The sequence below is a fragment of the Geobacter sp. genome (genome assembly GCA_009684525.1).
In the GTDB taxonomy this organism is placed as follows: Bacteria; Desulfobacterota; Desulfuromonadia; order Geobacterales; family DSM-12255; genus Geoanaerobacter.
On record WKKR01000006.1, the window covers coordinates 115,343 to 173,013 of the forward strand.

Genomic DNA, 57,671 nt, shown 5'->3' on the forward strand with positions numbered 1-57,671 from the left:
GTCGCCCAGGGGACCTACCGGGAACTCCTGGATTCGCAACAGCAGTTCAGGGAGATGGCAAAGCAGAAAACCTGAGTGGATTCGGTATGTTTTCCCGAATCCCTTGAAATAATCCATTTTAGACGATATAAGTATCTACTTCGGGAGGGTTCATGAAGAGAGCATTGATAACCGGCATTACCGGCCAGGACGGTTCCTATCTGGCTGAATTGCTGTTGCAGAAGGGGTATGAGGTGCACGGCATCATCCGCCGTTCATCTTCGTTCAATACCGGCAGGATCGACGGCATCTATCGCGACCCGCACGAGACCGGGGTGAGGATGTTCCTCCATTATGGCGACCTGAACGATGCCAGCTCCATCAACAAGGTGCTGCGCGATGTGCGGCCCGACGAGATCTACAACCTGGGCGCCCAGAGCCATGTCAGGGTCTCCTTCGATGTCCCGGAGTATACCGGTGAGGTCGATGCCCTGGGGGCGGTGCGGATACTGGAAGGGATCCGCGAGACCGAGCTCAATACCAGGTTCTATCAGGCATCGTCGTCCGAACTCTATGGCAAGGTCGTGGAGACGCCGCAGAAGGAGACTACCCCCTTCTATCCCCGCTCTCCCTATGCCTGCGCCAAGGCATATTCCTATTACATCACCGTCAACTACCGCGAAAGCTACAATCTCTTTGCCTGTAACGGCATCCTCTTCAACCACGAGTCGCCACGACGCGGCGAGACCTTTGTCACCCGCAAGATCACCAGGGCAGCGGCACGGATCAAGGTCGGTCTGCAGGACCGATTGTATCTTGGGAACCTTGAGGCGATGCGCGACTGGGGTTTTGCCGGGGATTACGTGGAGGCGATGTGGCTGATGCTGCAGCAGTCCGAGCCGGACGACTACGTTGTGGCGACCGGCGAGACCCATTCGGTGCGGGAGTTCGCGGAAAAGGTCTTCGCCCGGCTCGACATGCCCCTGGAATGGCAGGGGAGCGGCGTAACAGAGCGGGGGATCGACAGCAGGACCGGGAAGATCGTCATCGAGATCGACCCCAAGTATTTCCGGCCGGCAGAGGTCGATCTGCTGCTCGGTGATGCAAGCAAGGCCCGTGCGCAGTTGGGATGGAAGCCCAAAACCGATTTCGACAGCCTGGTGGAGATGATGGTGGCTGCTGACCTTTCCCTGGCGGAACGGGACAAGCGGGCCAATGGATAGAGAGGCGCGGATCTTCGTTGCCGGCCACCGGGGTCTTGCCGGCTCGGCCATCCTGAGACGTTTGCAAGCCGCCGGGTACGGGAACCTCATTACACGCAGCCGTCAGGATCTCGATCTGCGCGATCAGGCAGCGGTGGAGCGGTTTTTCCGCGACGAGCGGCCTGATTACGTTTTTCTTGCCGCTGCCAAGGTTGGCGGCATTGTGGCCAATGACACCTTTCGGGCCGAATTCATCTACGACAACCTGATGATCCAGGCCAATATCATTCACCATGCCTACCTGAACGGGGTCAGGCGGCTCCTTTTCCTCGGGAGCACCTGCATCTATCCGAAACTGGCCCCGCAGCCGCTCCGAGAGGAGTACCTCCTGACCGGCCCACTGGAGCCGACCAACGACGCCTATGCCGTGGCCAAGATCGCCGGCATTACCCAGTGCCGATCCTACAACCGCCAGTACGGCACCCGCTTCCTGGCTGCCATGCCGACCAATCTCTACGGCCCCGGCGACAACTTCGACCTGCAGACCTCCCATGTCCTGCCGGCCCTTATGCGTAAGTTTCATGAGGCCAGGGTCGGCAATTCACCGACGGTGACCCTCTGGGGAAGCGGTTCCCCGCTGCGCGAATTCCTCCATGTAGATGATCTGGCCGATGCCTGCCACTTTCTGATGACCTTGCCGGATGAGCGTTACCAGCAGCTCATCGACGACCAGCAAGTACCGGCGCTGATCAATATCGGCACCGGCGAAGAGGTGAGCATCCGTGAACTGGCATTGCAGATCAGGGACGTGGTGAAGTTCGACGGCGGACTGGTCTTCGATACCACGAAACCGGACGGCACGCCGCGCAAACTGTCCGATGTCTCACGGCTGCATGGTCTGGGATGGCGACACCGCACCGGGCTGGCCGAAGGTCTGAAAGAGACGTACCGGTGGTATCTGGATAATGAAACGTAACGAGTCGTTATGTAACTGACAAAAACACGGAAACTTTGTTCTTTCTTACCGTGGAACATCCCTTGTGAACGGAGTTCTGGATGCAAGAAACCCCTCAACAGAGTCCTGTTCCTCAGCCCGAAGAAGACGAGATCAACCTTCTCGAACTCCTCCTGGTTCTTGTCAAACGGAAGCGGCTCATTGTCGGCATGACGATGGCTGCCGCCCTCATCTCTATTGTCTATTCCCTCACCCTGCCCAATATCTACACCGCCACAGCAAAGATCCTCCCCCCCCAGAAAGAGACGGGGGGTGGGCTCGCTGCTGCTCTCGGTCAACTAGGGGGGCTTGCCGGCATGGCCGGACTTGCCGGAGGACTTTCAGGTGGTTCCGACCTCTATCTCGGCATTCTCAAGAGCAGATCGGTGACAGATGCCGTGATCCAGAAGCTGAATCTGCAGACGGAGTTTAAGGCAAAGAGCATGGACGATGCCAGGCGGGCCTTTGGGGGTGTCGTCAAGTTCCAGGCGGGCAAGGACGGCATCATCACCATCTCCGCAGACAGCAAGAAACCCGAGATGGCGGCAAAGCTGGCAAATACCTGCGTTGATGAACTTCTGAAGCGGAGTGTCCAGCTCAACCTGGTGAAGGCTGGCAGCGAGAGAGTCTTTCTTGAGAAGCGGCTTGAAGTCGTCAAGGCGGATCTGACGAAGGCCGAAGATGCCCTCAAGTCCTTTGCCCAGCAGAACAGGACAATCCAGATCGATTCCCAGGCCAAGGCATCCATCGAGGGGGTGGCAAAGCTCAAGGCCGAGCTCGCAACAAGGGAGGTGCAACTGGCATCCCTGCGCAGCTACCAGACCGACGAAAGTTCCGAGGTAAAGACCTTGCAGGCAGCCATTCGCCGTTTGCATGGAGAGATCGGGCGTTTTTCAGGGGTAGGTGGAAGTGGCGAGGGGATCCCGACAGTCGGCAGTGTACCCGGCCTCGGCCTGCAGTATGCCCGCTTGATGCGCGATCTGAAGATTCAGGAGGCGATCTTCGAGCAGCTCACCAAGCAGTATGAGATGGCAAAGGTCTCCGAAGCCAAGGATTCATCGTCATTGCAGGTGCTCGACGAGGCGGTGGTGCCGGTGCGAAAGAGCAAGCCGAAAAGGTCAGTTATTGTAATGTTGTCTACCATAATCGGCTTAATTCTCAGTTTGTTCAGTGTATTTATACTTGAACAAATGGAGAAACTTTCAGCTGATGATCGTCAGAGAGTTAACAATATTAAAGGCTTGATATTCCGTTCGAAGAGCTGATGTTAGTCGATGTAAGAAATTGTGTGGAAGTAAGAGAACCTGTTAATTTCTAACCAACAGTATCTGGCATTTAACAGGTATTGTAAATAAGGGAGGTAGTATATATCGCGAATGAAAATACAGTAAATGTCGAGCATCGATTTGTTCGAAATAGTATTTATAATTTTATTGGCATGGTTGCACCAATATTAGTTGCAATTTATGCTATTCCTCTGCTCATCAAAGGGCTTGGCACAGATAGATTCGGATTATTGTCACTCATATGGATGGCTATAGGCTATTTTAGCCTCTTTGATATGGGTTTGGGACGTGCATTAACTCAGTTGGTAGCCCGAAAATTGGGAAAAGGCCAGACTGAGGAAATCCCTTTGCTACTCAGGACTGCAACTGTTTTTATGATACTTTTGGGAGTGCTCGGAGCATTGGCTGTCGCTGGGTTGTCACCATCGCTCGTTTATAACATATTAAAAATTCCTGCAGATTTACAAGATGAATCACTTATTTCTCTTTACATAGTTGCGTCATGTATACCCATTGTCATTACTACTGCAGGTTTGAGAGGAGTTCTTGAAGCATATCAGCGTTTTGATCTCTTAAATATCGTACGAATCCCGATGGGCATTTTTACTTTTTTGGGCCCTCTTCTGACGTTGTATTTTACATCTAGCCTCTACACAATCGTAGCTATACTGACACTCGGAAGGGGAATCGCATTAGTCATACATATTTTTATCTGTGTTCGATTGATACCTTCACTGCTGTCAGAGTTTTCAGTTGATTCATCCTATGTTAAACCGTTGTTGAGCTTTGGTGGATGGATTACTGTTACGAATGTTGTCGGACCAATAATGGTTTATTTAGACCGGTTTTTGATTGGCGCCTTAGCATCAACGACACAGATTTCCTATTATTCAACTCCCTATGAAGTTGTAAATAAATTGCTATTATTCCCATCTGCCATAGTTGGTGTTTTGTTTCCCGCGTTCTCGGTAAGCTATGTCCAGAACAAAAGCCAAGCAATACAACTTTATGAAAGAGCAATCAAATACATTTATATCGGAATATTTCCAATAGTTATAATTATTGTAACTTTAGCTCATGATGGTTTGCAATTATGGATAGGTAATGAATTCGCTCAACACAGTACTCATGTTTTGCAGTGGTTGGCAGTAGGGGTTTTTATAAATAGTTTATCTCAAATACCATTTACGTTTATTCAAGGTATTGGTCGCCCTGACCTTTCTTCAAAACTTCATCTTATTGAATTGCCGATATATTTGATTGTAGTTTGGTTGCTATTGAAATGGTATGGCATAGTTGGAGTTGCAATAGCATGGACAATAAGAGTGTTATTAGATGCCATACTGCTATTTTATATTGCGCACAAAATATTCATTAATGATTCTGCTAGGGTCAAATTTGTGAAGCCCAGCCTTATATTTGCATCATCTTTAATTATTTTTATTTTTGGCTCATTGCCCATGAATTTGCTAGCGAAAGGGCTTTTTCTTTGCTGCACTCTAGTTGGGTTTTATATGTTTTCGTGGATTCGATTATTGAATAACGGTGAGAGAGAGTATTTGTTGGGTAAGTTAAAACATGGTGGATATAGTTACTAATAAGGCATGATCAACTATTAATTGGCTAATAAATTATAATACTATTATGTTAGAATACCAGAAATCAGAAAGTACATTGCGCACATTTCGCACAGAAAAGTGCAGTCTGTGTGGAGAGAAAGGTGTTATTGTCTATAATGGGTTAAAAGATCTTCTATTTCACGTGAATGGGAGATGGAGTTTCATGAAGTGTTCTAATTCTAGTTGCGGGATGATGTGGCTTTACCCTATGCCAGAGGAAATAGATATTGCTAAGATTTATAAAAGATATTACACGCATAGTGAGGGAAAGCCCAAAACATTTTTTGCAAGTGTCAGAAATATGTTTGAAAACTCAATCCTTCGTGAGAGGTATGGTTATTTAGTATTCGATTTTGGAAAACGAATTAAAATATTTGACATGTTAGTTGGCTTGTTACCGTTTCTTGGGGAGAATGTTGGAGGTGACATTGCTTATGTCGAATATCTTGAAAATGGAAAAATGTTAGATGTTGGCTGCGGCAATGGACATTATCTTAACAAAATGAGTTGTTTGGGGTGGGAGGTGCAAGGCGTTGACCCAGATGAGCAGGCTGCCGGATTTGCTCAGGCTAGGTATGGTCTTCAAGTAACTGTCGGTACTGTCTATGATGCTAATTTTGCTGATGATTCATTTGATGTCATAACGCTGAATCATGTCATAGAGCATGTGCATGACTATATTTCATTGCTGGTAGAGTGCAAAAGAATTTTAAAACCGAGTGGAAAGCTTATTCTGACTACTCCTAATGTCGATAGTTTGGGATGCCGTTATTACAATGAGTATTGGAGGGGGCTTGAGCCTCCAAGGCATCTACATCTGTTTACCCAGAAGGCACTCATTGCATGTTGCAAGCAAGTTGGTCTGGAAATTCTTCTTTCAAGGACATCTCCTCGTGCTGCCAGGGGAATGTGGGTGGTTTCAAAAAATTTAAGAAGTAATGGGGTATATGCAAGCGACTATATAACATGGCCAAGACGTATAGAGGGTGGGATATTCAGGGTTATAGAGTCCCTGCTGTGTAAGATCGGAATGAATGTCGGAGAAGAAAATATCATTATTGTCAAAAAATAAATATTGAAATGTGAGTAATGAATGAGTGATCCTGCACTATCCATCATAATTGTAAGTTATAATACAAAGAACGACTTGCAACAATGTTTAGATGGGCTAAAAAAAGAGAATGTTCCTCTAGAAGTATTCGTTGTGGATAATGGTTCGACAGATGGTACCATTGATATGTTGAGGGATGAGTATTCTGAGTGGACTGCATTTACACTTATATTAAATAACAAGAATGTTGGGTTCACGCATGCATGCAATCAACCTTTATCGCAATGTCATGGCGAATATGTCCTTTTTCTGAATTCCGATACCATTATATATTCTGATGCACTGCAAAAATTAGTAGATTTTATGGATTCCAATTCTGATGTTGGTGTCATTGGTCCCAAATTATATTATGGGGACAAGAAGCTTCAATTATCATGTTTTTATGATTCCCCTGTTTTGAATCTGCTTAATATATTGTGTTGGCACCTACTTCCATGCAATTTGGCGGAGAGTTTTTATGTTAAATGGTTCTACAGTCGGTGGATTGATCAGGAGCAGAAGGATGTTGGGTGGGTTTCTGGCGCATGCTTGATGATTCGCAGGAGCGTCGCGATAGAGTTGAAAGGATTTGATGATAAATTTTTTCTGTCAGCACAGGATTCATTAGATCTCTGTAAAAGAGTCAAGGGAAAAAATTATCGTATTGTTTTCTATCCTAAGGCGGAGATTATTCATTATTGTGGGCGAAGTACCAATAATAATGCAGGTGTTGATAAAAAGGTAAAATTCCTACTCCATATGCATCATGGTCATTTATATTATTATAGAAAGCATCATGGCATATTTATCATGGTTGTATTGAAGTGCATATTTTCAATCATAAGTTTATTAAAGGGATTATTTGCAGGAATAATTTATGCTTTTACATTGTCTGACAGATATAAAATAGCAAGTCAATCTAGAATTGTATTATCATATAAGATACTGGCGTTGCAGATACCTCACCCTAGCATTTAAAAAGGTATGAGTAGATCGTAATGTCGAATAATTGTATACCTAATATATCTGTTGTTATTCCTACGTATAATAGAGCCGAAGAGTTGGCGCTGACTCTGCCAAGCTATATCAATAATATGTATGTTAGGGAGATTATTGTTGTTAATAACGGTTCGACTGATACAACTAGTGATGTAGTCAGTTCTTATATAAATGATGTAGCTCGTGTGGTTGAAATTAAATTGCCAGATAAAATTGGGGCGCCTAAAGCTCGTACTATAGGTTTGTCTTATGTTGATTGTGAATACATCTTGCTTGGTGAAGATGATGTCTATTTGGCGCCTGACTACACGAAGGTGCTTTATGATCAATTGAGTGAAAATAGTTGCGATATCATTTCAGGGAAAATTATCAATATAAGAGTCAGCTCCACTGGTGACCTGGGTAAATTGATATCTGATCTCGATACTCGGGAAATGGAAGGATTTCCACAAGATTTTAGCCCATATCAAGTTTCGCTTTCCCAATTAAAGACCGGTAGGCCAATACAGGTACCATATAGTCACATAATCATTCTCGGTAAAAAATCAGTCTTTGACAATATTGATTTTGATCCTTGGTATTCAGCTGGCAACGGATACCGGGAAGATACTGATTTTTTACTGACTGCCCGAAAACACGGATTTAAGCTGTTCTTTTCCCAAGACACGGTTTGCTTTCATTTGAGAGGGATTTTAAGTCAAAAAGGTGGGCAGAGAATTAATCGTATCCTCATTGAATATTGGGCGATCTACAACACATGGTATATGACGAAAAAGCATTGGGGGTTGGTCTCCGATGATTTCAAATTAATAAATGGACCTCTCTACAATACAGTCATCTACTCTCTGAGTAGGTGGAAGTATTACTTCCAGCGTATTTTGCAATAATTATAATAATCAATAGATTTACGTTCATAATGTGTTGACTAAATCGATTGCCTTGTAATGCTTGCGGATGTTGTGGTGGAGCTAATTTGATCGATCCTAAATGAGTTAGGTTATTGGCGTACATATTGTGAGGTTGCCTTGAAAAGAATTAAACCTAATTTATTGAGCAAGCCGCAAATTATATTCTTTACGGTATACCTTGTAATGTACTTATTCAGTGTATTGCCAACAGAACATGAAGAAGCAAATAGCATTAAGGCAAATATCAATTCATTTGGAATTACATGTCATTTCATATCTATAGCTTGTTTCTCAATTGGGTCGTATTTAGCATTAATGGTAAGGAGTGATAAACATGATGGTAATGTGAGGCTTGATCTTCAAAGATCTCGATTCAATGTATTTATTTGGTCGTATTGTGCAATCAGTATAGGTGTATTATTGTGGCAAATAGTTATTTCAGTAGATTTGAATGAATATTTAACCCGTTTGATGACAGGTATTGTTTTAAGGCAAGCCGACCCCGGTGCCCGAAATTTTGTTCTACTTAGTCATGAACAAGGAGGATTGTCGGGTCTAATAAAGATGTTTTCATTTCTTCCTTTGTCTGCCTTGTATATGGTTTTAACAGAACAAATCATCGTTAACAATTCCCATAGCAAGTTTGGAATGAATAAAATGTGGTTTAGAATTAATTTAGTATTAATACTGCTAACCGTACTTATAAGGGCATCTTTAGCACTCGATAGGGGTGTATTGATGTATTTTATTATAATAATAACATATTATGTAATTTATTCTACGGAATCAATATCTAAATCATTTTTTGTTGTAGTAAGGAAGCCTGTAACCTATTTAGCTTTAATTGTAGTTGTATATTCAGTAAATATCATTAGTGGACTGAGGCAGGGTATTGGACTTGTCGATACATTAATAGAATATTGCGCTCTTGGATTAGCTAATTTATCAATACTATTACACTCTGAGTATGATCTTACATATGGTTTGAACTTGTTAAATGTAATTATGTTTCCGCTGAAGTATTTCGGTTTACTTGATATTGTACCTGAATTTAGGCAAGCTGACTTTGTCTGGAATCCTGCACGTTATTTGACAGCATATGCTTACCAGGATTTTGGAATTATGTTTATATTGTTTTTTATATTTTTCGGTTTTGTTTCGACAGTGATATTTAGAAAGGCATGGTTCAGTTCCAATCCTTGCTATCTTGTCGTGTTATTTCCAGTTATCGTCGCAATTATAGGTTCTTTTAGTATCCCACCGTTTAGGGGACCAGAGTGGTGGGTGAGCATGTTTATGGCCATAATTGGAATCAGATTGTCATATCGTAAGCAACCTGTTTTCAATATTCACGAGCCGTAGCAATAGTGGAGTAATTTGTTATGAGGTCAAAAGTAGTAAGAACTTTTTGTGGTAAGCATCTGGACTATGGGAGTAATGATGGGCATGTCACAAAGAGTCTGTTTGGAAATAAAGACATTGATGATTTATATGTTTCGGATATCGAATTCAAAATATCGGAAGCTAATAGGTCTATTGCTAAGAACTTCTTATACATTGATCCTGTTAGTTCGCGTATTGAAAATGAGGGTTCTTTTTTCGATTCGATAACGTGTATCCATGTTATCGAGCATGTATCAAGCGTGGATTGTTTGATGAGGGAAATGAATAGGCAGTTAAAAGTTGGCGGGCGGTTATATCTGGAGTCACCAAATTCGAGGTCTCTTTTTGTTCCTTCATTATCTAGTGATAGGACGTGGAACTTTTATGACGATCCGACACATTTAAGGCCATATACTACAAACGCTTTAAGAAGCATTTGTTTGTCTCACGGGTTTAGAATTCTGAAGTCAGGAATATATCGAGAGCTTAAATATGCTGCTATATTTCCAATTGCACCAATCATTAGTTTGATTTTAAGAGATTGGAGGCCTGTCCATTATGCTTCGATTCATCTGATTGGTTGGTCTTCATTTGTATTGTGCGAAAAGGTTTGAAGTGAAAATATTCAATGATAGCAAAATACATAAGCGAACCATTGCTTGTTTTGAGATATTAATACACATAATTCATGCCATAATGTGCTTCTTAAAGCATATTTTTAACGTACGCAGTGAGCCATGTATTGTCCTTGTTGATGGTTTTTTGATTGGCGATGCGGTTTTATTGAGGCCGCTAATCAAATCATTAATACATAAATATTCTTCTACGCATAAAATCATAGTAATATCAGGTGGCCATTCACGTGAAATATACTCAGATCTTAGCGACAATATACAATTAATTGAATACCAATTCCCATGGGCTGTGTATGATTATTCTTTTCAGGGAATAACTAATCTGATTCGTATATGGTGTAGATTATATTTAATGTCTATTGATATTGCAATTGAAGCACGTGGTGATGTGAGAAGTATTTCGTGGATGTATTTAACATGCCCTGTTCGACTAGTGGGTTTCGATTTTACAGGTGGGAGGTCCTTGATATCGGACATCGTTCCCGATGACGGTAAAATAGTTCACTTGTTTGAACATGTACAAAGGATTGGTCGTTTAGTGGGCTGTAGTGTGTCCGATGTTGATATCAAGCACGCCCGGAGTAACTCTGAGCACAGAATTGGTAAAAGGATTGGGCTTTCCTTCAGCGGTTCTCAAATCCTTAGAAACCTTCCTGAGGATATCGGTTGCTCCATTATAAATACACTTATATCAGATTCTGATTGTGAAATTTGGTATATACAATCGCCTGCAGAAAAAGTATTCACAGATAATTATTTAACTCAAAAATTCGGAAACCACGTACATGTTTTCACAGGTAATTTCAATGAGTATTTCAATTTTATTAAGTCACTGAGTTTGTATATCGGTATGGATAGTGGTGGAGGTCATCTTTGTTCATTGTGGGAGGTCCCAGCTGTAATTATATTCGGTACTCAGTTGTCATATTATACAATGCCAGTAGGGAATCCTTCTTTATATTGCGCTGAATCAGAAACCTGTTTGTCGTGCCGACCTTGTCGAGGTGTTAAGTGTCAAAATGATGTATATCAAAAATGCTTGATTGATATTGATATCACTAAAATAATTAAAACTGCGTTAATAACAAATAAATTAACGCAGTAGTTATATAGTGCAATGTCAGTAGTGAATTGTTAAAGGCATGTTACATAAATGCTGTACTCTGAAATACTGCAAACCAGTGCTAGATGAGGAATTGATATGTTTTTGAAATTAAAGAAAGTGATAAAGAATAATAATAAATACCTATATGATATTATCAGGAAATGCTCTATAAATTGTTATGGTCATATCAGGCAATGGAGGCTAGCAAGCTTTAAATCGCCTATTTATTACCCTTTTTCATACAATGGGATATCATTTCATATTTTGCTTGATCCTGTAAATGGCCTGATTGATCATGAGATTGCTTGGAAAGGAGTTTATGAGGAGGATACGCTTGATTTTTATGTCACGCAATTAAAAGAAGGTCAGATATATGTTGATATTGGGTCAAATATTGGACAACATGCTTTATTTGCCTCGCGCTTGGTGGGCGACTCTGGGCATGTAATTTCATTTGAGCCAATTAGGCGTCTGTATGCGCAACAGACTAAAAGTATAATAAAAAATTCCATCAAGAATATAACTACTATGAATGTTGCTTGCGGGAATTTTACTGGAGAAGCCATAATTTATTTGAGGGATTCTAATGCGGGTGGGTCTTCCTTGGTACCATTTATAGAAGAAGGTGGTGTGACTGAATCTGTCAAGGTTGTTGTTGCAGATAGTGTGCTTAATGATTTTCAACGTATAGATTTTATCAAAATTGATGCTGAAGGATTTGAATATGAGGTGTTGCAGGGATTAGGTGATACTTTAAAAAGGCACATGCCAAGGCTTTTTATCGAATATTCTCCCGAATTTTATGTGAATACGAAATCTGGTCCAGATCATAATGGAGTCAAGCTGTTACGCTTTTTAGTAAGTTATGGTTATACATTCATTAACTTCAATGATAATTGTTCTACTATCGCTGATCCAGTTCTTTGGGGAGTGAAGTGTTGCAAAGAGCAATGTAATTTATTATGTATACCACAAAATTAATGAAAGGTAGTGTTGGCACGTTTGGTATGTAAGTATATTCTACCACAAATATCTCACATGAATCAGATATCTTTGAAGCATGATATCGGTAATACAAATAATGACTGATAACTTAAAAGTAACAATCATTACTGTATGCTTTAATAGTGAAGAAACTATTGCTGACACAATTAAATCAGTAATATCTCAGAATTATTCTAATATTGAGCATATTGTTGTTGACGGTGCATCTAATGACAAAACACTGGAAATTGTTAGAATGTTTCCTGATAATGAGGTGTTAATAGTTTCAGAGCCGGACCGGGGAATTTATGATGCTATGAACAAGGGGATTTCATTGGCAACAGGGGATATTGTCGGTTTTTTAAATGCCGATGACTTCTATGCTGATGACAATGTCATTCAAGAGATCGTAAATGTATTTTCTGATTCGACTATAGAAGCATGTTATTCCGATTTGGTATATGTTGATAAAGACAACATTAATACTGTTGTTAGATATTGGAAATCTCGACATTATCGCGATGGGCTGTTCAGCAAGGGATGGGTGCCGCCGCATCCTACATTTTTTACGCGTCGAGAGTTATATGATCGTTTAGGGGATTTCGATTTAACATTTCCAATTGCAGCGGATTTTGAGCTGATGCTGCGATTTATTGCCTGCAATAAAGTAAAAACACATTACATACCTCATGTTACGGTTCATATGCGGTTGGGTGGAACATCCAACAAGAGTATAAAAAATATCATTAGGCAAAATATCGAAATACGAAAAGCAATCATGAAGAATGGTATTAAGACATCTGTTGGATTTTATAGTTGTAGAGTTGTAGATAAATTAACACAATACGTCAAAAAACCGAAATACGATCGTGAATACTAAACTGTGTGCTAAATATAGTATATATTTAACTATGTGGCATCATTATGAAATTATATAAGAATAAACTTAAGCGTTTTTACGATATATGTTTTTCTGGGTTATTGTTACTGTTGTTACTGCCTTTATTGCTGTTAATTGCAATGATCGTCAGGTTAACGTCCCCCGGTCCAGCTTTTTATTGGTCTGAGCGAGTTGGAGCAAATAATCAGATTTTTAACATGCCGAAATTTAGAACAATGCAGATAAATACTCCTACTGTTGCAACTCATCTGCTTGGAGATCCAACACATTATGTCACATCTATCGGCCATTTTCTGCGTAGAACAAGTTTGGATGAGTTGCCGCAGTTGTATAGCATCTTGTGCGGTGATATGAGTTTTGTTGGGCCTCGACCCGCATTATATAATCAAGACGATTTGATCAAACTGCGAGTGGAAAGAGGCGTTCATCGGCTAATACCTGGGCTTACAGGGTGGGCTCAGATTAATGGTCGTGATGAGTTGCCAATTCCTATAAAAGTTGATTTGGATGAATATTATCTCCAAAATCAATCACTGTGTTTTGATTTAAGGATAATCGTGATTACTTTATTCAAAGTTTTACGTCGCGATGGAGTTGCCCATTGACAGATTCGACGCACATTCCATTGGTTACCATAGTAACACCATCTTATAATCAGGGTCGATTTATTGAAGCAACTATCTTGAGTGTGTTAAATCAGGACTACCCCAATATTGAATATTTTGTTATTGATGGCGGTTCATCAGATAACACTATTGATATTCTTCAAAAATATGAAAATCGTCTTACGTGGATTTCTGAGCCTGATATCGGGCAATCTCAAGCGATTAACAAAGGATTCCAGCTGGGTAGGGGAGAAATCCTTGGTTGGCTTAATTCTGATGATACCTACGAGCCCGGTGCAATTCGCACTGTTGTGGAATATCTTGGAAAGCATGCTGACATCATGATGGTATATGGTGAAGGCAATCTCATGGATATAGATGGAAATTTTATAAAACGTTTTCCTACAATGCAAACCTTCGATTTGTGGGCATTTATTTTTCAGTTGTCCAATTTTATGCAGCCATCAACTTTTTTCCGCAAAAATGCAATCAGCACGCTTGGATTATTAGACACAAGCATGCACTGGTATATGGATTTTGAATATTGGTTGCGTATTGGGTCTCGGTTTAATGTCGGCCATTCTAATCACGTATTATCTAACACCAGAATCTACCCTGCGACAAAGACTGCTCGTGGCGGTATAATAAGATTATATGAATTATTTTCTGTTATAAATAAATACAGCAGTAATACATTTATAGCTTCTTCATGTATGTTTATAGGTGGATTATTCGCGTCACATCTCAAGTATAAGCACACGAAGATATATAATTGTTTTCAAAGTCATATTTTATTGTGCAAATCTTTTCTCAAAAAAAAAATATCAAACCATCACGGTGTTTATGCTGACGATTGGCTAGGGAAGAAAGCTCGTTTTATGCTTCCTGTACTGAATGCAGCGAGTCATATCCGAATTGGAATTGAATTCCCTGAAGACACTCGACTTATACCGAATCAGATTTGTGCCGAATTAAATGGTAAAGCAGTAAGTGTTCTCTCTTGTGCTACCCCTGGCAGTTATCAGTTGAAAATCCCCTGTAACTCCATAGCTACCGCTCCGATTGAAATTGTTTTGATCTTCTCCCGCGCCCTTCCTCCGGACAGCCAGCGCCGGCGGCTTGCCTGCAAGCTTGTCAGTGTGGATTTCATTGCTTGATTTATAAGAACTTTCCCACCAGTATCTCGTGCCGGCAATGACATGCCACGTTGACATGCCATAAGTTTTTGCTAGATTTGGAGGGTGTTCTTGTTCTGACATTGACGCTATCCCGGAGAGTCGTATGTTTTCAGGCCGCAGAATCTTGGTCTTCCTTCTTGATACATGCCTCATTGCCTGTGCTTACGTTCTTTCGTTTGTTTTTCGTTTCGATTTTTACCTTTCTTCTGAGATCTTCGAGGTCGTCTTACAGTCATTGGCAATCGTACTTGCCGTAAAGGTAACGATTTTTCTTGCCTCTGGTCTGTACCGTAATATCTGGCGTTATGCTTCACTACAGGATGCCGTCGAGATCTTCAAGGTCGTTACGCTATCTACCATCCTTTCGGCATTTGCCCTGCTGCTGTTCCACCAGACCCCCCACATCCCTCGTTCCATTTACCTCCTGGACTGGTTTCTCCTCTTTTTCATGATGTCGAGCAGCCGCCTGGTATGGCGCATGTACCGGGAGCGGTGTCTGCTCCCCAAACTGCACAGCGGGCGGCGTACTCTCATCGTCGGAGCCGGGGAAGCGGGTAACCTTCTGCTAAAGGAGATACGGAAACAGGCGGACTCTCCCTACAACGTGATCGGTTTCGTGGACGATGACTTGGACAAGCAGAAGATGCGCCTGGCCGGGGTGCCGGTGCTGGGAACTGTCGCTCACCTGCATGGCGTTATCCGCAAGTATGCCGTTGAAGATGTGATCATCGCCATTCCTTCGGCCAGTGGCACCGTCATCCGAAACCTGGTGGACTGCTGCAAGAAGACCAAGGTCCGCTTCAAGACATTGCCGAGCATCACCGCAATCATTGATGGCAAAATATCCGTCTCACACATCAAGGATGTGGAGATTGAGGACCTGCTCGGGAGGGAAACGGTTACCCTGGATGAAGGAAGGATCTGCGACTACCTCACCGGCAAGCGCGTTCTGGTAACCGGAGCCGCCGGGAGTATCGGCAGCGAGATCTGCCGGCAGGTGGCTGCATTTGGCCCGGCGAAGCTGATTCTCTTCGACAATGCCGAGACGCCGCTCTATCATATCGAGAAGGAATTGACTGAAAAATATATGGAATTTCCCCTCATTCCGGTGCTTGGCGACATCCGGCACCGCGACCGCGTCGAAGAGGTGATGGGAGAATTTTTACCCGATGTGGTCTTCCACGCCGCAGCCTACAAGCATGTGCCGATGATGGAGTACAATCCGGCTGAGGCAGTTACCAACAACATCCAGGGCACGAAGATCCTGGCTGATGCGGCGCATCGCGTCGGTGTGAGAAATTTCGTGATGATCTCCACTGACAAGGCGGTGAATCCCACCAATGTCATGGGGGCGAGCAAACGGACTGCCGAGATTTACGTCCAGGCGCTGGCGAGAAAGAGCGGGACGAACTTCACCACGGTCCGGTTCGGGAATGTCCTTGGCAGCAACGGCAGCGTCATCCCGCTGTTCAAGGAGCAGATCAGGAACGGTGGCCCGGTTACGGTTACCGACTCCCGGGTCATCCGCTATTTCATGACCATCCCCGAGGCTTGCCAACTGGTGCTGCAGGCCGGGTGTATCGGAAATGGCGGGGAGATTTTCGTGCTCGATATGGGTGAGCCGGTCCGCATCCTGGATCTTGCCGAAGAGCTGATCCGCCTTTCCGGATTTACTCCGAACCAGGACATCGATATCGTTTTTACCGGTCTGCGTCCTGGAGAGAAGCTGTTCGAGGAGCTTCTGATAGAGGGGGAAGGGATAAAGCCAACAGCTCATGAAAAGATTCGCGTGCTCGAGTCGGTTGCAATCGACCTGAATGACATAAACAGTGAACTGGCCGTACTGTTCCAGCTTGCCCATCAGAGCGACATCCCCGGCTTGCTGGCAACCCTTCGCGACCTGGTCCCGGAATTCACCCCTCGCTATTCCTTTGACGGCCAGGCGCCACCTGCCTTTCAGCGCGTTCGGCCGGATCTCTTTCCCCTCGCCCGCAAGGGCGTCCATAAAGTCCTGTCACTCAAGAAACTGCACCAGCAGACAGTCTGATTTTTCTTGACAAACAGGCATCCGTATGGGACCTGAAGAAGGGTTTACTTCCTGATGTAGTGGGGTTTCGTGTTGCTCCCGAAAGTATCGAATATCTGCAACCAGTCTGTATTCAAATGCCTGAGACGTTTTTCCCTCGTGCTGCTGGCGATGTTCGTCGCAGGGATCTCTTTCACCTCTTCATGCCATGCAGGGGTGGCAGCTGCCAACATCCCCCTTGACAGCAGTCTCTACCAAGGGCTGGAGAAACTCGCAGGATATGGGCTTATTCCCTCCGAGTTCAGGGGCATTCGTCCCTATTCCCGTGCCGAGGCGGCCCGGCTTCTCACGCAGGCCGAAGAAGCCCTGACAGTGCAGAAGGAGGCTGTCCCTCCTCTCGCCCATGAGCTGGTGAAGCAGTTACGGGCACTGGTACCCCGCGAGATAGCCCTCCAGAGTGATGCATCGTCTGCTCCGCTGTTCGACATCAATCCGTTCGCCTCTATCCGTCTCCGGTATACCTGGCTGGACGGTCTTGCCCGCAATTTCACCCGGCAGGTACACGACCCCGGTGGTGATGGTGTTTTCGGTATCGGAGCAGGCCTGCGGCCGGACAATCCCTACCCCTCGCCAGTCTGGCAACAGGGGGGGGAAGGAACCCCGCTGTTTGAAAACAATGAGGGGGTGCGATATGTGGACGGCGACAACTTCCATGCCCAGTGGGGCATGGAGGCCACAGTCTCCACCTGGGGGCTCCTCTTTCTGGAACCGCAATTCCTGCATTCTGCCGAGACCGACCGGGTAGACCTGCGCAAGGGATATGTGAAGCTCGGCAATGGGGCGCTGGAACTGGAGATCGGGCGTGATGCCGCGTGGTTCGGGCCCGGATACCGGGGCGCCCTGACCCTCACCAACAACGCGCGCAATTTCGACCTGGTCAAGCTGTCGAGCCCGGAGCCGGTTGATCTCGGTAACTGGGGGCTTCTGAAATATGCGCTGCTCGCTTCCCGTTTCGAGCGAACGGTTACCAACGGGGTGGAGCGCGAGCCTTACTTCTTTGCCCTGAAGCTTTCCTACAAGCCCGTCGACGCCTGGGAAATCGGCTTCAACATGGGGAAGCAGGTGGGAGGCCCCGGGGTCGACAACAGTCTTGGCAGCACGTTGCGTGGCATTGTCGGCGGTACGAGCGATGACAATGCCAACAGCCTGGCCGGTTTCGATCTCCGCTACCGCGCCTCCTGGTTACGCAATACGGAATTCTACGGGGAGTTCTCCGGAGAGGATACCGCCAAGTTCTGGCCGATTGTGGAAAGTTACGTGGCAGGCATCTTTGTCCCGAATCTGACCGGTGATGGCCGTAATGACCTCAGGTTCGAGTATTTCTGGGGGAACCAGATCCTCTACACCAACGGCACCTTTCCCGGGGGGTATGTGAACCAGGGGATGCCGATCGGCCATTCCCAGGGGGGGGCGACCCAGGACTTCTTCTTCAGGTACAGCCACTGGTTTTCAGCGAGGACTAACCTGGCCCTGGAGTATATCCATACCCAGCGCGGCGTGATCGGAAAGCTTCCGGGGCAGGAAGAGGAGCAGAAGAACGCCTGGCGCGGCTTCTGTCGCCTGCCCATTTATGGTGACTGGGATGCGGAGCTGATGTATGGCTGGGAGCATGTCAACAATTTCGACCTTCTCCCCGGAGCAGAGCGGACAAATCAGGTTTTTGCGCTAGACTTGAGCTACCGTTATTAAGGAACACAGCCTATTCTGACGAAGGGATGCACCATGCAGAAAGTTCTTGTTACCGGAGGTTGCGGCTATATCGGTAGCCATGTGGTTCGCCAGTTGAGCGAGGCCGGCTATGCAGTGGTCGTCTATGATAATCTCTCGACCGGGTTTGCCGACGCACTCATTCATGGGGAACAGCTGATCGTGGGGGATCTCGCCGATACGGCGCGGCTGGATGCCCTGTTCGTGGAGCACGGCTTCAGACAGGTCCTCCATTTTGCCGCGGCAATCGTGGCCCCTGAATCGGTCACCGATCCGCTCAAATATTATTCCAATAATACCCGCAATACCCTCAATCTGCTCCAGGCCTGCGTCAAGCACGGTGTCGAACGCTTCGTCTTCTCCAGCACTGCTGCGGTATATGGCATGCCCGCTGACGGCTATGCCAGCGAGACGAGTCCTACCGAGCCGATCAATCCCTATGGAACCTCGAAACTGATGAGCGAATGGATGCTGCGGGACACGGCAGCTGCCCATGCCCTGAAATTCGTGGCTCTCCGCTATTTCAACGTTGCCGGAGCCGATCCGCTGGCGCGCATGGGGCAGCGCACCCCGGAGGCAACCCATCTGATCAAGGTCTGTTGCCAGACTGCCCTCGGCCTGCGTGACCGGGTGGCCATCTACGGCACCGACTACGATACGCCGGACGGCACGGGGATCCGCGATTACATCCACATCGAGGATCTGGCGGCTGCCCATCTTGCTGCGCTTTCCTATCTGGAACAGGGGGGAGAGTCGACGCGCATTAATGTGGGCTATGGCTGTGGGGCAAGTGTGCGGGAGGTCATCTCCCTGGTGAAAGATGTGAGTGGTATCGATTTCCCGGTCATCGAGGCGCCGCGGCGGCCGGGTGACCCGGCCATGCTGGTGGCCCGTGCGGATAAAATCCGTTCGCTGCTAGCCTGGACTTCCCGCCACGACAACCTGCGGAGCATCGTGGCCGATGCCTGGCGCTGGGAAAGCAAGTTGCAGGGCAGATAGCGGTTTAGACTGTTCAGATCTCAGGAGTTTTTTTTATGATAAAGAGCATGACCGGATATGGCAAGGCAGTACGGGAGGTCGGGGGGAGCAAGCTGGTGGTGGAGATCCGCTCGGTGAACCATCGCTATGGCGAGGTCTCCGTCAAGGTGCCGCGGACGATGCTGGCATTGGAAAATGATGTCAGGCGCCTGGTGACGACGCGGCTCAAACGGGGCAAGATCGAGGTCTTTGTCAAACAGGAGTCGTTTGTCGGGGCGGCAAGCATGCCGGTTCTGAACATCCCCCTTGCCAAGGCCTATCATAAGGCGTTCATGTCGTTGAAGGAGGCGCTGGGGCTCGGAGAACCCATATCCCTGTCGCTGCTCGCGGCACAGCGCGACGTGCTGGTCATCGGTGACGAAGAGTCCGCACCCGAGACCTGGCTTCCCGAACTGACCGCTGCCGCCAACCAGGCGGTCGACGGTCTCGAAGCCATGCGGATGCGCGAGGGGGAGGCGCTTCTGGCCGACATCACCCAGCGCCTGGCAACCCTGGAATCCCTCATTGCAACAGTGGCCGAACGGGTGCCACAGGTCGTCAGCGATACGGCGGCAAAGCTGCGGGAAAGGGTTTCGCAGCTCCTTGCCAGCAACCCCCTCGATGAGGCGAGGATCGCCCAGGAGGTGGCTCTCATGGCTGATCGGTGCGATGTGACCGAAGAGCTGGTACGGTTCAGGAGCCATCTTACACAGATGTCGTCAACCCTGCGGGCAGACGAGCCGGTGGGGCGCAAGCTGGATTTTCTGCTCCAGGAGCTGAACCGGGAGGTGAACACCATCGGTTCGAAGGCCAACGATGCAGAGCTTGCGACGCAGGTGATCGCCCTCAAGGCCGAGCTGGAAAAGATCCGCGAGCAGGTGCAGAATATCGAATAGCGCCGGAAAGGTAAGGGGGGAAGGGGTTTTCATGAAACGAGAAGGGATTGTCTTCATTATCTCTGCTCCGTCAGGGGCCGGCAAGACCACGCTCTGCAAGGAAGTCATTGACATATTCCATGATTTGCGGCATTCTGTGAGCTACACCACGCGGCAGGCGCGCCCCGGCGAGGTTCATGGCCGGGATTATTTTTTTGTGGGACAGGAAGAGTTTCGCCGGATGGTGGAGGCTGATGAGTTTGTCGAATGGGCCGAGGTCCATGGCAACTGTTACGGAACCGCCCTTGCTACCCTGGCAGAGTACCGCAGCCGCAACATCGACGTGATTCTGGATATCGATTGCCAGGGAGCGCGTCAACTCAAGGAACAGTTTGCCGGAGGGGTTTTCATCTTCATCCTGCCTCCCAGCTACCATGAATTGCGTCGCCGGCTGGATAAGCGCAATTCCGACAGCGAAGAGGTCATTGAGATGCGGATCGAGAATGCCGCCGCCGAGATCCGTGAGTCCCGCTGGTATAATTACATCATTTTCAACGACGATTTCAGTCGGGCACTTGAAGAGCTGAAATCGGTCATCATCGCCGAACGTTGCCGGACCGATCGGGTTCTGGATGCTGTCGGCGAGATGTTCGAGCTTTCGTAACACAAAAAGGGGGAGATAGATGGCACGGGTTACGGTTGAAGATTGTCTCGAACGGGTAGATAACCGTTTTCTGCTGGTGATGTTGGCGTCCAAAAGGGTGAAACAGCTCTACAAGGGGGCCAGGCCGCTTATTGAAAACAAAAGCACCAACAAAAATGTCGTTCTTGCCTTGCGCGAGATTGCTGCCGGCAAGGTCAACTACGAACTGACTGCACGCCGAAGCCGGTAACGGTTTTGTTGCGGAGGGCAGAGGCTGTCAAGCTTTTGCCCTCTTTTTGTATCTCCTGCACGACATTTCCGTTCGCACATCTTCGGCTGATTACCGCTCCCCAACCCTTGCTTCAGGTAACGGTGCCGCTCACCTATGATCAGGCTTAACGACATACTCGATAAAGTGATGGCGTACAACCCTTCAGCTGACCTGGATCTGGTCCGCAAGGCCTACGTCTATTGCGCCAAGGTCCACCAGGGTCAGACGCGCCTTTCCGGTGAGCCCTATCTGGTGCATCCCATGGAGGTGGCGGCAATTCTCGCCGATCTCCGTCTGGATGTCCCCACGGTGGTTACCGGACTCCTGCACGACACGGTCGAGGACACCCTGACCACCCTGGATGAACTGAAGGAGCTGTTTGGCGAAGAGGTGGCGATCCTGGTTGACGGCGTAACCAAGATCGGCAAGATCCATTTCAAGACCAAAGAGGAGAGCCAGGCTGAGAACTTCCGCAAGATGCTCCTGGCCATGTCCAACGACATCCGGGTCATCCTGATCAAGCTTGCCGACCGCCTGCACAACATGCGGACCCTGCAGTACCAGCCTGAACCCAAGCAGCGCAGCATTGCCAAGGAAACCCTCGATATTTACGCCCCCATAGCCAACCGGCTCGGCATCTCCTGGATCAAGAGCGAGCTGGAGGACCTTTCTTTCCGCTACCTCGACCCGCAACTCTACTACGATCTCGCCTCAAAAGTGACCAAGAAGAAGAAGGAGCGGGAAGCCGATGTGGAGAAGGCGCGCTCCACCATCGCCGCCAAACTGGCAGAGCATGACATCAAGGGTGATGTCTATGGCCGGAGCAAGCATCTCTATTCCATCTATCGCAAGATGGAAAGCCGTAACGTGGATATCGACCAGATCTATGACCTGATCGCCATCCGTGTCATGGTGGAGGGGATTCGCGAGTGCTACGAGGTGCTCGGCATCATCCACTCCACCTGGAAACCGGTGCCGGGCCGCTTCAAGGACTACATCGCCATGCCTAAGGGGAACATGTACCAGTCGCTGCACACGACGGTCATCGGTCCTTTCGGCGAACGGATGGAGGTGCAGATCCGCACCGGCGAGATGCATCGGGTGGCCGAGGCGGGAATCGCGGCGCACTGGAAATACAAGGAGGGGAAAGGGTACGACGAGAAGGACGTCAAGCGCTTTGCCTGGCTCCGGCAACTGCTGGAGTGGCAGCAGGAGCTGCAGGACTCCCGCGAGTTCATGGACACAGTCAAGGTGGAACTCTTCCCGGAAGAGGTCTACGTCTTTACCCCCAAGGGGGATGTGAAGAGCTTTCCCAAGGGGTCGACCCCCATCGATTTTGCCTACAGCGTCCATACCGATGTGGGGCACCGTTGTGTCGGCGCCAAGGTCAACGGCAAACTGGTGCCGCTCAAGCACGAACTCAAGACCGGCGATATCGTCGAGGTGCTCACCTCGCCGCACCATACCCCCAGCAAGGACTGGCTGAAGGTTGTCAGGAGTTCGCGGGCGCGCAACAAGATCCGTGTCTGGATCAAGACCGAGGAGCGCAAGAGGAGCATCACCCTGGGCCGCGAGATCTGCGAGAAGGAGTTCCGCCGCTACTCGCTCAATTTTGCAAAGCTGCAGAGGAGTGGGGACGTCAAGAAGCTTGCTGCCGAATTCGGCCTTGTTACTGAGGAAGACCTCCTGGCCTCTATCGGTTACGGCAAACTTTCCTCCCATCAGGTCATTGCCAAGCTTATCCCGGCGGAGAAGCTGGAGCAGCATCAGGAGCGCAAGGAGAGCCGGGTCGGCAAGGTCATCGAAAAGCTGATCAAGAAATCTTCGAGTGCGATCCAGATCAGCGGAGTAGAGGATGTCCTGGTCCGCTTCGGCAAATGCTGCAACCCGGTTCCCGGTGACGACATCGTCGGGTTCATCACCCGGGGGCGAGGGGTAACGATCCATACCAGCGACTGTCCGCTGGCCCTGGAGAGCGACCCTGACCGTCGGATCGAGGTCGCCTGGAACAGGGACAAGCGCGCCGCATTGCCGGTCAAGATCAGGGTCACCTGCCATGACGAAAAGGGGATCCTGGCCAACATCTCCCAGGCCATCACCAACTGCGAGGCCAACATCGCCAGTGCCACGATTCAGAGCACCGTGGACAAGCGCGGCATCAATATCTTCGAGATTGAAATCACCGACCTCGACCACCTGAACCGGGTGATCAAGAGCGTCATGCAGATCAAAGGGGTCACCAAGGTTGACCGGCTGAAGAGCTGAACGGTTTCGCACCGGCGCGGCAGGGTATTTTCGCGCTGCTCACGAAAGCGCGACCGGCACATCCGGTATCATGATTGGGGAGGGAACAGCCATGGGCGGCAAGGAGATCATCAGTACCGATAAGGCACCACAGGCAATCGGTCCGTATTCGCAGGGGGTGAAGGCAGGGGGGCTGGTGTTTTTTTCAGGCCAGATCCCGCTTGATCCTGCTACGGGCATGCTGAAGGGGGAGTCCATTGCCGAACAGACCGGGCAGGTCATGCTCAACATCGCCGCCATGCTGGCCGCAGCCGGACTCGGCTTTGACGATCTGGTGAAGACGACGATCTACCTTGCCGATATGGACGATTTTGCCACGGTGAACGAGATTTATGGCAGCCGGTTTACCGCGAACCCTCCGGCACGGTCGACGGTGGCTGTGCGTGCGCTGCCCAAGGGGGCAAAGGTCGAGATAGAGGTTATTGCCCTGGCTCGATAATGGTACTTTACGGGTGGAAGCGAGCCGGCCGGGCATTTGGGGTGCATGGCCTGCCGAACATGAAAAAGCCGCAGCGCATGGAACGCTGCGGCTTGTGTGTGGCGCAGGTGCGGGTCTGATGTTGCGTCAGAGCGCCTTGGTCACTTTACCCGAACGGATGCAACGGGTGCAGACCTTGATGCTCTTGACCGTACCCTCCTGGATTGCCTTGATCTTCTGCAGGTTGGGGTGCCAGGTACGGCGGGTCTTGTTGTTGGCGTGGCTGACGTTATTGCCGAAACTGGGGCCTTTGCCGCAGATATCGCAAACCTTTGACATGTGAAAAACCTCCTCTAGAAAACTAAGCCTCGATTTTTAGCAAATTGCTCACGAAAGGGCAAGCATTTTTTTTGCCGACCTGCTGCGGGTTGCTGGAGAGACATGATACGCCTGATTGCCCTCATCAAAGGACTCTTCTTTGTCCTGACCATCGGCCTGGTGGTCGTGGCGGTGCTGTTTGTCGATTTTGCCTATAAGACCTTTTCCCTGAAAAGCCGTGACGTCAATACGGATGCCATTGTCGTCCTGGCAGGCGGCCTGGGCAGGGTGGACGAAGGGATCCGGCTCTACCGCGAACATCGGGGGCAATGGCTCTTTCTCATCGGTGTCGATCCCCTGGTCCGCAAGGGAGAACTCTATCGGGACCGACCCGGTCAGCGGACCTCCGACAGGGTAGTGCTGGAGAACGTTTCCCGCAATACGCTGGAAAATGCCCTCTACGCCCGCGAACTGATCGTCGGGAAGCGGATAACCTCGATCCGGCTCATCACCTCCCGCTATCACATGAAGCGGGCGACCCTCTTCTTCCGTGCCGTTCTTCCCCGTGATGTGGCCATCTACCCGCACCCGGTCGACAGCCGCAACCTGGTCACTGCGTGGTGGAGCCACAGCGGCAGTTTCCGGCTCCTTTTCAGCGAGTTCTACAAATATACCCTGTTCCGGCTCTTCTTCCTGATCGCTCCAGCGGAACTGCGGCCTTCTCCGGCTCTGCAGTCGCTCCCCGCTGGCGACTAGGCGTCTTTTTCCTCGATCCGCGGGAAAAGCGGTTCCGCCTTGACGATCTTCGTCCCTGCCGCAAGTTTTCCCCAGACCAGTCCCGCTTCGTCCGGTTCCCCCTCCCAGCCGAGGTAGCAGAGCGCCTTGCGCGCCGTGCGAGCCATGAAGGGGGTGAGCAGGAAATAGACCAGACGCTGGACCTCCGCCAGGCAGTACATGACCGTTGCCAGTCGCTCCTGCAGCGCCGGGTCTTTTGCCAGGGTCCAGGGGGCGGTTTCGTCGATGTACTTGTTGCCGGCCGAGATCACTTCCCAGATGGACTGGAGCGCCTTGCTGAAGGCAAGATCCTCGAGATGGCCGTCCACCTGTGCAACCATCGTCTCGGCCTTGGCGCGGAAGGCCAGGTCGACCTCCTGGAGCGGGCCGGGCGTCGGGAGGACGCCGTCGAAATACTTGACGATCATGGCTGTGCTGCGATTGAGGAGGTTCCCCAGGTCATTGGCCAGATCCGAGTTGATCCGGTGGACCAGTGCGCTGTGGGAAAAGTCGCCGTCCAGCCCGAAGGGGACTTCCCGCAACAGGAAGTAGCGGATGGCATCCACGCCGTACCGGTCGACGAGCGAGTTGGGCTCGACCACGTTCTGCAGGCTCTTGCTCATTTTCTGGCCTTCCACGGTCCACCAGCCATGGGCAAAGACCTTTTTCGGCAGCGGCAGCCCGGCCGCCATCAGGAAAGTCGGCCAGTAGACGGAATGAAAACGCAGGATGTCCTTGCCGATGAGATGGACATCCACCGGCCAGTAGGTGCCGAAATTACCCTGTTCATCCGGGTAGCCCAGCGCCGTTATGTAGTTGGTCAGGGCGTCGAACCAGACGTAGATCACGTGCCGCTCGTTGCCCGGGACCGGGATCCCCCAGTTGAAGCTGGTGCGGGAAACGGAGAGATCGCGCAGCCCCTCCTTGATGAAAGAGATGATCTCGTTCCGTTTCGATTTTGGCTGGATGAAGTCCGGGTTGGCCTCGATGTGCGCCAGGAGCTGCTCCTGGTACTTGCTCATCCTGAAGAAGTACGACTCTTCCTTCAGTTTTTCCACCGGCCGGTTGCAGTCGGGGCACTTGTTGTCGATGAGCTGGGTCTCGGTCCAGAAGGTCTCGCAGGGGGTGCAGTACCAGTCTTCATATTCCCCGAGGAAAATGTCTCCCTTTTCCAGGATGTGGGAAAAGATGTGGCTTACCCCCTCCTTGTGCCGCTCCTGGGTGGTGCGGATAAAGTCGGAGTAGGAGATGTCGAGCTTTTCCCATAACGCCTGGAATCGCTTCACCACCCGGTCGGCGAGTTCGAGAGGTGTTTCGCCGGAGGCGAGGGCCGCCTTTTCCACCTTTTGCCCATGTTCGTCGCTGCCGGTGAGGAAAAAGACGTCGAACCCCTTGAGCCGCTTGTAGCGGGCCAGAACATCGGCTGCCAACGTCGTGTAGGCATGGCCGATGTGAGGAACGTCGTTGACGTAGTAGATGGGCGTGCTCACATAAAAGGTGCGGTTCATGACTTCTCCTTGCCGGCAGGGGGTGTGTCGGTCCGTTCCTTGTCCCGATCCTTGTCTTTGTCCCGATCTTTCCGCTTGTCCCGGCGGGGTTTGTTCCCCCCGGACCCTCCCTCTGACTTCTGCTCGTGCCTCGGTTTCTCTTGCTCCTTGGGGAGTTTCTTGGGCTTCTCCACGATGGAGTCAGGCTGGACCTCGTCGCTGCGGATCAGGACCTGGCGGTCGTCGTCGGTCTTGAGGGTGAAGGAACCATCCAGGATGTCCACCTTGACCACTTCGCCTTCGACCGCTCCGCACTGGATGCGCTTGCCGCACTTGGGAAGCCCCTTCTTGAGGGCGCAGTAGGTCTCGAATTCGTAGCCCAGGCAGCAGAGCAGACGGCCGCACTGCCCGGAAATCTTGTTCGGGTTGAGAGCCAGATTCTGTTCCTTGGCCATCTTGACCGATACCGGGGCAAAATCGCGCAGGAAGCTGGAACAGCAGAGTTCGCGGCCGCAGATGCCGATTCCGCCCACCATCTTTGCCTCGTCGCGGACCCCGATCTGGCGCATCTCGATCCGGGTGTGGAACTGGTGGGCAAGATCCTTGACCAGCTCGCGGAAGTCGATCCTGCCGTCGGCGGTGAAATAGAAGATCGCCTTGCTGCCGTCAAAGAGGTATTCCACCTTGACCAGTTTCATTTCCATGGAACGCTCAGAGATCTTGGCTTGGCAGAAGGAATATGCCTCTGCTTCCCTGGTTCGGTTCCGTTCAAGGGTGGCCAGATCTTCGGCCTGGGCCTGGCGGATGATCCGCTTGATCCCTTCCGGGATATCCTTGCCTTCATATGCGATGGGGGGGACCACCACCGTTGCGATGCTCTTTCCCCGTTCGGTTTCAACGATCACCTTGTCTCCGGCCTTGAGGTCGAAGTCGCCGGCATTGAAGTCATAGAGCTTCCCGGCGGTGGTGAATTGTATTTTCACGATTTTCAAATAGTGCTCCTTTTGTGGTGAATCAGGCTACCAGTCTCATCAGCAGGGTATCAAGCGCCAGCCGGGTGTTCACGTTACGCTGCAGCGCCTGGCGCGCTGCAGCGACATGGCCGATGGACGCCATCACCTTGGTGGTGGGTTGTCGTGCCGCCTCGCGGCGGGTGAGTTCCAAAAGGTCCAGGTTGATGACGTGATCGCTGCCGGCCTGGACGATCAGGACATCGCGCAGAAAGGCGGTCAGGAGGTCCAGCAGCGTCTGGACTTCTTCCTTGTCCGCGGAGAGCTGCTCGGAAAAGGCAAAGAGCGGGCCGATCTCCTGCAGGGAAAGGGAGAACAGCTGCTCGATCTGCTCCGAGCGACCGCCCAACGCCTCGACGGAGCAGAGCTCGAGCGCCTTGCCCAGGCTTCCTGCCGCCAGAGATGCGGCAAGGCGGGCAGTCTCGGTCTCGATCCCCCTGGCAACGAGTGTCGTAGCCACTGTTTCTTCGGCAAGCGCCGTGAAGTGGACGGCTTGACAGCGCGAACGGATGGTCTGCAGCACTCCGTCGGGGTTTGCACTGAGCAGGATCAGGAGAGCGTTGCCCGGCGGCTCTTCCAGTGTCTTGAGCAGGGCATTGCCCGCTGCCTGGTGAAACCGGTCTGCATCGTCGATGATGCACACCTTGCACGGAGCTTCGAAGGGGCGTAACGACAGCTCGCGCTGCAGCGCCCGCACCTGGTCTATCTTGATGAAGGCACCGTCAGGTTCGAGCAGGTGCAGGTCGGGATGCTGCAGGGCAGCTACCTTGCGGCAGCTCGGGCAGTTCCCGCAGCCGTCGGTCCCGTTGCAGAACACCGCTTCCACCAGTGCCAGCGCGGTCGTGCGCTTGCCGCATCCCTCGGGTCCGTCGAACAGGTAGGCGTGTGCGGTTCTCTTTGCCGCAAGGGTGCGGCGAAGGATGCCGATGATGCGCTCGTGCCCGGCGATGGCGGAAAATGGCATCGCCTAGTTTCCTGCGAGCCGGTTCAGCACGGTGGCCGTGACGGCCACGTTGACCGAATCGACAGTGCCGTCTGCAGGGAGAACACACAGGCGTTCCGGTTCCTGGCGGGCAATCTCCAGATATCCGTTTCTGACGCGCTGATGGAATGCCAGCGATTCGAGTTCGAACCGTTCTTCCTTGATGCCGTGGGCGTTGACCGGCGTGGTGGCGCGACCCAGTCCGATCTCGACCGGGCAGTCGAGCAGGATGGTCAGATTCGGTTTGATGCCGGTCGTGGCGAGCACGTTGAGATCGTTGACCAGCTTGAGGTCCAGACCCCGCGCATAACCTTGATAGGCGAGGGTGGCGTCGGTGAACCGGTCGCACAAGACTACCTGGCCGGCGGCCAGTGCCGGGGCGATGACCTCGGCAATATGTTGGGCTCGGGCCGCAGCGTAAAGCAGGAGTTCCGCCAGCGGGGTCATGGCCCGGTTGCCGCCGTCCAGGAGGATGCTGCGGATCTGGTCGGCAATGGGGCATCCCCCCGGTTCCCTGGTGACACGGACCGAGTGTCCCTGGTTCTCCAGCTCAGTTGCCAGACGTTTGATCTGGGTGGTCTTGCCGCACCCCTCGATCCCCTCAAATGTTATGAACCAGCCCATGCCGCCCCTTTACGTCGGTGAATAGTGCATTATAGGAGAGGAATGGCGATTAATCAAGAACGAATTCCGTTTAAACGTCCATATCTATTGATAAAATTAGCTGCTTTCGGTATAGTGGTTGATCCCGTTGCTGCTGCAATCAGGCGGCATTGGCTAGAGAATCCCATGCAATCAGGTGAACCGGACATCCTGGACTCTCTCGAAGAGAGGATCGGCTACCGCTTCAGGGAGCGTCGTCTCCTGGTGGAGGCGTTTACCCATCGCTCCTTTCTGAACGAGGCGAGCGACAAGACCCTCGTGGACAACGAGCGGCTGGAGTTTTTCGGTGATACGGTACTCTCCCTGTTCATGAGCCACCGTCTGCTGCTGGATTTCCCGGCGAGCAGGGAAGGTGAGCTGTCGAAGCTGCGGGCCTCCCTGGTGGGTGAGGCGAGTCTCGCTCTCATGGCGGAGGAGCTGGGGCTCGGCTCCTGTCTGCGGCTTGGCCGGGGGGAGGAACAGAGCGGCGGCAGGGAGAAGCGTTCTCTCCTGGCAGATGCCTATGAGGCGCTCCTGGGGGCTCTCTACCTGGATGGCGGTGCCGCTGCTGCCAAAGCCCTGATCGAGCGGCAATATGCCCGGATGGCCGAGCGAACCGATCCGTTTGACCCTGGCCGTGACAGCAAGACTGCGTTCCAGGAAGCGTCCCAGGCGCTTCGGGGTCAAGTGCCGCGTTATGTCGTGCTTGCCGCCAGCGGGCCGGATCACGACCGGACCTTTACCGTTGCCGCCTTCCTGGGGGAGGAGCGAATGGGAGAGGGGAGCGGTCGGAGTAAGAAGGAGGCGGAGCAGGAGGCTGCCCGCCACGGCCTGGCCAGGCTTCGCAGCGAAAAGGGGTAGCCATGATCGTCCCCTTTTTTATTGCCCACCAGGGCTGTCCCCACCAGTGCGTCTTCTGTGACCAGCGAACCATCAGCGGTGACAACGGCGAATTGCCGTCGGCATCGGCAATCCTTTCGACCATCGAGGCGTACCGCTCTTCTGCGGATGGGGTCGTCGAGGTCGCCTTTTACGGCGGGACCTTCACCTGTCTTGCCCGCAAGGAGCAGGAGTCGCTTCTTGCGCCGTTGCAGCCGCTTTTGCAGAGGGGTGACGTCACATCGGTACGGATTTCAACGCGTCCCGATGCCGTGAGCGGCGAAGACGCGACGTTTCTCGCCTCGCGAGGGGTCAGGACCGTCGAGCTTGGGGTGCAGTCGCTCGATGACGCGGTGCTGGACGCTGCCGGCCGGGGGCACACGGCCGGCGATACGGTGCTGGCCTGCCGGACGCTGAAGACTGCCGGGCTGTGCGTCGGCCTGCAACTGATGCCGGGGCTGCCGGGTGCATCGTGGCAGTCGGACCTGGATTCCTTTGCCGCTGCACTTCGCCTCGACCCGTCGTTCCTGCGCATCTATCCCACGGTCGTGCTGGCAGGAACCCCGCTTGCCGCGCTGTTCCTGTCAGGAAGCTATCGCCCCCTTTCCCTGGACCGGGCGGTGCGGCTCTGTGCTTTCATGCTCCTTGCCGCCCGGCGGGCAGGGGTCCCGGTGATCCGCATGGGGCTGCAGGCAAGCGATTCCCTGGCACAGCCGGATGCGGTGCTGGCCGGACCCTATCATCCGGCGTTTCGCCAGTTGGTAGAAGGGGAACTCTGGTTTGCCCTTCTTTGCCAGATGGTTGCCGGCAGGGAGACCGGGGGAATCGTCTCCGTCAGCTGCGCGCCTAAGCGCGTATCCGATGTGGCAGGTCAGCGGCGCATGAACCTCGACCGACTCGCCGTGGCCTATGGCATCACCATCGAGCGGATCGTGCCGGATGCCGGCCTGTTTTCCCACGAACTCGTCATGACCTCCCAGAGGGGCGAGTGGCGCGCAGACCTGCTGCGAGACCTCAATTACACCTGTGAAAGGAACGACCATGTCAGCTGAACCGTTCCGCTCCGGCTTTGTTGCCATCATCGGCCGGCCCAATGTGGGAAAATCGACACTGTTGAATCGAATCCTCGGCGAAAAGCTGGTGATAACCTCCGATAAACCGCAGACCACCCGCAACCGGATCCAGGGGATCCATAACCTGCCCGGCGGGCAGATCGTTTTCATCGACACACCGGGTATCCACCGTGCACGTTCCCGGCTCAACCGCTACATGGTCGATGAGGCCGGGGCCGCCCTGGAGGGGATCGATGCGATCCTCTTCCTGGTCGAGGCCAGCGCCAATCCGGCCGCGCAGTTCGAGCTGGTTGCCGAATATCTTCCCCGTGTTGCCGTGCCGGTCATCCTGGTGGTCAACAAGATCGATCTGGTGAGCCGTGAACAGCTCCTGGAGCGGCTTGCCCAGTATGGCAAACTCCACCCGTTCCACGAAATCATCCCGATCTCCGCAGCTACCGGCGATGGAGTCGAGCGCCTGGTGGAGCTCATATTCCCGCTTCTGCCCGAGGGCCCGGCCTATTTCCCGGACGACATCCTGACCGACGCCCCTGAACGTTTCGTGGTGGCGGAGATCATCCGGGAAAAGGTCTTCCGCCTTACCGGAGACGAGATCCCCTATGCGGTGGCAGTGAATGTGGAGCAGTTCAAGGAGCGTCCCGACGGGAGCCTGATCAGCATCTCGGCGGTCATCACCGTTGAGCGCGAGACCCAGAAGGGGATCGTCATTGGCCGCAAAGGTGCCCTGCTCAAAAGGATCGGTACCCAGGCCCGGCAGGAGATTGAGCAGCTGCTCGGCACCAGGGTTTTTCTGGAGTTGTTCGTCCGGGTGCGCAAAGACTGGACGGAGAACCCCAACATGTTAAAGGAGCTTGGATACCAATGAAACCTATCGTTGCCATCGTAGGGCGCCCCAATGTGGGGAAATCGACCCTGTTCAATCGTCTGGTCGGGAGCCGCAAGGCGATCGTCGACGACATGCCCGGAGTTACCAGGGATCGGAACTATGCCAGTATCGATCGCTACGAAGTCCCCTTTATTCTCGTGGACACCGGCGGATTCGAGCCGGAGACCGCAGACCGCATGCTGCAGCAGATGCGGGAGCAATCTCGTCTCGCCATGGAAGAGGCCGATGTGATCCTCTTTGTCATGGATGGCCGCGAAGGGCTGACCCCTGCCGACCGCGAGGTTGCGGAGATGCTGCGTCGGGTGGAAAAACCGGTTTTCTACCTGGTGAACAAGGTGGATGGCGAAAAGCTGGAGATGCTGTCGTCCGATTTCTACGCCCTCGGCGTGGACCGTTTGCATACCATTTCGGCAGAGCATAACCGAGGGGTCGGCGACATGCTGGATGAGCTGATTGCCATCCTGCCCCATTCGGTGCAGGACGGCACGGATCAGGATGTGCCTCGCATCGCCGTGGTCGGCCGGCCCAATGTGGGGAAATCGTCGCTGGTCAACCGTCTGCTCGGCTTCGAGCGGGTAGTGGCAAACCCCACGCCCGGCACCACCCGCGATTCCGTCGACACCTATTTTACCTGCAACCGCAAGCGCTACCTGCTCATCGACACGGCAGGGATCAGGCGCAAGGGGAAGACCACCCAGAAACTGGAAAAGTACAGCGTGGTCGATGCCCTGCGGAGCATCGAGCGGGCCGATGTGGTGCTGATCGTGCTCAATGCCGAGGATGGGGTGACGGAGCAGGATTCCAAGATCGCCGGTTACGCCTACGAGGCAGGGCGCGGCTGCATCTTCGTGGTGAACAAGTGGGATACCCTGGAAAAGAACAACGCCACGACCGGAAAGTTCGTGGAACGAATCCGGACCGAATTCAAGTATCTTCCGTTTGCTCCGATTATCTTTGTATCGGCCAGATCAGGGCAACGGGTGACCAAGATCATCCCGGAAGTGGACAAGGTCATGACCCAGTACGCCCGTCGGGTCACCACCTCCGAGCTGAACCGGGTCTTCTCCGAAGCGACCGAGACGAAGCATGCGCCCCTTTCCCAGGGGAGGCGGGTGAAATTCTACTACGCCACCCAGGTCAGCATCAAGCCGCCGACCTTTGTCATCTTTACGAACAGCCCCGAAGGGATTCACTTTTCCTATGAGCGTTACCTTGCCAATCGCTTTCGCGAGGCGTTCGGGTTTGAGGGAACGCCGATCCGGCTTTTGTTCCGGGGACGTGAGCGTTAGGCTGGTCTTCGGTACGGGACCGGACGAAGCAGGGGGCAGTCCGTTGCCGTGCCGCGAGTATTGCCGAACCACGGGAGTTGCGGTATGAGCCTTGTCGGCAATCTGGAAGATCTGGGGCTGGGCGAGATTCTGCAGATCGTCAGCCTGAGCAGGAAGTCGGGGGTTTTGGCCATCCACAGTGCCGGCCAAGTGGCGAATGTCGTTTTTCGGCAGGGGCAGGTGGTCAGGGCCAGTTCTTCCGCCAGACCGGTGCTGCTCGACGAACTGCTCGTCTCCCGGCAGATTATTGATCCGACCGGGGTGGAATCTGCCCGGTGCCTGCAGGAGGATGGCGGCTATCGGCAACGACTGGGCGATATACTCGTTGCTCAGGGGATGGTCGATGCTGCCGTTCTCGAAGAACTGGTCCGCGAGCAGATCGAACAGGTAGTCTACTCCCTGTTTGCCTTGCATGAGGGGACCTTTGATTTCGAACTGCAGGAGAACCTGGATGTCGTCGACGATATCCGGACCGATCAACTGCAGTTCCAGCTGACACAGGGGCTCAATGCTCAGTTCCTGGCAATGGAAGGCTCCCGCCGGCTTGACGAGCAGCTGCATGAACGGGAATCCGGCGGGGAGGGCGAAGGCCCGGAACCTGACGAGGCAGAGGAGAATGTTGATTTTGCCTTTGATCTCCTGCTGGAACCTGTCGCAGAAGAAACTTTCCTGACCGTGCCGGTCCTGCCGAAACGGTACATGGTCATCGTCGACGACGACCAGGGGACGCTCGCTGCAATGGCTGCGTACTTCAGCGAAAATGGCTGTGAGGTCATCTCCTGCGACAAGGGAGAAGATGCCCTGATTGCCATCGATACGCTGTTCCGCGCCGGCTGGCAGCCGACCCTGGTGATCGACCTCATCATGCCCAGGATGGACGGTTCGGGCCTGTTGGGAGGGCTCGAACTCCTGGAACTGCTTCATGACAATTTTCCCCAACTCCCGACCATTGTCCTTGCCGACCATGGTACCGGTGATGCGGAGCGACGCGTCCGTGAGCTGGGGTATGGGCTCATGGGCAAGCCGTCAAAGGCGGATATCGTTTCCCCGACCATCTGTCGCGCCTTTTGCGAGCGGCTCGGACGGAAGGTGACCCTGGCGGAAGAGGGTGAGCCTCCGGGTCTGGCCGATACGGTCAACATTGGCGACGAACTCAGGATGGAAATGGGGGAGGAGGGTGTGCCAACGGTGCCCCAGGTCCAGAGCACCGGGATCTCCCTGCTCCGGGGCATGCTGGAAGAGCTCAACGATCCGGCCCTGGGTGGGGGGATCATCCTGCTGGTGCTCCGTTTTGCCTCGGAATTCATGTCTCGGGCAGTGATCTTTGTCGTCAAGGAGAACGAGATTGCCGGGCTCGGTCAGTTCGGAATCGAGGATCGTGAACAACCGGCAGATGTTCTGGTTCGTGCCATGCGCATTCCGAGGGAAGAGGAATCCGTATTCAGTCGGGTTGTTGATTCGCAACTTCCTGTTAAACTGCATCTGGATGACTCTCAATGGAGCAGCTACCTGCGGGAACAGCTCGGTGGGAACCCTGCAGAGGTATTTCTCGGGCCAGTCATCAGCGAGGGAAAGGTTGTAGCGCTTCTCTACGGCGACAACGGCGATGAACATCGGCCGATCGGCGACACTGATTCGTTGGAAATTTTTCTTTCACAGGCAGGGATCACCATGGAGAAGGTGCTCCTGCAGCGTAGATTGAAGGATAAGTCTCCGGAGGGTATGTGAAAAAGATATTGATCGTGGAAGATTCCTCTGCCATGCGTTCCCTGCTGATCTCCACCATCGAGGCGCTGGAGGGGTTCGAGATCGTCGAGGCTGCCAATGGTTTCGAGGCGTTGCGACTGCTTCCCCGTGAGAGGGTCGATCTTGTGATCACCGATATCAACATGCCGGACATCAATGGCCTCGAACTGATCCGTTATGTCAGGAACAGCGCAATCTATAAGTCGATACCGCTCTTCATCATCTCCACTGAGAGCAGCGAACGAGACCTTGCCAAAGGTTTGGCTCTGGGAGCAAACGAATACCTGATCAAGCCGTTCGACCCGGCTGATCTGCAGAAACTGCTCCTCAAGTATTTGGGCTGATTCCTCACCAGGAGGCAGGGCAGGATACCATGACTGGATCAAACGACAGCATAGGCAAAGCGGTCAGAGACTTTCTGGCTGAGGCGGAAGAGATCATCGACCAGCTCAACAATGACCTGGTGAGCATGGGCGACTGCGCCGAGACGGGTGACTGCAATCCCGACCTCATCAATGCCATTTTTCGCGGTGCCCACTCGCTCAAAGGGCTGGCAGGCATCTTCGGATTTTCCGAGATCGGCGATCTGGCGCACAACATGGAGAACCTGCTGGATTCCCTCCGGCTGGGGAGGGTGGAGATTACCCCCGTCATGATGAGCGTCCTCTTCGACGCCATGGACCTGTTGGGCGCATTGGTGCGCGGCGCCGGAGAGGGTCATCTGGATGCAAGCGGCATCCCCCTGATGGTCAGCCGCATCAATGCCTGTGCCAGTGCTACCCAGAAAAGCCAGGAGGTTTCCCCCCTGGCCACGCTCGGTTTGACAGATGCGGTATTGAATGCCCTCACCGAATACGAGGAGCATCGACTGCTGGAGAACGTCAAGAAGGGAAGGCTGATCTATTCCATTATCGCCTCCTTCAGCCTGACCACCTTTGACCAGGAGCTGGGAGAGCTGACTGACCTGCTCAAGCAGGGGGGAGAGGTGATCAGCACGCTCCCCACGGTTGGAAGCGGCAGCGAGGCGGGCATAGATTTCGAGATCCTTTTCGGGTCCACCAAGGGTGAGGACGGGGTAAGCGGTCTCGCCGGAAGGCCTGGCATTTCCGTACGGCAACTGGGCGCACAGAGCAAACCGACATCCCCTTCCCAGCCTGCTCAGGCACTGGAGCCGCTCACCGCATCGTCCTCCGTTTCCGCTCATGATCATTCCGAGGCTGCATCCCCGGCGCAACCGGCAGCGGATGCGGCAATGACCGCCAAGAGCATGAGCCGGATGGTCCGCGTGGACATCGTCAAGCTGGACGATCTTATGAACATCGTCGGTGAGCTGGTCCTGTCCCACTCCACCATCAATGAACTGGTCGGGAAGGTGCGCAGCAGCGGTTTCTCCACCCTTGCAATCGAGTTGGGCAAGGCTGCCAAGGTGTTGCAGCGTAAGCTCAACGAGCTGCAGAAGGGGGTCATGGAGATCCGCATGATCCCGGTGGGGCAGCTCTACGAAAAGATGTCCCGCATCGTGCGCAAGGTCTCCAGGGAGCAGGGGAAAAAGGTCGATCTGCGGGTGTTCGGAGCCGACACCGAACTGGACAAGCTGATCATCGAGGATATATCCGATCCGATGATGCATATCATCCGCAACTCCATTGATCACGGCATCGAGACCCCCGAGGAACGGATCCGACTGGGCAAGGAAGAAAAGGGGGTTATCAGGCTTTCGTCATTTCAGAAGGGGAACCATGTCGTCATCGAGGTCGAAGACGACGGCCGGGGCATCGATATTGCCAGAGTGAAGAAAAAGGCGCTGGAAAAGGGGCTGATACAGGAGAACGATCCGCTTTCCGAACGGGATGCCCTGGAGCTGATCTTCCTTCCCGGCTTTTCCACCAGTGATACGGTGACTGACATATCGGGCCGGGGTGTCGGCATGGATGTGGTCAGAAACAATATCGCCGCGGTTTCGGGCATGGTGGATATCGAAACCAGACCGGGACAGGGGAGCAAGGTCATCATTACCCTGCCCATTACCCTTGCCATCATCAAGGCGCTGATCATCAACATTGTCGGGCGGACCTATGCCATGCCGATCACATCGGTCCTGGAGACCATTCTGGTTGAGCGCTCCGACATCCGTACCATCGAGCGGAAGGAGGTCATCCAGCTCCGTGACATGACGCTGCCACTGGTGCGGCTTGGCCGCTTTTTCGAGATCGAAGGGGGAGATGTCTTACCCGAAAGCTTTTATGTGGTCGTGGTCGGCGTTGCCGAAAAGAGGCTCGGCATCGTGGTTGACGATCTCTTGGGGCAGCAGGATATCGTGATCAAATCGATCGGAGAAACGTTCAAGGGGTTCAAGGGGATCTCCGGTGCCGCGGATCTTGGGGACCAGCGGACAATCCTGGTCCTGGACGTGGGTGGGATCATATCCGAGGCTACCCGGGGGAGCGTGTGATGGTGATCGCACATGTATAAGGACTTCTACGGTTTCAGCGACAAGCCGTTCAGCAAGACCCCCGACCCGCACTATCTCTACTTGAGTCGCGGGCACCGGGAGGCGCTGGCGCGGCTCAAATACGTGCTGGAGGAGCGGGAGATGGCCCTGCTCACCGGCGGCATAGGGTGCGGCAAGACCACCATCTCGCGGGCGCTCATGGATACCATGGGAGAGGGTTACCGCTTCTGCTTTGTCCTGAATCCGCGGCTTACCGCCATCGAATTCCTCCGCTACGTGGCGCGGAGCCTCTTCTCGGATATCCCTGCGACCAGCAAGGACGATCTGCTGCAAGAGATCACCGACGCACTCTACCGGCTCCATTGCGAAGGGATTTGCCCGGTCCTCGTCATCGACGAGGCGCAGTTGATCCCCGACCGAGAGGTCTACGACGAGATCCGCCTGCTGACCAACTTCCAGCTTGATGACCGCAACCTCTTGAGCGTGATCCTGATGGGGCAGCCGGAGATAAGGTCCATCCTGTCTGCGCCGCAGTACGAGCCGCTGCGGCAACGGATCGCCATCAACTACAGCTTGCAGCCGCTGACTCTGGAAGAAACCCAGGAGTACCTCGATTTTCGCATGGAGACCGCCGGCGGCAGCCCCGGACTCTTTGCCCCGGATGCGGTACAGAGGATCTTTGCACTGTCGGGCGGCGTGCCGCGGATGATCAATCTGATCGCCACCAATGCCCTGCTGGAAGGGTTTGACCGGGAGGCTGCCATGATCGATGCGGAGATCGTCGAAGCCCTGACGGCGGAACTGGCACTTTGAGCCAAGGAGTGGATGTTTCCCTATGAATCTGGCTGAGATACGCAAAAAGGCAAACAGGGATCGCGGGACTATTGTGGAGGCAACGCCCGAAACAGAACGGCCTGTGCAGAGCAGTTCCGATCTGGAGTTTCTGGATGATACTGTCGTGCCGGCCCAGCCTGTGCCAGCGGATGAGTTTGTGGAACCGCCTGTTGCAAGGGAAGAGGTTCTAGAGACCGCAGCTCCCCCTCAGCCTCCTCCCGATGTCCCGGTTATTGTCGCTCCCGGTCTGCCAGCCTCGAATGCCGTGTCGTTTGTTGCTCCGGCCGTACCCGGGGTATCGGATACGGATCTGCCCCCCATGGTTGAGGTCATCGGAGCAGATGCGATCGCCGAGCACCAACGCAATGGCTCGTTCGACCCGATCGCCCTGCTGCTGGCAGGGAGAGTCGCGGCCGGATTCGACGAGGAGATACCGCTGGCATCCCCTGACGGGACTGAAACCGAACAGGTGGATTATCATGAATTCCTCTGTTTCAGGGTGGCTTCTGAGCAGTACGCCATCAGTATCATGGAGATCAAGGAGATCATCAAACCGCGCGAGGTAACCGAGGTGCCGCGGGTCCCGGCATTCATCTCGGGTGTCCTCTCGCTGCGGGGGATCATTATCCCGGTATTCGCCATGGGGACGCGATTGCAGCTGGCCCCGGCCGGAGAACCGGGCAAAGAACGCATTATCGTGGTGAGCAAGGGTGAAGAGCTGTTTGGCCTGGCAGTGGATGAGGTGCTCCAGGTGGTGCGCGTGCCCAATTCGGCCATTGAACAGCCGCCACTGGTTCTGGACGGCATAGACCGCGATTTTGTCCAGGGGATCGGACGACACGACAGTCGCATGCTGATCCTGTTGAACCTGGCAAATATCCTCGATATCTCACTCTGCTGATTTTGGCAAAAGGAACGCCATGAAACGCAACAAAATATTGATCGTAGAAGATGAAGAGAGTCTCCTCAAGCTGGAGAGCATTCTCCTCACTTCCAAGGGTTACAAGGTGACGGGGGTGATGGACGGTCCTGCGGCGTTGGAAGAGGTTGCCCGGAGCCGACCCGACCTGGTCATCCTCGACATCATGCTGCCGGGGATCGATGGATTCGAGGTCTGTCGCAGGATAAAAGAGGATCCGTCAACCAGTGCCATCAGGGTGATCATGCTGACTGCCAAGAAGAACAAGCAGGATATGGAAAGGGGCATGCAGGCCGGAGCGGATGCCTATATTACCAAACCATTCAAGTCGGCATTCCTGATCGAAAGCATCGAGCGGCTCCTGCGCCCGGGCTTCGAATCACCTGCCTAGGGGTTATTATGCACCGGGATATCCAGGAGATACAGGTTGCCTGTTTTCGGTTGGGGGAAGACCTCTACGCCATAGATATCATGCGGATCAAGGAGATCATCCGTCCGCTCAAGCTGACGTCGCTTCCCAAGTTTCCCGCATTCATGGAGGGAATCATCAATCTGCGCGGCACGGTCATCCCCGTGGTCGATCTGCGCAGACGGTTCGACCTGCCGGATGTGGAGGACACCTCGTCTACCCGGCTGCTTATCGTCTCACTGGCAGGCCAGGTTCTTGCCCTGGTGGTTGATGAGGTCACCGAGGTCGTAACCGTGCCGGTGAAAGATATCAAGCCGCCGCCCCATCTGGGAGAGGGTATCGATGCCGAATACCTGATAGGGGTCTGCCTGGTGAAGCAGGATCTCATCATGCTGTTGAATATAGACAGTCTGCTTTCGTCACAGGAGGCCCATGAGCTGGGAACGGTTCGGGAACGGCTGGTGGAGTCCTGATCCGCTGATGCCCGTTTGTGGGGGGTCGATTTCAGGCCGTTGTCGTGAATGGATGGAGTGTCCGCTATGCAGATAGCCTGCCCCGGTTGCAAGGCTCACTATAGTTTCGATGAGAACAGGATTGCCGAAGGCGGCGTCAAACTGCGCTGCAGTAAATGCCGGACCATCTTCAGGGTTATGAAGAGGCCCAAGCAGTCTGCCGAGCCGGCAGTCCAGCCTCTTTTGGCTGGCGGCACCAGAGTCAAGGTTATCGTTGCCAACGAAAGTGCTGCATTCTGCTCGGCAGTCTGTAAGGTTCTTGCCAATGAGCCTTTCGACGTTTCGACCTATCATGACGGCAGGGATACCCTGTCAGCCATTGAGGCGGAACGGCCGGCAGTCGTCCTTTTGGATGTGGCGCTTCCCTCCATGTACGGGTTCGACATCTGTGAAGAGGTACGAAAGAATCCATCTCTCGATGGGGTCAAACTGATCCTGGTGGCTTCCATTTATGACAAGACCAAGTACAAAAGGACACCGGAGTCTCTGTACGGGGCTGATGCATATATCGAAAAACATCATATCCCTGATGCACTGGCAACGATGATCTACCGGCTGATTGGGGTCGAACCTGCGGCCGGCAAGGGGCTTCCGGCTCCACAGCCCGTGTCGGCATCCGACCGGGAAGCCGATGCGGAGCAGCTTTCCGTTGACGCCGAGCAGGAGTCGGCTCGTCGTTCGATGCAGTGGGATGAAGAGCGGGGCACTACCAATCCTCCCACGATGGAGAGAGGGGGGGGCACTGCCGAACATTCGGAGGATCAGGTCAAGGCACGTCGCCTGGCTCGCATCATCGTATCGGACATCCTCCTGTACAACCAGGCCAAGGTTGAGGAGGGAATCAGGAATGGCACCTTCTACGAACTGCTGAAGGATGACATAAACGAAGGCAGGGCGCTGTACGCCCGTCGGGTCGGGACAGAGATAGCCGTCTCCAGGGCCTATCTGGACGAGGCATTCGATCAGCTCATAGCTAACAAACGACAGGAAATGAACCTGTAGATTTTCAGGGGATACGTCCTGCGGGAGGAGTAGCATAGTGCAGACGTTGAGGGAACGACTGAGGTCTTCTGACGAGGAAATCCGCAGGATGACGGTGACAACCCTGTCCGGATACACCTTTGCCGAGGTCAAGGAGTTCGTCTACGAGGCTTTGGGGGACGAGAGCTGGCGAATTCGGAAAGAGGCCCTGAATGTGCTCTTTTCCTGGTCTTTTACAGAGCAGATCATTGAAGATCTGGTAGGGCTGCTTCGGGCCAGCGACAATGCCGGTCAGCGCAATTCTGCCAGCGAGGCGCTGGAAAAGCTTGGGGTCCAGACGTTGCCGGTCCTCTGCCGCCATCTCAGCGACAATGACCCTGATGTCCGTAAATTCATCATCGACATCCTGGGGAATATTGGTTCACCTGATGCAGTTCCGCTGCTGATCCCGGCGTTGCGTGATCCGGATTCCAACGTGGCAACGGCTGCTGCGGAAAATCTCGGCAAGATCGGCGACGAGCGGGCTGTCGAGGAACTGGTCAAAGTGCTCGACAGTAGCGATATCCCCCTGTGCTATACGGTCCTGGAGGCGCTGGGCTGCATCGGCAGGCCGGTGCCGCTGGCAACGATAACACCGCTGGCAGACGAAGTGCTGCTGAAAAAGCCGGTGATCGATTGCATCGGTATTGTGGGGGATGTGGAAGCGATTCCGCTTTTGATGGAAGGGCTTCGCGAAAAGGCACGTCATGTCAGGGCTGCTGCCGCCAATGCGATCATCCGGATTCGGGAGGACCTCCCTGCTGGGGTCGCTGCCGACCGGGTCGACCCTTACCTGCGCGAGATGGGGGGGACCCCCTTTGCCGCAGAGTTCATCTTGTCCCTGAGCGATACGGAACGTTTTCTGACGGAGCCGATGGTCAAGATCCTCGGTCTCATGGGTGATCCACGGGCGGTACCGGTTCTGCTGGAGGGATGCCGCAATGACCATCTGCGACGCTCATGCCTCCAGGCATTCCGCGAGCTCGGCACGCCGGGGGTGGAGGCCCTGCTTGCCTCTTACCAGACGGCCAACGAGGAGCATCGCTGCTACATGGCCTATGTCTGCGGCGAGCTCGGTATCCGCGAGAGCGTCGGGACCCTGCGAGGCGCGATGCGCGACCCGAGCCATGTGCTTCGTCGTGTCGCCGCGGTTGCCGCCGGCAAGATTTTCGAACCATGCCTGATCGACGATCTCGCCGCACTCTTAAATGACGAGGAAATCGACGTGCGTCATGGAGCCGTGGATTCTCTGGCTGCTCTGGCCCCGGTTGACAGGGAGTCCGTAGCTGCCATCGCAGGACGGCTCGCCGCTGCCGAACAACCAGAAAAGCGTCGTAGCTCAGCCACGGTTTTTGCCGCACTCCAGGACGGTGACCGTCTTGCCCGCCTGATAAAGGACGAAGACGCCAATGTTCGCAAGGCCGCCGTATTCGCCTTGGCGGAGTTGAAATCCCCGGTGAGCGTCAACCATCTGGTCCTTGCCCTCGTGGATGAAGAACCCGATGTCCGGATGGCTGCAGCAGGTGCTTTGGGGGCCCTGGGGGGAGAAAGTGCCGAGCAGGCGTTGCTCGTTGCCTTAAAGGACCAGAATTCATGGGTGAAATGTGCCGCCCTCAGGAGCCTGGGTGCATTGCGGGTTGCTGCTGCCGAATCCGCAATCGTGGGGCTCATCGAAGAGACCGATGGACTGGTGCTGATCTCGGCTTTGCGGACGCTCCTGGACATCAATGGTGAACGGGCTCATCAACTGGCCCGCAATGCCCTTGCCCATCCCGATAAGGAGGTGGTCAAGGCGGCCGTTGAAATACTCTCGCATACCAACGACAGCTGGCTTGACGAATTCCGTGATCGACTGCTCTTTCACGAACATTGGGACATCCGCAGTCTCTTTATCAAGGCCCTTGCCGAACACCGGGGGGTTCAAGCCCTTCCTGCCCTGCAGGAGGCCCTGAAATGTGAGCCCGACGATCTGGTCAGGCGGCAGATCATGGATATCGTGGACGGTTTTGCATGATTTTTGGCAATGACCCCGAATACCTGATGTCGGAAGAAGAATTCCGTCTCTTAAGGGACCTGGTCTACAATCACTGCGGGATGTATTTCGCTAGTGAGGCCAAGTACCTGTTGGAGAAACGGCTCTCACGCCGCCTGGCCTTTCACAACCTGGTCAGTTACAAAGACTATTACCATCTGCTCAAGTACGATCTCAGGAAGGATCAGGAACTTTCGGACCTGATGGATGTCCTGACCACCAATGAGACGTACTTTTTTCGCGAAGCCTTTCAACTCAAGGCGTTCACCGACGAGATCATTCCCGAGATCATGGAGGAAAAGGGGAAGCGCGGGGATCGCACCCTGCGGATCTGGAGTGCGGGTTGTTCAACGGGCGAGGAACCGTACACGATAGCCATGCTCCTTCTGGAGATGCGTCGGCTCGACGGGTGGCGGCTGGAGGTCATCGGTACCGACATCAGCCAACGAGTGCTGCAACACGCCCGCAAAGGGGTCTACAGCAAGAGCTCGTTCCGCGCCACGGAAAACTACTATCTGGATCGGTATTTTCATGAGCATGACGGCAACTTCAAGATTTCGGACAAGGTCCGGGAACTGGTCACCATCAGCCAGTTGAACCTGTTCGATCACAACCGGCTTGCCCTCCTCGGCCGGATGGACATCATCTTCTGCCGGAACGTCATCATCTATTTCGACCAGCCCGCCAAGAAAAAGGTGATCGAAACCTTTTACCAGGCCTTGTATCCGGGGCGATTCCTCCTTTTGGGCCATTCGGAATCGCTAATGAACGTGACCACGCTCTTCACCCTGCGGCACCTCAAGAATGACATGGTTTACCAGAAACCATGGCCGGTCGAGGGAGGGGCTCTGTGAAGCAGATCAGAGTCGTGGTCATCGATGATTCGGCGTACAACAGACGTACCATTACCAAGATGCTCCAGGACCTGCCGATTGTGGAAGTGGTTGGGTATGCCACTAACGGCGAGGAGGGGCTTAAGCGGATCATGGAGCTGAAACCCGACCTGATAACCCTCGATCTGGAGATGCCGAGGATGGATGGTTTTACCCTGCTGCGCATCCTGATGAGTTCGTGTCCTACGCCGACCATTGTCATCAGCGCCAAAAGCCAGGATGAACGGGTGTTCAAGGCCCTGGAACTGGGAGCGGTGGACTTTATCGCCAAGCCGACCACGACCATTTCCGAGGAGATCTTCCGCATCAAGGAGGATCTCCACGAAAAGGTGCGCAACGTCTTCCAGCTCAACCTGGCGGGTCTCAGGCGCCGGGAAATACAGGCTGTAGAGGCGAAAGCCGCACGGGAAGCCGTGACTGCCGTTGTCCCGCCGACGGTGATCACCAAATCCCGTTTCGATGTGCTGGCCATCGGCGCTTCCACAGGAGGGCCGCCTGCTCTCCAGACCCTGCTCAATGCCTTCCCGGCTCAGTTACCCTTTGCCGTGGTCATCTCCCAGCATATGCCTGCCGGGTTTACCCTGGCCTTTGCCGACCGCCTGAACCGCATCTTTCCGTTTGAGGTCAAAGAGGCCGAGGATGGCGACGAGGTGCTCCCCAACCGGGTGCTGATCGCTCCCGGCGGGAAGAACATGACCTTTCAGAAGCTTCACGACTGCACCGTGGTCAGGATCTGTGCGCCATCACCACAAGACAAGTTCATTCCGTCGGTAGATGTCATGTTCTCATCACTGGCCCCGCTGTATGGAGCCAGGCTCCTGGCCGTTGTCCTCACCGGCATGGGAAACGACGGTAGCCGCGGTGTTGTGATGGTGAAGGATGCCGGGGGAGAGGTACTGGCGGAGGCGGAGGAATCCGCCGTGGTGTTTGGTATGCCGCGGGAGGCGATTGCCACCGGAGTGGTTGCACGAGTCGCCCCCATTGAACGGATGGGGCGGGAGATTGCCATGCAGTGCGGAATACTGATGGGAACTGCCTGAACATATTACCTGCTGACAGGAGCACATCATGCCATTGGACGATGACAAAGGTTTTCTCACCAGGGCCGAAGAGTTTATGCAGGTTTTCAAGAAAGGGGCTGAATTCACCCAGGACCTCATGCGGGAAAATGAGCGACTTCGTTTTCGTGTGTTGGAGCTGGAGAATGCCCAAGGGCCTTCAGCGGCCACTCCGCAGCAATCGAGCGAGAACCAGCGGCTCTTGCAACGTATTGCCGCGCTTGAGAGGGAAAAGGAGGAGATCCTCGAGCGGATCAGGCAGGTGGAGGAGGAAAACAAGGACTTCGCCAACCGCTATGTGGAGATAGAGTCGGAAAACAACAACCTGGCCAATCTGTACATTGCCAGCTACCAGCTGCACTCGACCCTCGATTTCAGGGAAGTATTGCAGATCATCACCGAGATCATCATCAACCTGATCGGTGCCGAAACCTTTGCCATCATGCTGCTGGATGAAAAGACCGGAATCCTTGAGGCTGTAGCCACCGAGGGGGTCGAGCGGTCGGATGTCCCGAAGGTGACGCTGGGAGGGGGGATCATCGGTGAAGTTGCCCGGACCGGGGAAAACTTTTTTGTCCCCGATCTCAACGACTACCAGATCGACCTCGACAACCCCATGGTCTGCATCCCGCTGAAGATCAAAGAACAGACGATCGGTGTCCTGGTCATCTACAAGCTGCTCCTGCAGAAAAAGTCTTTCGCCGACGTCGACTACGAGCTCTTCACCCTGCTTGCCGGCCATGCGGCAACAGCAGTTTTCAGCTCCCGTCTCTACTCGGATTCCGAGCGCAAGCTGAACACCATACAGGGATTTCTTGATTTGCTAACCAAATAGAGGTATAAAACGTTTTCCTGAGGGGGCAGACATGCAGGAATACAAGGTGCTGATTGTTGAGGATTCGCCCACCATGCGCCAGCTCATATCATTTGCCCTGAAGCGGTTGCGCGGGATAAAGATTGTAGAGGCGAACGACGGGGTGGACGGTCTGAAAAAGCTGTCGGCCGAGCAGTTCGATCTGATCTTTACCGACATCAACATGCCGGTCATGGATGGACTCAAGCTGGTCAGTATTGTGCGCGGCGATGCAAATCACAGCCACATCCCCATTGTCATCATCACTACCGAGGGTGCGCAGGAAGACCGGGAACGGGCTCTGGCACTCGGCGCCAACGACTATATCACCAAACCGATTCAGCCGAATCGGATTCTGGATGTGACACGGGGCTTGCTCAATATTCCGTGAGCCCCGCTCGCACCCCTTCTTCTTCCACCGCCCCTTTGCGAGGAGTCAGCCTTGAAACGCTTCTTCTTGCCGGCCTTGTTCCTGCTGGCCGCTCCGTTGCTGCTGTTCGCCAAGGACTACAAGCAGGTGACCTTCCCTACCGAGAATGCCGGCCCGGTCATTTTCGACCACGACGTTCATGTCGGAAAGCTTGCCAACGACTGTACGGTCTGCCATAACTCCCTGTACAAGATCGGAACCAAGAATCCCACCGCCACCATGGCCGACATGGAGCAGGGGAAGTCGTGCGGGAAATGCCACAACAAGGTGAAGGCGTTCGCACTGGCCGAATGTGTCCGCTGTCATGTGGTGGGCAAGGTTCCTATTGTCATCCCCGATTTCGGGACCCTGCTCTTTGACCACAAGTTCCACCTCGGCCTCTATACCTGCGCGGACTGTCACAACAAACTGTTCTACGCCAAATCGGGGAGGAATCCCCATGTGACCATGAAGCAGATGGAGGAGGGGAAGTCCTGCGGTGCTTGCCACGACGGCAAGACCGGTTTTTCCGTCAAAGGGGAATGCACCCGTTGTCACGCGGTCAAGGATATCCCGTTTGCCGCTGCCGATCCGTTCAGCCACGACTATCATCTGAAAAAACAGTACGGCTGCTATGACTGTCACAGCAAGCTGTTCGTGGCCGGTCCCAATGCCAAGCGCTACACCATGCGCGAGATGGAGACGGGCAATTCGTGCGGCGGCTGCCACAATGCCCAGATCGCCTTCTCTGTCAAGGGGGACTGCAACCGTTGTCACAAGCAGGTGGGGGATGTCCGGTACAAGGCAGCCGATGCCTTTTTCCCCCATGCCTTTCACCTGACCATCTATCGCTGCAACGACTGCCACAGCGGGCTCTTTACCGCGGGTCCCCGCCGTACGCCGTATACCATGGCCGACATGGAAAAGAAGATCGGCCGCTCCTGCGGTTCCTGCCATGAAGGAGATGTGGCGTTTTCAGCCTATGGCAGTTGCGATCGCTGCCACAAGGGGACCAAGGAGCTTGAGTGGAAGGTTCCCGGCGGCGGTACGGTCATCTTCAGCCATACCTTTCACATGGGGAAGAAGTACCGCTGTGACGACTGCCATTTCAAGGTGTTCGGAACCGGCACCATGGCCAAGCGGTTTACCATGAAGCAGATGGAGGAGGGGAAGTCGTGCGGTGCCTGCCATGACGGCAAGGCCGCCTTCAATGTCACCGGGAGCTGCGGCCGCTGCCATCCGGTGCGGGATATCGATTTCGTCCTTGATGCCGGCTTCAGTCACTCCTATCATTATGTGCTCTACTCATGCACTGCCTGCCACAACAAGCTCTTCAAGGACGGCTCGGGCAACGTGAGCCGGACCATGGTGGACATGGAGAAGGGGCTCTCCTGCGGCGGTTGCCATTTGAGCGGCAAGGATGCCTTCAGTGTGACCGGGAGCTGTGACCGCTGCCACCGGTCTGCCCCCGAAGTGGTCATCCAGACACGGGGCGCCGGCCCGACCCCCTTCAGCCACAAGGTCCATACTCCGTTGTACAAGTGTGAGAACTGCCACAACAAGGTCTTTACCACCGGCGTTGCCGCACGGCGCTACAGCATGGCCCAGATGGAGCGGGGGCAGTCCTGCGGGGTCTGTCACAACGACAAGGATGCTTTCACGGCCAAGGCCAACTGTACCCGCTGCCATCCGGTGAAGGATATCCCCTATCCGGCGTCGGGCGGTCTGTTCAAGCATACTGCCCATATCAGCCTCTACCGGTGCGATTATTGCCATGACAAAATATTTGTCCCCGGTCCGGGCCGCCAGCCCTATACCATGCCGAACATGGAGGGGGGGAAATCCTGCGGAGCCTGCCATGACGGCAAAGCGGCCTTTTCGGTCAAGGGAGACTGTGACAAGTGCCATCCGTTTACCAAGGCGATCCGCTACGACTTTCCCGACAAGAAGACCACCAGCGTCCTTTTCAGCCACAAGGTGCACAAGGAAAAGGGGTACAAGTGCGTTGACTGTCACTACAAGATCTATGGAACCGGGGTCAACCGGCGGTCATATTCCATGAGGGAGATGGGCAACGGCAAGTCGTGCGGCGCGTGCCATGGCTACAACATTACCGGAAAACCCAACTGTACCAAATGTCACTTTGTTTCCGATACCTCGGGTGATACCAGGTGGTCACCCGAATGATCATCTCGTTGGCGATGCCTTGACATGAGGTGCAACTATAACAGGGAGACGCGTTCGGCAGGCAATGCCCGAATGCGGCCCATTGAAAGTGGAGGAGCACGTGGAGGAGAAATATATCCCGCAACGGGTGGAAGAGAAGTGGCAGGCACATTGGGAGAACGGCAAGAGCTTCAAGGTTGTTCATGATGATACCCGCAGGAAATACTACCTGCTGGAGATGTTTCCCTATCCGTCGGGGCGGATCCACATGGGGCACGTCCGCAACTACTCCATCGGCGATGTGGTGGCCCGCTTCAAGCGGATGAACGGCTTCAACGTCCTCCACCCCATGGGGTGGGACGCCTTCGGCATGCCTGCCGAGAACGCGGCGATCCAGAACAAGAGCCACCCTGCCGACTGGACCTACCAGAACATCGACTACATGCGGAAGCAGTTGAAGAAGATGGGGCTCTCCTACGACTGGGACCGGGAGTTGGCCACCTGCGACCTGGATTACTATCGCTGGGAGCAGAAGCTCTTTCTGCAGATGTATGAAAAGGGGCTGGCCTACAAGCGCAACGCGGCGGTCAACTGGTGCCCCAAATGCGAGACCGTCCTTGCCAACGAGCAGGTGGAGGATGACTGCTGCTGGCGGTGCGACAGCGAGGTGACCCAGAAGGAGCTTGACCAATGGTTCTTCCGGATCACCGACTATGCCGACGAACTGCTCGACCATACCCAGAAGCTCCCCGGCTGGCCGGAGCGGGTTCTGACCATGCAGCGCAACTGGATCGGCAAGAGTTTCGGCTGCGAGATCGACTTTCCGCTGGAAGGGCGCGACGGAGCGATCCGGGTATTCACCACCCGCCAGGATACCCTTTATGGCGCCACCTTCATGTCGCTCGCCCCGGAGCACCCGCTGGCGCTGGAACTGACCACCGCGGCGAACCGCGACCGGGTGGAGGCCTTTGTCGACAAGGTGAAGAAGACCGACAAGGCGCGGCGAACCGCCGAAGATCTGGAAAAGGAAGGGGTCTTTACCGGCTCCTACTGCATCAACCCGGTTACCGGGCGGCGGATGCCGGTCTATCTGGCCAACTTCGTCCTCCTGGACTACGGCACCGGTGCCGTCATGGCGGTTCCGACCCATGACCAGCGCGATTTCGAGTTTGCCCGCAAGTACGATCTGCCGCTGCAGGTGGTCATCCAGCCTGCCGGCGAGACCCTCGATCCCGCGACCATGACCGCTGCCTACACCGCCGACGGGATCATGGTCAATTCCGCCCAGTTCGACGGCATGGAGAGCACCGCGGCCAAGGAAAAGATCGCCGACTACCTGCAGGAAAAGGGGATCGGCACGAAAACGGTCAATTTCCGCCTTCGTGACTGGCTGATCTCGCGCCAGCGCTACTGGGGCAACCCGATCCCGGTCATCTACTGCGACAGCTGCGGCGTGGTGCCGGTTCCGGAAAAGGACCTGCCGGTGGTGCTCCCCAAAGACGTGGCCTTCACCGGCGAGGGGGGGAACCCGCTGGCCAGGGTCGAGTCGTTCGTCAAGGTGGACTGCCCGCTCTGCGGCAAGCCGGCGCGCCGGGAGACGGACACCATGGATACCTTCGTGGAGTCGTCTTGGTATTTCCTCCGTTACTGCTGCCCGACCTTTACCCAAGGCCCCCTGGACAAGGGAGAGACCGAGTACTGGATGTCGGTGGACCAGTATATCGGCGGCATCGAGCATGCGGTTCTCCATCTCCTCTATGCCCGCTTCTTCACCAAGGTCCTGCGCGATCTCGGCTATGTGAATATCGACGAGCCGTTCATCAATCTCCTCACCCAGGGGATGGTCATCAAGGACGGTTCCAAGATGAGCAAGTCCAAGGGGAACGTGGTCGATCCGGACGCGCTCATCACCCGGTACGGCGCCGATACGGCCAGGCTCTTCTCCCTGTTCGCGGCACCGCCTGAGAAGGATCTCGACTGGAGCGACCATGGGGTCGAGGGGAGCTTCCGCTTCCTTAACCGGGTCTGGAAGCTGGTCTACGAGTTGTGCCCCCTGGTATCCCGGGCCGGAGCACTCGATGTCGCTACCCTCAGGGACGAGGCCAAGGAACTTCGCCGGGTGACGCACAAGACCATCCGCAAGGTCACCGACGACGTGGGGGAACGTTTCCACTTCAACACTGCCATTGCCGCCATCATGGAGATGGTGAACGCCATGTCCGCCTTCGAGCCGAAGAGCGAGCCGGCAAACCTGCCGGTGCTGAAAGAGGCCGTGGAGGCGCTGGTTCTGATGTTGGCCCCCTTTGTCCCCCATTTCAGCGAAGAGCTCTGGCAGTCGTTGGGGAATGTCGGCGGACTGGAGCAGGCCGGCTGGCCCTCCTTCGATCCGGAGGCAGCGGTTGACGAGGAGATGCTCGTCGTGCTCCAGGTGAACGGCAAGCTGCGGGGGAAGGTGACGGTGCCGGTGGATGCGACGCAGGAGACGGTGCAGCAGATGGCCCTGGCCGACCCGAAGATCCAGATCCATCTGGAAGGGAAGTCGGTCCGCAAGGTCATCTATGTGCCGGGGAAACTGCTCAACATCGTTGTCGGCTGATCCGGTTCATGGATGACGAAAGTGACGACCCCGCGGTTTCCGACCGGCGGGGTCGTTGTTTCCGGAGGGGTAACGTGCGGGAAATGATACGGAAATGGTGCGCGCTGGCGGGAATCTTCATGGTGCTCTCGGGTTGCGGCTACCGGCTGGCAGGTCACCAGGCCCTGCACGGGGCCGGGGAAGGGACTGCCATTGCCATCCCGGTCTTTGCCAACAAGAGCCTGCGGCCGAATCTGGAGGCCTGTCTGACGGCCCGGCTGGTGGAGCTCTTTGCAGCCAGGGGCGGAGGGAGGGTTGTGCCGGTCGAACAGGCTGACCTGGAGCTTTCCGGCACCGTCCTTACCTACGGCACAACGGCCAGCGCCTATTCGGCAGCGGACCGGACCGCGATGTACCAGGCAGCCATGACAGCCGAGGCGACCCTTCGGCACCTGAAGAACGGGACGGTCCTCTGGAAGGGGACGGTCTCCGCCCGCCAGGAATATCCCGCCAACAGCGACCTCGCCCTGCAGCTCAATGCCGAAGAGGCGGCGCAACGCGAACTCTGCCGGAAACTGGCTGAGGAGATCCTGCGGGCCAGTGCCGGGGCGTTTTAGCCAGGTTGTTGAAAACGAAGTTTCAGCGCAGCTAAAAGCAGCCATCTCGCCGCCGTCCTCGAAAGCCGCCTTGTGCGGCGTAGCGCTGCTACGCCTCCGCAGGGCTTTCTGCGGGTGCGACGATCTGACTGCTTTTGAACAACCTGAGTTTTTTGTTACTCTGAAACCTCGTTTTCAACAACCTGTCAGTGAATGGAAAAAGGGAGCGTGTGTGAAACCCGAGGAACTCGAAGCGGCCATAGCGAGGGGGGAGATCGGTCCTCTCTACTACCTGTACGGGGATGAGCCGTATCTGATCGACCGCGCAACCCGGCTGCTCCTTGAGCGGCTGGTAGACCCGTCCAGCCGCGATTTCAACCTGAGCGTCTACTACGGGACCGAGTGCAAGGGGGAAGATATCCTCGATACCGCCCAGACCATGCCGATGTTCGCCGACTGGCGGGTGGTCCTGGTGAAACGGGGCCAGTCACTTTCCCAGGCAGCGCTGGACCTCATGTTCCCGTACCTGCTCGATCCCTCACCCACGACCTGCCTGATCATCCAGGGAGAAAAGATCGATCAGCGCAAGAAGTTCTTTACCGAATTCAAGAAGCGGGGGAAGCTGGTCGAGTGCAAGCGCCCCTACGAGAACCAGCTGGCGCCGTTTCTCCGGAGCGAGGCAACGAGCCATGGCAAGAAACTGGCCCCGGCTGCGGCCGAACTACTTATCTATCTTGCCGGGAACAACCTCCAGGAACTGGCCACGCAGATCGAGAAGGTTGCCCTCTTTGCCGGTCAGCGGGAGACCATCACCATCGATGATGTCAAGGCGGTGGTGTCTGATACCAAGGTGGACAGCGTCTTCGAGCTGGCCAATGCGCTGGGCACGAAGGATCTGGCCACGGCGCTCAGGCGGCTGAAGACAATCCTGCGCGACGGCGAGGCGCCGCTCATGGTGCTGGCGATGATCACCCGGCACTTCCGGCAGCTCTGGCAGGTGCGGGTACTGTTGGATAAGCGGGTGGCGGAGCAGGAGATCAGCCGCCAGTCAGGGATCAATCCCTATTTCCTCAAGGGGGTCGTGAAGCAGGCCGGGAACTTCAGGCCGGTGGAGTGCCGCCAGCTTTTCGAGCGGTTCTTTGCCGCCGATCTCGCCATGAAGAGCGGTGGCAGACCGCCGGCCATACTGGAGGACCTGGTGCTGGCGATCTGCCAGCGAAAAGGGTAAATAAGAAAAGGGCGTGCATGACACGCCCTTCTCATTGGATATGACGACAGGAAGACTACTGGCCGAGTGTGTTGACCAGCTTTGTCAGGCGAGACACGCTGCGCGAGGCATTCGAGGTGTGAATCACCCCTTTGGTTGCAGCCTTGTCGATGACGGGAATGGCTGCGGCGAGGGCCTCGCGAGCAGCAGTGGCGTCCTTGCCTTCAACAGCTTCACGAACGCGCTTGATAAAAGTCCGCAGGGTGGACTTGTTGTGCTTGTTGCGCAGTCGACGTTTTTCGTTCTGCTTGATTCTCTTGAGTGCTGATTTGTGATGAGCCAACCTACACCTCCGCTCCATGCTATGGTTAATTGATCGGGTTTCGTCGTAAAGAATCTTTCGTATAACACCTGCTTCCCGCCGCTGTCAAGTACAAATATACACATTCCATCCGGTCGGGCAAATTCATTCTTGCATGCCTGGGGTGTTTCTGTTACATTTCGTCCTTTCCAATTGACAGCAATCAGCAGGTCGTTCCAAGGAGTACACTGACAATGCTAAAGATTTTTGATTATCTGTTTGGCATTTTTTCCAATGATCTGGCCATCGACCTCGGCACCGCAAATACCCTGGTTTATCTGAAGGGGAAAGGGATCGTCATTCGCGAGCCGTCGGTGGTGGCGGTGCAGAAATTGAACAACGGCCAGCAGAAGGTTCTGGCTGTCGGGATGGAGGCCAAGAAGATGCTCGGCCGGACCCCGGGCAGCATCACTGCAATCCGCCCCATGAAGGACGGCGTCATCGCTGACTTCGACATCACCGAAGAGATGCTCCGCTATTTCATCCACCGGGTCCATAACCGCAAGACCCTGGTACGGCCGCGGATCGTCATCTGCGTCCCGTCCGGGATCACCCAGGTGGAGAAACGTGCCGTCAAGGAGTCTGCCGAGTCGGCAGGCGCCCGCGAGGTCTATCTCATCGAGGAGCCGATGGCGGCAGCCATCGGTGCCGGTCTCCCCATTACCGAAGCCTCGGGCAACATGATCGTCGATATCGGCGGCGGTACCACCGAAGTGGCGGTGATCTCCCTGGCCGGCATTGTCTATACCAAATCGGTGCGGGTCGGCGGCGACAAGATGGATGAGGCGATCGTCCAGTACATCAAGCGGAAATACAACCTCCTCATCGGCGACCGGACCGCCGAGCTGATCAAGATCGAGATCGGCGAGGCATACCCCGACCCCGAGGTCCATACCATGGAGGTCAAGGGGCGCGATCTGGTTTCCGGCATCCCCAAAACCGTGGTCATCAACTCCGTTGAGATTCGCGACGCCCTCTCCGAACCGGTCAACGCCATTGTCGAGGCGGTCAAGATCTGCCTCGAACGGACCCCTCCCGAATTGGCCGCCGACATCGTCGACAAGGGGATTGTGCTTGCCGGTGGCGGTGCTCTGTTGCGCAATCTCGATCTCCTGCTCCGCGAAGAGACCGGTCTGCCGGTGGTTACCGCCGAAGACCCCCTTTCCTGCGTAGTTCTCGGCTCGGGCAAGGTCCTCGACGAACTGAATCTGCTGAGAAGCGTTGCCATTTCTTCATAGGTGTCGCCGGTCGTGGTCTGAGACCACGACGGAGACTGCGGGAGCTGTCCCGCATTTTCGGCCGCCGCGGCCGGTGGATGCACCTTCCCGCCACACACCGTTCGATGCTTGTGCGGTTAGCGTCGCTCGATGCATCTCCAGTATCCATACATGCAAGATAATCGGATAGACATAGTGGTTCCGGTCTGGAACCGGCCGGTGGAAACCAGAGACTGTCTGGTGAGCCTTGTCGAATACACCCCATCCAGCCGTCTGATCCTGGTCGACAACTGCAGCGACCGCGAGACCGAGCGGATGCTGGAGGAGTTTGCCGAAGCCCTCGATGTGCGCGTGCTCCTGTTGAAGACCAAAGTCAACGAAGGGTTCGTAAAGGCCGTCAACAGGGGGGTGTCGAGATCTGAAACGCCATTGGTTGCCGTGGTTCGCCATAACTCGCGGGTTACCCAAAGCTGGCTCGAACCGCTTCTGGCATTTGCCGGCGATGAACCGTCCGCCGGTATTGTGGTGCCCCGGTTTGTCGATGCCGGCTCCCGCCGTCGCGGCAACGGTGAAATCCCGCTTGCCCGCGGGATGGAGTTGCAAGCCGCAGATTTTGCCGCCCTCATGATGCGACGCAGTCTCTTGGAACAGATCGGCGGTTTCAACGAAGAGCTGGATGGCGGGGAGTGGTGTCTCAAGGAGTTCTCCCGCAGGGCTTACCGTGCCGGGTTCACGACTTGTGCCGTGCCCGAGGGGCAGGTCTATCGCTCTGAGGATGTGCAGCTCGGTTCGTTGACCCGACGTGCAGAGCATGAGAAGTCGATCAGCAGTCAATTTGTCGAGCAGTGGGGTACTGAACGCCGCTTCTGTCTCCATCTCCCCAAGGAGAGCGACATCGCCGCCTTCATGGCGACATTCCCTGTGATCATCGCTGCGGCCCGGCAGGGTCACAGGATAACGATACTGGCGCATGCACGGGTAGCGCGCGAGCTGCTGCGCCAAGGGCTGCATCAGCGCCACCGACACGTCGAGATTGTGGCGCTGCCCGGTCTTATGCCGGCCCGGACGGTGCGGCAGGTACTGGAGAGGTTTGCGGAGCCGCCGCCCCTTATTGATGTACAGAAGGGGACGCCGTGCCCCGGCTTTACCGCAACCATGGATTTTGCCGAGTTCGTGCAGATGGTCAGCGCCACGGAGAGAGATGTCTATGGCCGTCGGCTGGAGAGCGCGCTGCCGCCTGTCTGACCAGCCGGACCCGGAGATTCCGGGCGGAATGCCTGAAAGGGAGGATTGCATGCAGGAGGAGATCCGGCAGCAACTGAAGGAACATTGCCAAGTCATGGCAAAGGTCGAGAAACTGCTTGCTCCACGGATTGCCGCAGTTGCAGAGCTTCTGGTTTCGGTGCTGCAGGGGGGCGGAAAACTGTTGGTCATGGGCAACGGAGGGTCGGCAGCGGATGCCCAGCACTTTGCCGCCGAGATTGTCGGTCGCTTCAAGATGGAGCGCCGGGCCTTGCCTGCCATCGCCTTGACCACCGACACCTCGATTCTCAGCGCCATCGGCAACGATTACGGTTTCGACCGGATTTTTTCCCGACAGGTCGAGGCGCTGGCCCAGGCAGGTGACGTGGTGGTCGGCATCTCCACCAGCGGCAACTCTCCCAACGTGCAGATTGCCCTGGAGGCTGCCCGCGCGGCTGGTTGCAGGACCGTGGCCCTCTTGGGACGCGACGGTGGGAGCATCGCCGGGATCGTCGATTTGCCGCTGGTCATGCCGAGCCACGATACCCCCCGCATCCAGGAAGGACACATCACCATGATCCATATCATCTGCGATCTCGTCGAAAAAGGGCTGTTTGCCCCGTGACCGGAGCCGAGCCGACAGGGAAGCGAGCGGTCTTTCTCGACCGTGACGGTACCATCAACGTGGAGCGCGAATATTTGCACCGTCCGGAGGATTTCCATTTCGTCTCCGGCGCCCCCGAGGCGATCCGGCTCTTTCGGGAAGCGGGTTTCCTGGTGGTGGTTGTTACCAACCAGTCCGGCATTGGGCGGGGCTATTACGACGAGGCAGCGGTTGAGGAGTTGCACCGGCACATGGACACCGAACTTGCCGTGGCAGGCGCCGCGGTCGACGCCTACTATTACTGCCCCCATCATCCCACTGCCGGCAACGGCATCTACCTCATGGAGTGTACCTGCCGCAAGCCGTTGCCGGGGATGCTGCATCAGGCGGCGGCCGACCTGAAGATCGACCTCTCCCTGTCATGGATGATCGGCGACAAGCTGGTGGATGTGGAAGCCGGGCAACGGGCGGGCTGCAGGACGGCGCTGGTCCTGACCGGCTACGGTGCCCGGGAGCAGGAAGCGCTTCCTCCGGGAGTCGCCATATACAATGATATCCTGAGCGCTGCCCGTGGTATAACCGCGCAGGATTGAAGCTGGTTTGGGGGTGAAGACGCGTCGGATTAATCATTTGACGCTGTTTTTCCCCTGTGGTAAATAATTACGGTTTCACCAGCATCAGGGAGACACCAATGCCCATCACCAAAGGGATAGTCCTTGCCGGAGGGGCCGGCAGCAGGCTCTATCCGCTCACCCTCGTTGCCAGCAAGCAGCTCCAGCCGGTCTACGACAAGCCGATGATCTACTATCCCCTGGCCACCCTCATGATGGCGGGGATCAGGGATATCCTCATCATCTCCACGCCGCACGATACCCCGCGTTTCCAGAATCTTCTGGGGGATGGCAGCCGGTGGGGAGTACAGCTCACCTATGTGGTGCAGCCCGAGCCCAAGGGGATTGCCCAGGCCTTTCTGGTCGGGGAGGAATTCATCGCCGGCG

56 protein-coding genes (2 of these 56 running past the window's edge) are annotated in these 57,671 nt (G+C 54.4%); 50 read left to right on the forward strand and 6 right to left on the reverse strand.

Annotation, left to right across the window (positions count from 1 at the left end):
* The 23 genes from GJT30_16735 to GJT30_16845 form a co-directional block, all read left to right on the forward strand.
* Window positions 1–75 carry the 3' end of an ATP-binding cassette domain-containing protein gene (locus GJT30_16735; GenBank protein ID MSM41265.1) on the forward strand. The gene continues 1,731 nt to the left of window position 1, outside the view, so 75 of the gene's 1,806 nt are visible here — the last part of the coding sequence; its start codon lies beyond the left edge, outside the window; the stop codon is at window positions 73–75.
* A 77-nt stretch (window positions 76–152) separates the two neighbouring features.
* Window positions 153–1,202: a GDP-mannose 4,6-dehydratase gene (gene gmd / locus GJT30_16740; GenBank protein ID MSM41266.1), complete on the forward strand. Its 1,050-nt coding sequence runs from the start codon at window positions 153–155 to the stop codon at window positions 1,200–1,202.
* The gene (locus GJT30_16745) at window positions 1,195–2,157 is read left to right on the forward strand and encodes an NAD-dependent epimerase/dehydratase family protein (GenBank protein MSM41267.1); all 963 of its coding nucleotides are present in this window, start codon (window positions 1,195–1,197) and stop codon (window positions 2,155–2,157) included. Before gmd ends, GJT30_16745 begins: the two co-directional genes overlap by 8 nt.
* A gap of 80 nt (window positions 2,158–2,237) precedes the next feature.
* Window positions 2,238–3,440: a lipopolysaccharide biosynthesis protein gene (locus GJT30_16750; GenBank protein ID MSM41268.1), complete on the forward strand. Its 1,203-nt coding sequence runs from the start codon at window positions 2,238–2,240 to the stop codon at window positions 3,438–3,440.
* Between the two features lie 173 nt (window positions 3,441–3,613).
* A complete protein-coding gene (locus tag GJT30_16755) occupies window positions 3,614–5,059 on the forward strand; it encodes an oligosaccharide flippase family protein (GenBank protein MSM41269.1) in 1,446 nt (481 codons plus the stop codon).
* Between the two features lie 46 nt (window positions 5,060–5,105).
* Window positions 5,106–6,152 (forward strand): methyltransferase domain-containing protein, encoded by a 1,047-nt coding sequence (locus tag GJT30_16760; protein MSM41270.1) that lies wholly within the window; start codon window positions 5,106–5,108, stop codon window positions 6,150–6,152.
* Between the two features lie 21 nt (window positions 6,153–6,173).
* Window positions 6,174–7,148: a glycosyltransferase gene (locus tag GJT30_16765; GenBank protein ID MSM41271.1), complete on the forward strand. Its 975-nt coding sequence runs from the start codon at window positions 6,174–6,176 to the stop codon at window positions 7,146–7,148.
* 20 nt (window positions 7,149–7,168) lie between these two features.
* The gene (locus GJT30_16770; protein MSM41272.1) at window positions 7,169–8,056 is read left to right on the forward strand and encodes a glycosyltransferase; all 888 of its coding nucleotides are present in this window, start codon (window positions 7,169–7,171) and stop codon (window positions 8,054–8,056) included.
* A 138-nt stretch (window positions 8,057–8,194) separates the two neighbouring features.
* Window positions 8,195–9,439: a hypothetical protein gene (locus GJT30_16775; protein ID MSM41273.1), complete on the forward strand. Its 1,245-nt coding sequence runs from the start codon at window positions 8,195–8,197 to the stop codon at window positions 9,437–9,439.
* Between the two features lie 20 nt (window positions 9,440–9,459).
* Window positions 9,460–10,074, forward strand: a complete 615-nt coding sequence (locus GJT30_16780) for a methyltransferase domain-containing protein (GenBank protein MSM41274.1) — start codon at window positions 9,460–9,462, stop codon at window positions 10,072–10,074.
* Between the two features lies 1 nt (window position 10,075).
* Window positions 10,076–11,200, forward strand: a complete 1,125-nt coding sequence (locus GJT30_16785) for a hypothetical protein (protein MSM41275.1) — start codon at window positions 10,076–10,078, stop codon at window positions 11,198–11,200.
* A gap of 96 nt (window positions 11,201–11,296) precedes the next feature.
* Window positions 11,297–12,181: an FkbM family methyltransferase gene (locus GJT30_16790; protein MSM41276.1), complete on the forward strand. Its 885-nt coding sequence runs from the start codon at window positions 11,297–11,299 to the stop codon at window positions 12,179–12,181.
* 100 nt (window positions 12,182–12,281) lie between these two features.
* On the forward strand, window positions 12,282–13,064 hold the full coding sequence (locus GJT30_16795) for a glycosyltransferase (GenBank protein ID MSM41277.1): 783 nt from the start codon (window positions 12,282–12,284) through the stop codon (window positions 13,062–13,064).
* 44 nt (window positions 13,065–13,108) lie between these two features.
* Window positions 13,109–13,690, forward strand: coding sequence for a sugar transferase (locus GJT30_16800; protein MSM41278.1), 582 nt, complete (start codon window positions 13,109–13,111; stop codon window positions 13,688–13,690).
* Complete coding sequence (locus tag GJT30_16805; GenBank protein MSM41279.1) at window positions 13,654–14,847, forward strand: glycosyltransferase; 1,194 nt, start codon at window positions 13,654–13,656, stop codon at window positions 14,845–14,847. Before GJT30_16800 ends, GJT30_16805 begins: the two co-directional genes overlap by 37 nt.
* Window positions 14,848–14,971: 124 nt before the next feature.
* The gene (locus tag GJT30_16810) at window positions 14,972–16,915 is read left to right on the forward strand and encodes an SDR family NAD(P)-dependent oxidoreductase (protein ID MSM41280.1); all 1,944 of its coding nucleotides are present in this window, start codon (window positions 14,972–14,974) and stop codon (window positions 16,913–16,915) included.
* A gap of 150 nt (window positions 16,916–17,065) precedes the next feature.
* A complete protein-coding gene (locus tag GJT30_16815; protein MSM41281.1) occupies window positions 17,066–18,643 on the forward strand; it encodes a capsule assembly Wzi family protein in 1,578 nt (525 codons plus the stop codon).
* A 33-nt stretch (window positions 18,644–18,676) separates the two neighbouring features.
* Window positions 18,677–19,660 (forward strand): UDP-glucose 4-epimerase GalE, encoded by a 984-nt coding sequence (gene galE / locus GJT30_16820; GenBank protein ID MSM41282.1) that lies wholly within the window; start codon window positions 18,677–18,679, stop codon window positions 19,658–19,660.
* A 35-nt stretch (window positions 19,661–19,695) separates the two neighbouring features.
* On the forward strand, window positions 19,696–20,574 hold the full coding sequence (locus GJT30_16825) for a YicC family protein (GenBank protein ID MSM41283.1): 879 nt from the start codon (window positions 19,696–19,698) through the stop codon (window positions 20,572–20,574).
* A 31-nt stretch (window positions 20,575–20,605) separates the two neighbouring features.
* Window positions 20,606–21,217, forward strand: a complete 612-nt coding sequence (locus tag GJT30_16830) for a guanylate kinase (GenBank protein MSM41284.1) — start codon at window positions 20,606–20,608, stop codon at window positions 21,215–21,217.
* A gap of 19 nt (window positions 21,218–21,236) precedes the next feature.
* Window positions 21,237–21,446, forward strand: a complete 210-nt coding sequence (locus GJT30_16835) for a DNA-directed RNA polymerase subunit omega (GenBank protein MSM41285.1) — start codon at window positions 21,237–21,239, stop codon at window positions 21,444–21,446.
* Window positions 21,447–21,581: 135 nt separating this feature from the next.
* A complete protein-coding gene (locus GJT30_16840; GenBank protein ID MSM41286.1) occupies window positions 21,582–23,732 on the forward strand; it encodes a RelA/SpoT family protein in 2,151 nt (716 codons plus the stop codon).
* Between the two features lie 91 nt (window positions 23,733–23,823).
* Entirely contained in the window at window positions 23,824–24,210 is a 387-nt protein-coding gene (locus tag GJT30_16845) for a reactive intermediate/imine deaminase (protein ID MSM41287.1), read from the forward strand.
* 126 nt (window positions 24,211–24,336) lie between these two features.
* On the opposite strand, the gene rpmB is transcribed toward GJT30_16845, so the two are convergent.
* Window positions 24,337–24,528: a 50S ribosomal protein L28 gene (gene rpmB / locus GJT30_16850; GenBank protein ID MSM41288.1), complete on the reverse strand. Its 192-nt coding sequence runs from the start codon at window positions 24,526–24,528 to the stop codon at window positions 24,337–24,339.
* 102 nt (window positions 24,529–24,630) lie between these two features.
* On the opposite strand from rpmB, the gene GJT30_16855 reads away from it, so the two are divergent.
* Window positions 24,631–25,263 (forward strand): YdcF family protein, encoded by a 633-nt coding sequence (locus tag GJT30_16855; protein MSM41289.1) that lies wholly within the window; start codon window positions 24,631–24,633, stop codon window positions 25,261–25,263.
* On the opposite strand, the gene metG is transcribed toward GJT30_16855, so the two are convergent.
* Genes metG through GJT30_16875 form a run of 4 tightly spaced genes read right to left on the reverse strand, consistent with a single transcriptional unit; the run spans window position 25,260 to window position 29,384 of the window.
* Entirely contained in the window at window positions 25,260–26,789 is a 1,530-nt protein-coding gene (metG, locus tag GJT30_16860; protein MSM41290.1) for a methionine--tRNA ligase, read from the reverse strand. The genes GJT30_16855 and metG overlap by 4 nt on opposite strands.
* Window positions 26,786–27,760, reverse strand: coding sequence for a hypothetical protein (locus tag GJT30_16865; protein MSM41291.1), 975 nt, complete (start codon window positions 27,758–27,760; stop codon window positions 26,786–26,788). The genes metG and GJT30_16865 overlap by 4 nt, the downstream gene beginning before the upstream one ends.
* Before the next feature lie 22 nt (window positions 27,761–27,782).
* Entirely contained in the window at window positions 27,783–28,742 is a 960-nt protein-coding gene (holB, locus tag GJT30_16870) for a DNA polymerase III subunit delta' (protein ID MSM41292.1), read from the reverse strand.
* A gap of 3 nt (window positions 28,743–28,745) precedes the next feature.
* Complete coding sequence (locus GJT30_16875; protein MSM41293.1) at window positions 28,746–29,384, reverse strand: dTMP kinase; 639 nt, start codon at window positions 29,382–29,384, stop codon at window positions 28,746–28,748.
* A 165-nt stretch (window positions 29,385–29,549) separates the two neighbouring features.
* Here GJT30_16875 and rnc point away from each other — a divergent pair, with 165 nt between their 5' ends.
* The 21 genes from rnc to holA all read left to right on the forward strand — a co-directional run bounded on the left by rnc (window position 29,550) and on the right by holA (window position 53,270).
* Window positions 29,550–30,263, forward strand: coding sequence for a ribonuclease III (gene rnc / locus GJT30_16880; protein MSM41294.1), 714 nt, complete (start codon window positions 29,550–29,552; stop codon window positions 30,261–30,263).
* 2 nt (window positions 30,264–30,265) lie between these two features.
* Window positions 30,266–31,333 carry a radical SAM protein gene (locus tag GJT30_16885; GenBank protein ID MSM41295.1) on the forward strand — a complete coding sequence of 356 codons (1,068 nt, stop codon included), beginning with the start codon at window positions 30,266–30,268 and terminating at the stop codon, window positions 31,331–31,333.
* The gene (locus GJT30_16890; GenBank protein ID MSM41296.1) at window positions 31,323–32,219 is read left to right on the forward strand and encodes a GTPase Era; all 897 of its coding nucleotides are present in this window, start codon (window positions 31,323–31,325) and stop codon (window positions 32,217–32,219) included. Before GJT30_16885 ends, GJT30_16890 begins: the two co-directional genes overlap by 11 nt.
* Complete coding sequence (locus GJT30_16895) at window positions 32,216–33,529, forward strand: ribosome biogenesis GTPase Der (protein MSM41297.1); 1,314 nt, start codon at window positions 32,216–32,218, stop codon at window positions 33,527–33,529. Before GJT30_16890 ends, GJT30_16895 begins: the two co-directional genes overlap by 4 nt.
* Before the next feature lie 84 nt (window positions 33,530–33,613).
* The gene (locus tag GJT30_16900; GenBank protein MSM41298.1) at window positions 33,614–35,296 is read left to right on the forward strand and encodes a DUF4388 domain-containing protein; all 1,683 of its coding nucleotides are present in this window, start codon (window positions 33,614–33,616) and stop codon (window positions 35,294–35,296) included.
* Complete coding sequence (locus tag GJT30_16905; protein MSM41299.1) at window positions 35,293–35,658, forward strand: response regulator; 366 nt, start codon at window positions 35,293–35,295, stop codon at window positions 35,656–35,658. Before GJT30_16900 ends, GJT30_16905 begins: the two co-directional genes overlap by 4 nt.
* Window positions 35,659–35,687: 29 nt before the next feature.
* Complete coding sequence (locus GJT30_16910) at window positions 35,688–37,766, forward strand: chemotaxis protein CheA (protein MSM41300.1); 2,079 nt, start codon at window positions 35,688–35,690, stop codon at window positions 37,764–37,766.
* Between the two features lie 12 nt (window positions 37,767–37,778).
* Window positions 37,779–38,579: an AAA family ATPase gene (locus GJT30_16915; GenBank protein ID MSM41301.1), complete on the forward strand. Its 801-nt coding sequence runs from the start codon at window positions 37,779–37,781 to the stop codon at window positions 38,577–38,579.
* 22 nt (window positions 38,580–38,601) lie between these two features.
* Window positions 38,602–39,501, forward strand: coding sequence for a chemotaxis protein CheW (locus GJT30_16920; protein MSM41302.1), 900 nt, complete (start codon window positions 38,602–38,604; stop codon window positions 39,499–39,501).
* Window positions 39,502–39,520: 19 nt separating this feature from the next.
* Window positions 39,521–39,910, forward strand: a complete 390-nt coding sequence (locus GJT30_16925) for a response regulator (protein ID MSM41303.1) — start codon at window positions 39,521–39,523, stop codon at window positions 39,908–39,910.
* An 8-nt stretch (window positions 39,911–39,918) separates the two neighbouring features.
* Entirely contained in the window at window positions 39,919–40,401 is a 483-nt protein-coding gene (locus tag GJT30_16930; GenBank protein MSM41304.1) for a chemotaxis protein CheW, read from the forward strand.
* A gap of 66 nt (window positions 40,402–40,467) precedes the next feature.
* Entirely contained in the window at window positions 40,468–41,442 is a 975-nt protein-coding gene (locus GJT30_16935) for a response regulator (GenBank protein MSM41305.1), read from the forward strand.
* Window positions 41,443–41,479: 37 nt separating this feature from the next.
* A complete protein-coding gene (locus GJT30_16940; GenBank protein MSM41306.1) occupies window positions 41,480–43,474 on the forward strand; it encodes a HEAT repeat domain-containing protein in 1,995 nt (664 codons plus the stop codon).
* Window positions 43,474–44,346 (forward strand): protein-glutamate O-methyltransferase CheR, encoded by an 873-nt coding sequence (locus tag GJT30_16945; protein MSM41307.1) that lies wholly within the window; start codon window positions 43,474–43,476, stop codon window positions 44,344–44,346. The genes GJT30_16940 and GJT30_16945 overlap by 1 nt, the downstream gene beginning before the upstream one ends.
* Window positions 44,319–45,425, forward strand: a complete 1,107-nt coding sequence (cheB, locus tag GJT30_16950) for a chemotaxis-specific protein-glutamate methyltransferase CheB (GenBank protein ID MSM41308.1) — start codon at window positions 44,319–44,321, stop codon at window positions 45,423–45,425. Before GJT30_16945 ends, cheB begins: the two co-directional genes overlap by 28 nt.
* 28 nt (window positions 45,426–45,453) lie before the next feature.
* Complete coding sequence (locus GJT30_16955; protein ID MSM41309.1) at window positions 45,454–46,278, forward strand: GAF domain-containing protein; 825 nt, start codon at window positions 45,454–45,456, stop codon at window positions 46,276–46,278.
* 31 nt (window positions 46,279–46,309) lie between these two features.
* Window positions 46,310–46,687, forward strand: coding sequence for a response regulator (locus GJT30_16960; GenBank protein MSM41310.1), 378 nt, complete (start codon window positions 46,310–46,312; stop codon window positions 46,685–46,687).
* Window positions 46,688–46,738: 51 nt separating this feature from the next.
* Entirely contained in the window at window positions 46,739–48,892 is a 2,154-nt protein-coding gene (locus GJT30_16965; protein ID MSM41311.1) for a cytochrome C, read from the forward strand.
* Window positions 48,893–48,992: 100 nt separating this feature from the next.
* Window positions 48,993–51,467, forward strand: coding sequence for a leucine--tRNA ligase (locus GJT30_16970; GenBank protein MSM41312.1), 2,475 nt, complete (start codon window positions 48,993–48,995; stop codon window positions 51,465–51,467).
* Between the two features lie 8 nt (window positions 51,468–51,475).
* On the forward strand, window positions 51,476–52,063 hold the full coding sequence (locus tag GJT30_16975; protein ID MSM41313.1) for a hypothetical protein: 588 nt from the start codon (window positions 51,476–51,478) through the stop codon (window positions 52,061–52,063).
* Between the two features lie 211 nt (window positions 52,064–52,274).
* Complete coding sequence (gene holA, locus GJT30_16980) at window positions 52,275–53,270, forward strand: DNA polymerase III subunit delta (GenBank protein MSM41314.1); 996 nt, start codon at window positions 52,275–52,277, stop codon at window positions 53,268–53,270.
* 55 nt (window positions 53,271–53,325) lie between these two features.
* Here the strand turns inward: holA and GJT30_16985 are convergent, their stop codons facing one another.
* On the reverse strand, window positions 53,326–53,592 hold the full coding sequence (locus GJT30_16985) for a 30S ribosomal protein S20 (GenBank protein MSM41315.1): 267 nt from the start codon (window positions 53,590–53,592) through the stop codon (window positions 53,326–53,328).
* A 212-nt stretch (window positions 53,593–53,804) separates the two neighbouring features.
* Between GJT30_16985 and GJT30_16990 the strand changes: the two genes are divergently transcribed.
* From GJT30_16990 to rfbA, 5 genes are all read left to right on the forward strand, one after another.
* Window positions 53,805–54,848, forward strand: coding sequence for an MreB/Mrl family cell shape determining protein (locus GJT30_16990; GenBank protein MSM41316.1), 1,044 nt, complete (start codon window positions 53,805–53,807; stop codon window positions 54,846–54,848).
* A 129-nt stretch (window positions 54,849–54,977) separates the two neighbouring features.
* A complete protein-coding gene (locus GJT30_16995; protein MSM41317.1) occupies window positions 54,978–56,072 on the forward strand; it encodes a glycosyltransferase in 1,095 nt (364 codons plus the stop codon).
* Window positions 56,073–56,121: 49 nt separating this feature from the next.
* A complete protein-coding gene (gmhA, locus tag GJT30_17000; GenBank protein MSM41318.1) occupies window positions 56,122–56,694 on the forward strand; it encodes a D-sedoheptulose 7-phosphate isomerase in 573 nt (190 codons plus the stop codon).
* Window positions 56,691–57,266, forward strand: a complete 576-nt coding sequence (gene gmhB, locus GJT30_17005) for a D-glycero-beta-D-manno-heptose 1,7-bisphosphate 7-phosphatase (protein ID MSM41319.1) — start codon at window positions 56,691–56,693, stop codon at window positions 57,264–57,266. Before gmhA ends, gmhB begins: the two co-directional genes overlap by 4 nt.
* 98 nt (window positions 57,267–57,364) lie before the next feature.
* On the forward strand, window positions 57,365–57,671 hold the start of the coding sequence (gene rfbA / locus GJT30_17010; protein ID MSM41320.1) for a glucose-1-phosphate thymidylyltransferase RfbA. 596 nt of this gene lie beyond the right edge of the window; only the first 307 of its 903 coding nucleotides appear in the window; the start codon lies at window positions 57,365–57,367; the stop codon falls past the right edge of the window.

Bases quoted from the DNA above. Each gene is read 5' to 3' on its own strand.
- gmd (MSM41266.1), top strand. From the start codon at position 153: ATGAAGAGAGCATTGATAACCGGCATTACCGGCCAGGACGGTTCCTAT.
- GJT30_16745 (MSM41267.1), top strand. From the start codon at position 1,195: ATGGATAGAGAGGCGCGGATCTTCGTTGCCGGCCACCGGGGTCTTGCC.
- GJT30_16750 (MSM41268.1), top strand. From the start codon at position 2,238: ATGCAAGAAACCCCTCAACAGAGTCCTGTTCCTCAGCCCGAAGAAGAC.
- GJT30_16755 (MSM41269.1), top strand. From the start codon at position 3,614: ATGGTTGCACCAATATTAGTTGCAATTTATGCTATTCCTCTGCTCATC.
- GJT30_16760 (MSM41270.1), top strand. From the start codon at position 5,106: ATGTTAGAATACCAGAAATCAGAAAGTACATTGCGCACATTTCGCACA.
- GJT30_16765 (MSM41271.1), top strand. From the start codon at position 6,174: ATGAGTGATCCTGCACTATCCATCATAATTGTAAGTTATAATACAAAG.
- GJT30_16770 (MSM41272.1), top strand. From the start codon at position 7,169: ATGTCGAATAATTGTATACCTAATATATCTGTTGTTATTCCTACGTAT.
- GJT30_16780 (MSM41274.1), top strand. From the start codon at position 9,460: ATGAGGTCAAAAGTAGTAAGAACTTTTTGTGGTAAGCATCTGGACTAT.
- GJT30_16790 (MSM41276.1), top strand. From the start codon at position 11,297: ATGTTTTTGAAATTAAAGAAAGTGATAAAGAATAATAATAAATACCTA.
- GJT30_16795 (MSM41277.1), top strand. From the start codon at position 12,282: ATGACTGATAACTTAAAAGTAACAATCATTACTGTATGCTTTAATAGT.
- GJT30_16800 (MSM41278.1), top strand. From the start codon at position 13,109: ATGAAATTATATAAGAATAAACTTAAGCGTTTTTACGATATATGTTTT.
- GJT30_16810 (MSM41280.1), top strand. From the start codon at position 14,972: ATGTTTTCAGGCCGCAGAATCTTGGTCTTCCTTCTTGATACATGCCTC.
- GJT30_16815 (MSM41281.1), top strand. From the start codon at position 17,066: ATGTTCGTCGCAGGGATCTCTTTCACCTCTTCATGCCATGCAGGGGTG.
- galE (MSM41282.1), top strand. From the start codon at position 18,677: ATGCAGAAAGTTCTTGTTACCGGAGGTTGCGGCTATATCGGTAGCCAT.
- GJT30_16825 (MSM41283.1), top strand. From the start codon at position 19,696: ATGATAAAGAGCATGACCGGATATGGCAAGGCAGTACGGGAGGTCGGG.
- GJT30_16830 (MSM41284.1), top strand. From the start codon at position 20,606: ATGAAACGAGAAGGGATTGTCTTCATTATCTCTGCTCCGTCAGGGGCC.
- GJT30_16835 (MSM41285.1), top strand. From the start codon at position 21,237: ATGGCACGGGTTACGGTTGAAGATTGTCTCGAACGGGTAGATAACCGT.
- GJT30_16840 (MSM41286.1), top strand. From the start codon at position 21,582: ATGATCAGGCTTAACGACATACTCGATAAAGTGATGGCGTACAACCCT.
- GJT30_16845 (MSM41287.1), top strand. From the start codon at position 23,824: ATGGGCGGCAAGGAGATCATCAGTACCGATAAGGCACCACAGGCAATC.
- rpmB (MSM41288.1), bottom strand. From the start codon at position 24,528: ATGTCAAAGGTTTGCGATATCTGCGGCAAAGGCCCCAGTTTCGGCAAT.
- GJT30_16855 (MSM41289.1), top strand. From the start codon at position 24,631: ATGATACGCCTGATTGCCCTCATCAAAGGACTCTTCTTTGTCCTGACC.
- metG (MSM41290.1), bottom strand. From the start codon at position 26,789: ATGAACCGCACCTTTTATGTGAGCACGCCCATCTACTACGTCAACGAC.
- holB (MSM41292.1), bottom strand. From the start codon at position 28,742: ATGCCATTTTCCGCCATCGCCGGGCACGAGCGCATCATCGGCATCCTT.
- GJT30_16875 (MSM41293.1), bottom strand. From the start codon at position 29,384: ATGGGCTGGTTCATAACATTTGAGGGGATCGAGGGGTGCGGCAAGACC.
- rnc (MSM41294.1), top strand. From the start codon at position 29,550: ATGCAATCAGGTGAACCGGACATCCTGGACTCTCTCGAAGAGAGGATC.
- GJT30_16885 (MSM41295.1), top strand. From the start codon at position 30,266: ATGATCGTCCCCTTTTTTATTGCCCACCAGGGCTGTCCCCACCAGTGC.
- GJT30_16890 (MSM41296.1), top strand. From the start codon at position 31,323: ATGTCAGCTGAACCGTTCCGCTCCGGCTTTGTTGCCATCATCGGCCGG.
- GJT30_16895 (MSM41297.1), top strand. From the start codon at position 32,216: ATGAAACCTATCGTTGCCATCGTAGGGCGCCCCAATGTGGGGAAATCG.
- GJT30_16900 (MSM41298.1), top strand. From the start codon at position 33,614: ATGAGCCTTGTCGGCAATCTGGAAGATCTGGGGCTGGGCGAGATTCTG.
- GJT30_16910 (MSM41300.1), top strand. From the start codon at position 35,688: ATGACTGGATCAAACGACAGCATAGGCAAAGCGGTCAGAGACTTTCTG.
- GJT30_16915 (MSM41301.1), top strand. From the start codon at position 37,779: ATGTATAAGGACTTCTACGGTTTCAGCGACAAGCCGTTCAGCAAGACC.
- GJT30_16920 (MSM41302.1), top strand. From the start codon at position 38,602: ATGAATCTGGCTGAGATACGCAAAAAGGCAAACAGGGATCGCGGGACT.
- GJT30_16925 (MSM41303.1), top strand. From the start codon at position 39,521: ATGAAACGCAACAAAATATTGATCGTAGAAGATGAAGAGAGTCTCCTC.
- GJT30_16930 (MSM41304.1), top strand. From the start codon at position 39,919: ATGCACCGGGATATCCAGGAGATACAGGTTGCCTGTTTTCGGTTGGGG.
- GJT30_16935 (MSM41305.1), top strand. From the start codon at position 40,468: ATGCAGATAGCCTGCCCCGGTTGCAAGGCTCACTATAGTTTCGATGAG.
- cheB (MSM41308.1), top strand. From the start codon at position 44,319: ATGGCCGGTCGAGGGAGGGGCTCTGTGAAGCAGATCAGAGTCGTGGTC.
- GJT30_16955 (MSM41309.1), top strand. From the start codon at position 45,454: ATGCCATTGGACGATGACAAAGGTTTTCTCACCAGGGCCGAAGAGTTT.
- GJT30_16960 (MSM41310.1), top strand. From the start codon at position 46,310: ATGCAGGAATACAAGGTGCTGATTGTTGAGGATTCGCCCACCATGCGC.
- GJT30_16975 (MSM41313.1), top strand. From the start codon at position 51,476: ATGGATGACGAAAGTGACGACCCCGCGGTTTCCGACCGGCGGGGTCGT.
- GJT30_16990 (MSM41316.1), top strand. From the start codon at position 53,805: ATGCTAAAGATTTTTGATTATCTGTTTGGCATTTTTTCCAATGATCTG.
- GJT30_16995 (MSM41317.1), top strand. From the start codon at position 54,978: ATGCATCTCCAGTATCCATACATGCAAGATAATCGGATAGACATAGTG.
- gmhA (MSM41318.1), top strand. From the start codon at position 56,122: ATGCAGGAGGAGATCCGGCAGCAACTGAAGGAACATTGCCAAGTCATG.